The 57,671-nt window shown below is 46.3% G+C and carries 50 protein-coding genes, 2 pseudogenes and 1 riboswitch (1 of these 53 running past the window's edge); of the genes and pseudogenes, 9 read left to right on the top strand and 43 right to left on the bottom strand.

The window, feature by feature from the left end; genetic code table 11:
• Positions 1 to 235 carry the end of an NADP-dependent isocitrate dehydrogenase gene (icd, locus tag HMPREF2909_RS03315; RefSeq protein ID WP_084797233.1) on the top strand. 941 nt of this gene lie to the left of the window's left edge, so 235 of the gene's 1,176 nt are visible here — the last part of the coding sequence; its start codon lies beyond the left edge, outside the window; the stop codon is at positions 233 to 235.
• A 33-nt stretch (positions 236 to 268) separates the two neighbouring features.
• Here icd and HMPREF2909_RS03310 read toward each other — a convergent pair whose 3' ends face one another.
• From HMPREF2909_RS03310 to HMPREF2909_RS03285, 6 genes are all read right to left on the bottom strand, one after another.
• Positions 269 to 1,540: a deoxyguanosinetriphosphate triphosphohydrolase gene (locus HMPREF2909_RS03310; RefSeq protein WP_071415211.1), complete on the bottom strand. Its 1,272-nt coding sequence runs from the start codon at positions 1,538 to 1,540 to the stop codon at positions 269 to 271.
• A complete protein-coding gene (gene alr, locus HMPREF2909_RS03305) occupies positions 1,537 to 2,922 on the bottom strand; it encodes an alanine racemase (protein ID WP_071415210.1) in 1,386 nt (461 codons plus the stop codon). Before alr ends, HMPREF2909_RS03310 begins: the two co-directional genes overlap by 4 nt.
• Before the next feature lie 25 nt (positions 2,923 to 2,947).
• Positions 2,948 to 3,442: an S-ribosylhomocysteine lyase gene (locus tag HMPREF2909_RS03300; protein ID WP_071415209.1), complete on the bottom strand. Its 495-nt coding sequence runs from the start codon at positions 3,440 to 3,442 to the stop codon at positions 2,948 to 2,950.
• Positions 3,443 to 3,630: 188 nt separating this feature from the next.
• Complete coding sequence (locus HMPREF2909_RS03295; RefSeq protein WP_021617887.1) at positions 3,631 to 4,980, bottom strand: ABC transporter substrate-binding protein; 1,350 nt, start codon at positions 4,978 to 4,980, stop codon at positions 3,631 to 3,633.
• A gap of 303 nt (positions 4,981 to 5,283) precedes the next feature.
• The gene (locus tag HMPREF2909_RS03290) at positions 5,284 to 6,270 is read right to left on the bottom strand and encodes a carbohydrate ABC transporter permease (protein ID WP_071415208.1); all 987 of its coding nucleotides are present in this window, start codon (positions 6,268 to 6,270) and stop codon (positions 5,284 to 5,286) included.
• A gap of 12 nt (positions 6,271 to 6,282) precedes the next feature.
• Positions 6,283 to 7,173, bottom strand: coding sequence for a carbohydrate ABC transporter permease (locus tag HMPREF2909_RS03285; protein ID WP_071415965.1), 891 nt, complete (start codon positions 7,171 to 7,173; stop codon positions 6,283 to 6,285).
• 379 nt (positions 7,174 to 7,552) lie between these two features.
• Here HMPREF2909_RS03285 and HMPREF2909_RS03280 point away from each other — a divergent pair.
• The 3 genes and pseudogenes from HMPREF2909_RS03280 to HMPREF2909_RS03270 all read left to right on the top strand — a co-directional run.
• Positions 7,553 to 8,563 (top strand): annotated as a pseudogene (locus tag HMPREF2909_RS03280) (LacI family DNA-binding transcriptional regulator); the annotation flags it as partial.
• Between the two features lie 290 nt (positions 8,564 to 8,853).
• On the top strand, positions 8,854 to 11,997 hold the full coding sequence (locus tag HMPREF2909_RS03275; protein WP_071415207.1) for a beta-galactosidase, LacZ type: 3,144 nt from the start codon (positions 8,854 to 8,856) through the stop codon (positions 11,995 to 11,997).
• 105 nt (positions 11,998 to 12,102) lie between these two features.
• The gene (locus HMPREF2909_RS03270) at positions 12,103 to 12,708 is read left to right on the top strand and encodes a superoxide dismutase (protein WP_021617882.1); all 606 of its coding nucleotides are present in this window, start codon (positions 12,103 to 12,105) and stop codon (positions 12,706 to 12,708) included.
• A gap of 442 nt (positions 12,709 to 13,150) precedes the next feature.
• Here the strand turns inward: HMPREF2909_RS03270 and HMPREF2909_RS03265 are convergent, their stop codons facing one another.
• From HMPREF2909_RS03265 to HMPREF2909_RS03245, 5 genes are all read right to left on the bottom strand, one after another.
• On the bottom strand, positions 13,151 to 13,843 hold the full coding sequence (locus tag HMPREF2909_RS03265; protein ID WP_022856978.1) for an ABC transporter ATP-binding protein: 693 nt from the start codon (positions 13,841 to 13,843) through the stop codon (positions 13,151 to 13,153).
• Positions 13,844 to 13,845: 2 nt separating this feature from the next.
• On the bottom strand, positions 13,846 to 14,622 hold the full coding sequence (locus tag HMPREF2909_RS03260; protein ID WP_071415206.1) for an ATP-binding cassette domain-containing protein: 777 nt from the start codon (positions 14,620 to 14,622) through the stop codon (positions 13,846 to 13,848).
• Position 14,623: 1 nt separating this feature from the next.
• Complete coding sequence (locus tag HMPREF2909_RS03255) at positions 14,624 to 15,499, bottom strand: ABC transporter permease (protein ID WP_080970183.1); 876 nt, start codon at positions 15,497 to 15,499, stop codon at positions 14,624 to 14,626.
• 2 nt (positions 15,500 to 15,501) lie between these two features.
• A complete protein-coding gene (locus HMPREF2909_RS03250) occupies positions 15,502 to 16,569 on the bottom strand; it encodes an ABC transporter permease (protein ID WP_049206505.1) in 1,068 nt (355 codons plus the stop codon).
• Between the two features lie 65 nt (positions 16,570 to 16,634).
• Entirely contained in the window at positions 16,635 to 18,230 is a 1,596-nt protein-coding gene (locus tag HMPREF2909_RS03245) for an ABC transporter substrate-binding protein (protein ID WP_071415205.1), read from the bottom strand.
• Between the two features lie 182 nt (positions 18,231 to 18,412).
• Here HMPREF2909_RS03245 and HMPREF2909_RS03240 point away from each other — a divergent pair, with 182 nt between their 5' ends.
• Positions 18,413 to 19,177: a type III pantothenate kinase gene (locus HMPREF2909_RS03240; RefSeq protein WP_071415204.1), complete on the top strand. Its 765-nt coding sequence runs from the start codon at positions 18,413 to 18,415 to the stop codon at positions 19,175 to 19,177.
• Here the strand turns inward: HMPREF2909_RS03240 and HMPREF2909_RS03235 are convergent.
• The 11 genes from HMPREF2909_RS03235 to prfB form a co-directional block, all read right to left on the bottom strand.
• Positions 19,155 to 19,931 carry a pseudouridine synthase gene (locus HMPREF2909_RS03235; protein ID WP_049215138.1) on the bottom strand — a complete coding sequence of 259 codons (777 nt, stop codon included), beginning with the start codon at positions 19,929 to 19,931 and terminating at the stop codon, positions 19,155 to 19,157. The two genes, HMPREF2909_RS03240 and HMPREF2909_RS03235, sit on opposite strands and share 23 nt — an antisense overlap.
• A gap of 29 nt (positions 19,932 to 19,960) precedes the next feature.
• Entirely contained in the window at positions 19,961 to 20,815 is an 855-nt protein-coding gene (locus HMPREF2909_RS03230; protein ID WP_071415203.1) for an ADP-dependent NAD(P)H-hydrate dehydratase, read from the bottom strand.
• Between the two features lie 3 nt (positions 20,816 to 20,818).
• Complete coding sequence (glmS, locus tag HMPREF2909_RS03225) at positions 20,819 to 22,705, bottom strand: glutamine--fructose-6-phosphate transaminase (isomerizing) (protein WP_049186966.1); 1,887 nt, start codon at positions 22,703 to 22,705, stop codon at positions 20,819 to 20,821.
• A gap of 126 nt (positions 22,706 to 22,831) precedes the next feature.
• Positions 22,832 to 23,617 (bottom strand): amino acid ABC transporter ATP-binding protein, encoded by a 786-nt coding sequence (locus HMPREF2909_RS03220; protein ID WP_071415202.1) that lies wholly within the window; start codon positions 23,615 to 23,617, stop codon positions 22,832 to 22,834.
• Positions 23,610 to 24,545, bottom strand: a complete 936-nt coding sequence (locus HMPREF2909_RS03215; RefSeq protein WP_022856970.1) for an amino acid ABC transporter permease — start codon at positions 24,543 to 24,545, stop codon at positions 23,610 to 23,612. Before HMPREF2909_RS03215 ends, HMPREF2909_RS03220 begins: the two co-directional genes overlap by 8 nt.
• A gap of 36 nt (positions 24,546 to 24,581) precedes the next feature.
• Positions 24,582 to 25,505: an ABC transporter substrate-binding protein gene (locus HMPREF2909_RS03210; RefSeq protein ID WP_084797230.1), complete on the bottom strand. Its 924-nt coding sequence runs from the start codon at positions 25,503 to 25,505 to the stop codon at positions 24,582 to 24,584.
• 135 nt (positions 25,506 to 25,640) lie between these two features.
• Positions 25,641 to 26,126, bottom strand: a complete 486-nt coding sequence (smpB, locus tag HMPREF2909_RS03205) for an SsrA-binding protein SmpB (RefSeq protein WP_071415201.1) — start codon at positions 26,124 to 26,126, stop codon at positions 25,641 to 25,643.
• A 147-nt stretch (positions 26,127 to 26,273) separates the two neighbouring features.
• Positions 26,274 to 27,677, bottom strand: coding sequence for a CHAP domain-containing protein (locus HMPREF2909_RS03200; protein WP_084797229.1), 1,404 nt, complete (start codon positions 27,675 to 27,677; stop codon positions 26,274 to 26,276).
• 70 nt (positions 27,678 to 27,747) lie between these two features.
• Positions 27,748 to 28,671 carry a permease-like cell division protein FtsX gene (ftsX, locus tag HMPREF2909_RS03195; RefSeq protein WP_071415200.1) on the bottom strand — a complete coding sequence of 308 codons (924 nt, stop codon included), beginning with the start codon at positions 28,669 to 28,671 and terminating at the stop codon, positions 27,748 to 27,750.
• Positions 28,672 to 28,673: 2 nt separating this feature from the next.
• A complete protein-coding gene (gene ftsE / locus HMPREF2909_RS03190) occupies positions 28,674 to 29,807 on the bottom strand; it encodes a cell division ATP-binding protein FtsE (protein ID WP_021617866.1) in 1,134 nt (377 codons plus the stop codon).
• Between the two features lie 72 nt (positions 29,808 to 29,879).
• Positions 29,880 to 31,007, bottom strand: coding sequence for a peptide chain release factor 2 (gene prfB / locus HMPREF2909_RS03185; protein WP_071415199.1), 1,128 nt, complete (start codon positions 31,005 to 31,007; stop codon positions 29,880 to 29,882).
• Positions 31,008 to 31,266: 259 nt separating this feature from the next.
• Between prfB and dapD the strand changes: the two genes are divergently transcribed.
• Positions 31,267 to 32,307 (top strand): 2,3,4,5-tetrahydropyridine-2,6-dicarboxylate N-succinyltransferase, encoded by a 1,041-nt coding sequence (dapD, locus tag HMPREF2909_RS03180; protein ID WP_239657539.1) that lies wholly within the window; start codon positions 31,267 to 31,269, stop codon positions 32,305 to 32,307.
• Positions 32,308 to 32,352: 45 nt separating this feature from the next.
• Here dapD and map read toward each other — a convergent pair whose 3' ends face one another.
• Together map and HMPREF2909_RS03170 are read right to left on the bottom strand one after the other, a co-directional pair.
• A complete protein-coding gene (gene map, locus HMPREF2909_RS03175; RefSeq protein ID WP_071415198.1) occupies positions 32,353 to 33,129 on the bottom strand; it encodes a type I methionyl aminopeptidase in 777 nt (258 codons plus the stop codon).
• 40 nt (positions 33,130 to 33,169) lie between these two features.
• Complete coding sequence (locus HMPREF2909_RS03170) at positions 33,170 to 33,745, bottom strand: manganese efflux pump MntP (protein ID WP_071415197.1); 576 nt, start codon at positions 33,743 to 33,745, stop codon at positions 33,170 to 33,172.
• A gap of 202 nt (positions 33,746 to 33,947) precedes the next feature.
• On the opposite strand from HMPREF2909_RS03170, the gene HMPREF2909_RS03165 reads away from it, so the two are divergent.
• Positions 33,948 to 36,068, top strand: coding sequence for a M13 family metallopeptidase (locus HMPREF2909_RS03165; RefSeq protein WP_022856962.1), 2,121 nt, complete (start codon positions 33,948 to 33,950; stop codon positions 36,066 to 36,068).
• Positions 36,069 to 36,127: 59 nt separating this feature from the next.
• On the opposite strand, the gene HMPREF2909_RS03160 is transcribed toward HMPREF2909_RS03165, so the two are convergent.
• From HMPREF2909_RS03160 to orn, 4 genes are all read right to left on the bottom strand, one after another.
• Positions 36,128 to 36,622 (bottom strand): single-stranded DNA-binding protein, encoded by a 495-nt coding sequence (locus HMPREF2909_RS03160; RefSeq protein WP_084797228.1) that lies wholly within the window; start codon positions 36,620 to 36,622, stop codon positions 36,128 to 36,130.
• A gap of 221 nt (positions 36,623 to 36,843) precedes the next feature.
• Positions 36,844 to 38,637 (bottom strand): proline--tRNA ligase, encoded by a 1,794-nt coding sequence (locus HMPREF2909_RS03155; RefSeq protein ID WP_071415195.1) that lies wholly within the window; start codon positions 38,635 to 38,637, stop codon positions 36,844 to 36,846.
• Positions 38,638 to 38,734: 97 nt separating this feature from the next.
• A complete protein-coding gene (locus HMPREF2909_RS03150; RefSeq protein WP_071415194.1) occupies positions 38,735 to 40,153 on the bottom strand; it encodes an ATP-dependent DNA helicase in 1,419 nt (472 codons plus the stop codon).
• A 75-nt stretch (positions 40,154 to 40,228) separates the two neighbouring features.
• On the bottom strand, positions 40,229 to 40,927 hold the full coding sequence (gene orn, locus HMPREF2909_RS03145; RefSeq protein WP_071415193.1) for an oligoribonuclease: 699 nt from the start codon (positions 40,925 to 40,927) through the stop codon (positions 40,229 to 40,231).
• A gap of 435 nt (positions 40,928 to 41,362) precedes the next feature.
• Between orn and HMPREF2909_RS03140 the strand changes: the two genes are divergently transcribed.
• On the top strand, positions 41,363 to 43,084 hold the full coding sequence (locus HMPREF2909_RS03140; RefSeq protein WP_071415192.1) for a glycoside hydrolase family 13 protein: 1,722 nt from the start codon (positions 41,363 to 41,365) through the stop codon (positions 43,082 to 43,084).
• A gap of 37 nt (positions 43,085 to 43,121) precedes the next feature.
• A complete protein-coding gene (locus HMPREF2909_RS03135; protein WP_071415191.1) occupies positions 43,122 to 43,658 on the top strand; it encodes a peptidylprolyl isomerase in 537 nt (178 codons plus the stop codon).
• Between the two features lie 673 nt (positions 43,659 to 44,331).
• Here HMPREF2909_RS03135 and guaB read toward each other — a convergent pair.
• From guaB to thiM, 15 genes and pseudogenes are all read right to left on the bottom strand, one after another.
• Positions 44,332 to 45,858, bottom strand: a complete 1,527-nt coding sequence (guaB, locus tag HMPREF2909_RS03130; RefSeq protein ID WP_071415190.1) for an IMP dehydrogenase — start codon at positions 45,856 to 45,858, stop codon at positions 44,332 to 44,334.
• Between the two features lie 75 nt (positions 45,859 to 45,933).
• Positions 45,934 to 46,347: a hypothetical protein gene (locus HMPREF2909_RS03125; RefSeq protein WP_022856955.1), complete on the bottom strand. Its 414-nt coding sequence runs from the start codon at positions 46,345 to 46,347 to the stop codon at positions 45,934 to 45,936.
• Positions 46,344 to 47,507 (bottom strand): MraY family glycosyltransferase, encoded by a 1,164-nt coding sequence (locus HMPREF2909_RS03120; protein WP_071415189.1) that lies wholly within the window; start codon positions 47,505 to 47,507, stop codon positions 46,344 to 46,346. The genes HMPREF2909_RS03125 and HMPREF2909_RS03120 overlap by 4 nt, the downstream gene beginning before the upstream one ends.
• A 7-nt stretch (positions 47,508 to 47,514) precedes the next feature.
• Positions 47,515 to 48,165 carry an L-threonylcarbamoyladenylate synthase gene (locus HMPREF2909_RS03115; protein ID WP_071415188.1) on the bottom strand — a complete coding sequence of 217 codons (651 nt, stop codon included), beginning with the start codon at positions 48,163 to 48,165 and terminating at the stop codon, positions 47,515 to 47,517.
• A 13-nt stretch (positions 48,166 to 48,178) separates the two neighbouring features.
• The gene (locus tag HMPREF2909_RS03110; RefSeq protein WP_071415187.1) at positions 48,179 to 48,853 is read right to left on the bottom strand and encodes a hypothetical protein; all 675 of its coding nucleotides are present in this window, start codon (positions 48,851 to 48,853) and stop codon (positions 48,179 to 48,181) included.
• A gap of 123 nt (positions 48,854 to 48,976) precedes the next feature.
• Complete coding sequence (locus HMPREF2909_RS03105) at positions 48,977 to 49,795, bottom strand: HAD family hydrolase (RefSeq protein WP_071415186.1); 819 nt, start codon at positions 49,793 to 49,795, stop codon at positions 48,977 to 48,979.
• Between the two features lie 109 nt (positions 49,796 to 49,904).
• A pseudogene (locus tag HMPREF2909_RS03100) lies at positions 49,905 to 50,777 on the bottom strand (aldo/keto reductase); the annotation flags it as partial.
• 164 nt (positions 50,778 to 50,941) lie between these two features.
• Complete coding sequence (gene prmC, locus HMPREF2909_RS03095; protein ID WP_246815506.1) at positions 50,942 to 51,880, bottom strand: peptide chain release factor N(5)-glutamine methyltransferase; 939 nt, start codon at positions 51,878 to 51,880, stop codon at positions 50,942 to 50,944.
• Positions 51,881 to 52,007: 127 nt separating this feature from the next.
• Positions 52,008 to 53,108 (bottom strand): peptide chain release factor 1, encoded by a 1,101-nt coding sequence (prfA, locus tag HMPREF2909_RS03090; RefSeq protein WP_021617842.1) that lies wholly within the window; start codon positions 53,106 to 53,108, stop codon positions 52,008 to 52,010.
• 191 nt (positions 53,109 to 53,299) lie between these two features.
• Positions 53,300 to 53,509 (bottom strand): 50S ribosomal protein L31, encoded by a 210-nt coding sequence (rpmE, locus tag HMPREF2909_RS03085; protein ID WP_021617841.1) that lies wholly within the window; start codon positions 53,507 to 53,509, stop codon positions 53,300 to 53,302.
• A 165-nt stretch (positions 53,510 to 53,674) separates the two neighbouring features.
• Entirely contained in the window at positions 53,675 to 54,340 is a 666-nt protein-coding gene (gene tenA, locus HMPREF2909_RS03080) for a thiaminase II (RefSeq protein ID WP_071415185.1), read from the bottom strand.
• A gap of 2 nt (positions 54,341 to 54,342) precedes the next feature.
• Positions 54,343 to 55,155 (bottom strand): bifunctional hydroxymethylpyrimidine kinase/phosphomethylpyrimidine kinase, encoded by an 813-nt coding sequence (gene thiD / locus HMPREF2909_RS03075; protein WP_071415184.1) that lies wholly within the window; start codon positions 55,153 to 55,155, stop codon positions 54,343 to 54,345.
• A complete protein-coding gene (locus tag HMPREF2909_RS03070; protein WP_071415183.1) occupies positions 55,156 to 55,794 on the bottom strand; it encodes an HAD family hydrolase in 639 nt (212 codons plus the stop codon).
• Positions 55,787 to 56,452 carry a thiamine phosphate synthase gene (thiE, locus tag HMPREF2909_RS03065; RefSeq protein ID WP_071415182.1) on the bottom strand — a complete coding sequence of 222 codons (666 nt, stop codon included), beginning with the start codon at positions 56,450 to 56,452 and terminating at the stop codon, positions 55,787 to 55,789. The genes HMPREF2909_RS03070 and thiE overlap by 8 nt, the downstream gene beginning before the upstream one ends.
• On the bottom strand, positions 56,439 to 57,281 hold the full coding sequence (gene thiM / locus HMPREF2909_RS03060) for a hydroxyethylthiazole kinase (protein WP_071415181.1): 843 nt from the start codon (positions 57,279 to 57,281) through the stop codon (positions 56,439 to 56,441). The genes thiE and thiM overlap by 14 nt, the downstream gene beginning before the upstream one ends.
• A gap of 167 nt (positions 57,282 to 57,448) precedes the next feature.
• A riboswitch (TPP riboswitch) is annotated at positions 57,449 to 57,553 on the bottom strand.
• Between the last annotated feature and the right edge of the window lie 118 nt (positions 57,554 to 57,671).

Here is a 57,671-nt window from a genome sequence, read left to right as displayed (position 1 = left end):
AACACATGGCACTGCTCCTGACATTGCTGGTAAGAATATGGCTAATCCATCGTCTCTCCTACTTTCGGGCTGCATGATGTTTGATTACATCGGCTGGAATGAGGTAGCTGATGCGATTCGCCAAGCTATGGCTCAAGCTTTTGCTGCAGGCCAGTTTACGGTTGATTTAGCAGGTGCAGACCACACTCCTTTGAGCACAACTGATTTTGCTCGCGCAGTCATTTCTCACCTGTAAATAAACTGTGACTGGGGAAACCCCAGCCACAGTTTAAGCACACACAATACTGTGCAAACTCATAGCAGAGTTATCGGTTAAACTTGCTACCTGATCAATAGCAACACGCAAACGTTCATCATCATTCGTAGCTTCTTGCCAATCCATTACAAAAGCTGGTTCCAACATAGAATGAGGTGCTGAACCACCCGACATAAGCACGTCAACAAGATTTTCAATAATTGTCTGTTGCGTATGATGGAAACTTTCATGTTCTCTCGGCTCCATAACAGCAAAAACAGCAATGCCTTTTAAGAAAGCAATTTCATACGCTGTGTCTTCAGGAATAACAACCTGAGCATTATATCGAGTTAAATGCCCCTGACCATAAGTAGCGCGCGTTTCTGCTTCTACAGAACTGGCAAAACGTCCAATAATATTTGAGGTCATATTTTTAAGCATAGCTAAATCACGGCGTGTGGAATCAAAACTATATGGCAATAATTTAGCCATATTTAAGCGTTCATAAGCATTAATAAGTTTATCGCCATCCCATTTATCGCCATACCAACTATGCACACACTCAACCACAGCATCGATAACGTCGTGCGCATGTAGGTCTGCAGCTTCAATAGATTGCCCAACAATCGCATCTTCTACGTCATGCACAGAGTAAGCAATATCATCAGATAAATCCATAATGTAGGCTTCCATAGGCTTAGCAAAAGCAGGTGCTCCGTTGCCTTCTTTAAGCCATTGAAAAACAGGCAAATCGTCTTCATACACGCAAAACTTATTGCCTTTGGAACCATCAGGATGATGCAGACCCTGCTCATGCGTCCACGGATATTTCGTTGCAGCATCTAAAGCAGCTCGTGTAAGATTTACGCCGGCTGAACGACCATCCGTATGAAAAACTTTCGGTTCTAAACGTGTGAGTAAGCGGAAAGTTTGAGCATTGCCTTCAAAACCGCCAATAGAACGAGAAATATTCATAAGCACGGTTTCTCCGTTATGCCCAAAAGGGGGATGCCCTAAATCATGGGCTAAGCATGCGCAATCAACAACATCGGGATTGCATCCAAAAATCTCAGCGATTTGACGACCTATCTGAGCTACTTCCAAAGTATGTGTTAAACGTGTGCGAGCAAAATCATCAGTTCCTGCCACCAAAACCTGGGTTTTAGCTCCTAATCGGCGCAAAGCAGAGGAATGGACTAAGCGAGCGCGATCCCGCTCAAAAGCTGTGCGGTTGCGTGATTTGGAATTTTCCTGCGCCCACCGCTGCTCATCGTAATCCGTGTATCCCGCTTCGCGCACACTCATGAGAGAATTCTTTCTGGAAGTTCGTGGTCAATAAGAGCACAGTCAGACTCACTCAACACGTCATGCGCTCCAAGGTATAAACGTGGAATACGGTTGCGTAGGCAGGTGAAAATCTCATAACTAATAGTGTCTGCACTGCGCGCCCAATCGTCTGCTGTTGGTTCACCGAAAACAGCACCTCGACCAGGGCCAAAAAGTTTAACGGTATCACCTTCGCTTACGCCCATCTCCTGAGCATTACCCTGCAAATCTAAAACAGCTTGATCCATGCAGACGCGACCAGCAATATGCACGACTTTTGTTGTGCCATCAGCCATACGCACAGCAACCGGACCGCCTCGATGGGAGGTACGTTGAGATCCGAGTAGATTAAAACCAGAGGCACTGCGATGAATACCATCCGCATAACCCACAGGCATATCGGCTGTGCTGGTATCTTGTTCCGTAATATAGGTGCGACCGTATGAGATACCATGTCCTGCCGGGAGATCTTTAATCGTGCCAAGCTGGGCTTGAAGAGTCATGGCTGGAGTCAAGCCAAAATCAGATGGCATGCCCATAGCTCTATCTGGTTCATAACCGTATAAACCAATGCCGGGACGAACCAGCTCGAAATAAATATCTGGTCGGGTTAAGGTCGCTGCAGTATTAGCAAGATGACGAATGCGCGGATTAATACCTTCTGTCTTCATGGACGCAACCATGGCATTGAAATTATTAATCTGCATATCGGTAACGTCGCGGGATTGCCCGTCCTGAGGAGCATCTGTTACTGCCAGATGACTCATTACTCCAACAACATCTACCAGTTCTGCCTGTTGTGCATTGCGCAAAGCAACCATAGCTTCACTGAGTTGTTGTGAGGTAAAACCGTTGCGCCCAAAGCCTGTTTCAATCTGCACGTGCACGCGAGCCGTTTTATGCACATGCTTCGCAGCATCACACACAGCTTCAATATCGCTCACAGAACCAACAGCAATATCAATATTATTGTCAATCAGCCCATCAAAAGGGGAACTAAGAGCAGAGAACATCCAACACAAAATATGTGCTCTGCTCTTATCAATTCCCGCGCAACGTAAAGCTAAAGCTTCGCGAGCTTGAGCCACTCCCAACCATGTAGCTCCGCCAGAGAGCGCTGCTAATGCAGAAGGAATTAAACCGTGCCCGTAGGCATCTGCCTTAACCACACCCATAATTTGTGGGGCTTCTACCCCAGCAACGCGAGCATGTTCAGCTGTCATCTCCACTATATGAGCCATATTATGTGCCAGCACATCGAGGCGCACTAAAGCCTGAGCTGGATATTTACGCAATGTAGCATTATAAACGTGGCGACCAGCATCAGATAATTCGGGAAGATCAACAGCAGTTAAACTCATGTATTCAGCTTCTTATGAAATGGTTTTACTCAACTACGCGACGTTCGAAAGCATCGGAACTAATGCCCTGGCTCAAAATAAGCTTGCACCACTCTCGAGCTGTGAACAACGAATGATCTTTGTAATTACCGCAAGTTTCGATGGTGGTAGCAGGGACATCTTCCCACTGTGCCTCAAAAGCAATAAATTCCAAAGATTCTTTCACGGCGCGGACAACGTCTTGCGCAGAATGTTCACCCCATGCCAACAGATGGAAGCCTGTTCGGCAGCCAAAAGGAGAACAATCAATATAGCCAGGAATGCGCTCACGAAGCTTCACGGCAATAGTGTGTTCAATCGTATGCAAGCCACCGGTAGGAATAGCGTTTTCATTAGGCTGCACTAAGCGAACATCATAGTTAGAAATCACGTCACCATGTGGACCGCTTTGCGTGTCAATCAAACGCACATAGGGAGCCTTCACAGCAGTGTGATCAAGGCTGAAGCTTTCTGGCATATTTTCAGGAGTTGATTCAGTCATATCTACCTCTCTATGTCTTTATGAGCACAAGCAAAGTCGCCGTGCATGAACTGTTCCCATTATAGAGCGCCTACTCAACCTTCAACTCACCGCGCTGCAGCTCTGTATAAGCAACGCTTCCCACTGTATGAATGAAGTGGGAAGCGTTGGGTGGAGAGGAGAAAAGAAGATTACTTTATTCTTTTACTTTATTCTTTTACTGTGTACCCCTGCTGCTGTGCGTAGCTGACCAAATCAGCCTGCCAATCTTTAACACCATCAGAGAGCTTCTGGTCGCCAGTGAAGGACTTGCCAACAAAGTCGCCGAACTTACCGCGAGCATATACTTCGAATGGTAGGAACTTATAGCCTGCACGCACATTCTTTGCTGCCTTAGCAAGTTCTTCATTAAACTTCTGACCGCCGAAGTATTCATGAGCCTTACCATCAGCATCGGTAATAGCGGTTTGGTTCAGGAAGTCTTCAGACGACAAGCTGTTGTTATCTGCTGGGAAAGCACCACCTTCAACACGTACTGCTACACCATCCTTGTTGTGGGTAACGTATTCAAGATACTTGTATGCTGCTTCTACCTTCGCCTTATCATCAGACTTGATAACTGTTAAGGACGATCCACCAGATTCAGAACCTGCTGGCTGACCATCAGAAGTCGGCATCTGGGTAATGCGCCACTTACCATCACCGTTTGGAGCACCAGTCAAGAGATTGTATGGCATCCATGCACCAATAAGCAAAGAAGCAATAGAACCGTTATCTAAGCCCTTATTCCAATCATCAGTCCATCCTGCAGTCTTGGTGTCAATGAGGTCTTCATCAATAAGCTTTTGCCACCAATCTTCGAATTCCTTTACCTTTGGATTGCTGGTCAGCTTAATAGATACAGTCTTTCCATCCTTTGAAGTTTCAAATGGAACTGCACCGTTTTGCCAAGTCATGGAATCAAAGAAACCTGCATCGCCGGAATCAGATGTAATATAAGAGCCGGTTGCGCGCACTTTCTTAGCCGCTTCGTAGAACTGATCCCAGGAAGTAATCTGCGTAGGGTCTACACCTGCTTTATCGAAAACTTCCTTATTGTAGAACCAAGCCATAGGACCAGAATCCATTGGCAGACCGTATACGCCGTCGTTAATATTGACAGAAGCCCAGGTACCTGGAGTATAGAAGTCACTGAAATCTTTTGCACCTAAATCTGCTACGTTTTCTACATATCCGCGAATAACGTACTCAGGAAGAGCATAGTATTCAATCTGAGCCAAGTCTGGAGCACCAGAACCAGCTTGCATAGCATTGTTTAATGCAGTGTACTGATCTTTTGAGGTACCAGCATTAACCAGCTTGATTTTAATATTTGGATTAGCTTTTTCAAAGCCTTTAATAGTGCGACCCATGGTGGAGTCCCATGCCCACACAGTTAACGTCGTTTTACCAGAAGAATCCGAGCTGTTAGCGCTACCAGATTGTGAGCCGCATGCTGCAACAGATCCCAACATCGCTGTTGCACCCAGCACAGCAACAAGCTTCTTACCTAACTTCATCTTGAGTCCTTTCTCAATGATTAGAACGACAACACTATTTTTCTTCCTCTACATATTCATGAGTGCAAGCCTCCATTGCTTGCGGCAACACCTCCCCGTGAACAGCGAGAACATTGTGTTATTTTCGTCGTAGTATACACGATACCACTATTAAAATGTTTACGCAAACATTTTTGATTTCGTGTCGTTTTTTGATTTTATGTATTGTCGTCATGCTTTCTCTAGCATCACAACTACCTCCGCATAGCAGTGTGGCTGAGACTTACATGAAGCTCAGCCACATCACACACAGGATTTAGTTTCTTACTCCTTCACAGCACCTGCAGCCAAACCGGACTGCCAGTACTTTTGCAAGCAGAGGAACGCGATAACGAGAGGAATAATCGTGAGCAAAGATCCCGTAATAACCAGATGCTGAATAGGCACACCACCCGATGTTGCAGCCTGATTCTTCCACTGGTTCAAACCAATGGTTAATGGATACCAGTTCGGGTCTTTAATCATAATCATTGGCAGGAAGTAGTTATTCCATGTGGCAACAATAGTAAATAATGCCGTAGTAACAATACCTGGAGATAGCAGAGGTAAGGAAATCTTCCAGAAAGTATGCCACTCACTGGCACCATCAACACGCGCTGCCTCTAAGAGTTCAGTTGGCACAGACTGCTCAGAGAAAATCCACATCAAATACAGTCCAAACGGCGAAATAAGTGATGGAATCAACATAGCCCATGGCGTATTTGTTAATTCTAACTTGGCAAAGAGCAGGAACTGCGGAACAGCTAAAGCAATACCTGGAACAGAAATCGAGCCGATAATAATAGCAAAAACAGCTTTACGTCCAGGAAAACGGAACTTAGCCAATGCATAACCGCCCATAATCGCGAGCAAGGTTGCTCCACCAGCACCCACAAGCACATACAGTAAGGTATTGAGTAGCCAGCGAGTAAAAATGCCGTCGCCATAAGTAAAGACACCCACAATATTATCAATCAGAGCAAAGCTATGCCCTGGCCCTAAACCGAAAGTGGAGTTAAAATCTGGCTGCGTTTTCGTTGCATTAATCAATAAATATGCAAACGGAAAAAGGCAGTAGATAGCGAAAATTGCACTGACGATCGTTAAGGTAATGCTGCGTCGAGGATTGTTAACATTAGCAAAACCTGCTTTAGCACTGCGTTTACGTTCAGCTTTCTCGTCTGCCAAAACACGCTTTTGACGCAGTTTTTCAGCTTTCTTAGCAGCACGTTCTCGCTGACGAAGACTCATTGTTGAATTTGTTGTTGTCATTGCTCCACCGTCCTACTTCATCTGATCTTTCATACTGCGCAGCTGTACTGCGTAAGCAATCGCCATGGTAATAATGGCCATCACAATAGCCATTGCAGCCGCATAATTACTTTGGTTACCAGAGAAGCTCAAATTATACGCATACATATTTGGCGTAAAGTTCGTGGTAATCGCATTACCTGGAACCATGTTCTGCAAAATGCTTGGTTCATTAAACAGCTGGAAAGAACCAATAATGGAGAAAATAACAGTAATAGCTAAGGAGCCGCGCAGTTCAGGAAGTTTAATAGACTTCACAATTGCCCACTCACTTGCTCCATCAATAGAGGCTGCCTCATAAAGCGAATGCGGAATAGTTGACAGGGAGCTGTAGAAAATCAGCATGTTATAGCCCGTGTATTCCCATGCGACGATATTACCGATGGATGCCAGCAACATATTAGGAGCAAAAGCATCAAAATGCGTACCAAAGAAGGAATTAAAACTTCCCACAAGACCATATTTTGCACCGTAGGCAAAACCCCAAATCAAGGTAGACACCACAGCAGGAACTGCGTAAGGCAAGAAAGTTCCAATGCGGAAAAACTTTGTGCCATGTAACTTCATAGAGTCAATCGCCAATGCCAAAGCAGCTGCCAAGAACAACATAATAGGAACCTGCACAAGAGTAAATAGACCTACGCGCATAACTGCTGCCCAGAACTGCTGGTCTTTAAACAGACGCGCATAATTATCTATTCCCACAAAAACATTACCACCAATCAGGCGCTGCTGATAAAAGCTAATATAAATGGCGTAAGCAATAGGAATAATAAAAACAAAAGCAAAAACAGCCGCAAAAGGCCACATAAACTTCCAGCCACGCCAGTCTGCCTTATGACGATTAACAGGCACATGACTCATGCGTGTTTGTGCAGCTGTAGCACGCGATCGTTGTGCACTCACCTGACACTCCTCCTCATTAAGAAATATGGAACATTTAAGAACTGCTGAAACGTGAAATCTCGTGTTGAAATCTCTGGCGGAATTCCCCGCGAAATTTCTGACGAAATCTCTCATGAAAACATCGACGTTCCCATTTTTTAAGCTAGTTTCTCAAGAAATCTTTTGAAACTTAATGCATTTCTCAAATGTTTGCGTTATCATAATAACATTACAACGGAACGAACGCAACACACATGCACACAGACATAATGTGAAGATTTTCGCTAAAATGGCATATATGCCATGAAATACCAGTGCAACAATGCCGTTGTACTCGATGAAGTAAGGAAGTGGGACTATGGCACGCAAATCACCTGTGTCTTTACAGGATGTCGCCAAAGAGGCAGGAGTTTCACCACAAACTGTTTCGCGCGTTGCTAATGGTAGCGATGCCGTAAAACCTGATACTAAACAACGTGTGGAACGGGCTATGGATAAGCTGGGATACCGTCCAAATTATGCTGCCCGCGCGCTCAAGTATCAGCAATTTAACAATGTTGGCGTTATTTTGTTTGACACCTCCACTTTTGGTAATTCACGTATTCTTAGCGGTATTTCTGCCGCAGCAAGTCAATACGATTTTGCTATTACCATGTGCACGCTTCTCAACCAACAAGAACGAACTTTTCAGGCAGCAATGGAGCGCATGAAGCAACTTCCGGTAGACGGCGTAATTATGGTTCTTGAACGTCGCATTCCTGATTTCGAAACTTTTGCACCGCCGTCAAAACTTCCAGTGGTGCTTATTACTGACCAACCTTCGGCTCATTGCCCAACAGTAGATGGCGACCAATACGGCTGCTCAACTGAGATTGTGGATTATTTGATGCGCAAAGGACATAAAACCGTGTATCACATGGCTGGACCTCTTGATTCTCGCGCAGCCCAGAGCCGTGAACGCGGATGGCGAGACGCTTTGCACGCGCATGGCATAACTCAGCTTCCTCCTTTATATCGCGGAGATTGGTTGGCAGATAGTGGATATCAGGCGGGATTAGCATTAGCTCATGAGCCAGATTGCACTGCTGTGTACGCTGCGAACGATCAGATGGCTTACGGCATTATGCTTGGTTTACGCACAGCAGGTAAGCGTGTGCCCGAAGATGTGAGTATTGTTGGCGTGGATGATTCCTTAGTGGGCAATGTTCCTCGCTTAAATTTAACCACGATGCGCATGCGTTTTGATTTGATTGGCCGTGAAGCCTTCTTAAGCGTTAAGGCTTTAATTGATGGGCAGAAAGTAGAAACAGGGCGCGAAAAACTGATTGCCTCCACTTTTGTAGAGCGCAGTTCTGTACGTGATTTAAATGCTCCACACAATACAGCGAGCGCGAAGGGTGCCGATACTTCAGCTGGCATTATTGCCTCGTCTGCGACTTTACCCTCAGGATCTGCACCTGACCTAGCGTTGAGCGTTCTTCAAGAAGTTCAAGCCCCACCCGATGTGTCAGACAATGCGGGTAGCGCAGACAGTACGGACAGCACAAACAGCGCAGGTAACGCGAAAAAGCAAGTAACGCAAAACGCGCGAAAAGTACGAAAAGTACGAAATAACAATAATTCTTAGTAGAACTCTCACTCAAAGAGGAGTAAATCATTATGACAATCGAATTTCCACATAGTATTCATGCAACTCAGCCAAACGAGCAATGGCTGACTGACCCATCTATCTGTGCAGTTAATCGTTTAGATGCCCATAGCGACCATGTAATCCGTGGATCGCAGGGCGAAAGTTTGCGCCATAGTTTAGATGACTCTAATGGGACATGGCATGCCAGTGTTGTGTATCACGACAGCAGCTTGCTTGAACGTATCAGTCAGGCAAGTATTCAAGCCAGTGCCCGCGAGTTTTTGACTGAACTCAAGGAGCCTATTTCGAAGGTGCGTGTTCCTGGACATCTGCAAACTGATGGACTGTTCCCTCATCAATATGTTAATCAGCAGTATCCATGGGATGGTCATGCACAGCTTGATGCTCCCGACATTCCTGAGCACAACCGTGTGGGCGTCTACGCCCGTGATTTTATGCTTTCACCTCGTGAGATTGCTGCTCTGCTCAATTCGCGTGACGGCTTAGGCGAGCGTGTGCATCTAACTTTTGACGGCGCGGCTATTGCTCTGTATGTGTGGGTTAATGGTGTGTTTATTGGCTATGCCGAGGATTCTTTTACTCCAAGCGAGTTTGACGTCACCGATGTGCTTCGCGAAGGTGTTAATACAGTAGTTGCTGCGTGTTATGAATATTCCACCGCGCATTGGTTAGAAGATCAGGATTATTGGCGTTTGCATGGTTTATTCCGCAGTGTTCATCTAGACGTTATACCTGCTGTGCATGTGCAGCATGTGCACGCTGCATCTGATTATGATTGGCACACTTCGCGCGGCTTGTTATCTGGAACTGTTTACGTAAACAGTTCGCAGACAGCGCATGTTCACATTGAACTGCTTGACGCTCACGAAGAAGTAGTTTATGACGAACAATACATGCTCGAACAAGGAAGTAGCACTTTTGAGCTGAACGCAACCGTGCAGAATGCTCAACCATGGAGCGCAGAAGATCCATATCTGTATGCTTTGCGTTTCACTGTGTTAGACGACACTAATACGATTATTGAGAAATCCCACACTCGTCTTGGATTCCGTCATTTTGAGCTTGACCCTCAGGACCACATAATGAAGCTCAACGGCAAGCGCATTGTATTTAAGGGAGTTAATCGCCATGAGTTTGGTTCTGACTGTGGTCGTGCGCTGAGTGAAGAGCAGATGCTCTGGGATATTAAGTTCCTCAAACAGCACAATATTAATGCTGTGCGCACAAGCCATTACCCTAATCAAACGCGATGGTATGAGCTGTGCGATAAGTACGGCATTTATCTGATTGATGAAACTAACTTGGAAACCCACGGTTCTTGGTGCGATGCTTTTGGTACCGTTACCGAACACCGCGCGGTTCCATCATCACGTATGGAATGGCTCAACCCGTGCATGGATCGCGCGAACTCTATGTTTATGCGCGATATTAATCATGCTAGCGTTCTCATATGGTCATTGGGTAATGAATCATACGGTGGCGAAGTGTTCGTGCACATGAGCAACTACTTCCATGAACACGACACACGTCCAGTTCATTACGAAGGCACCACATGGAATCGCGAGTTTGAGCACGTTACCGATATTGAGTCACGCATGTATGCGCGACCGCAAGACGTTGAAGCCTATTTAACTGGCTCTTCTGAGCTTGGTCAGCCTCGTAAACCATATATTTCTTGTGAGTATATGCATGCGATGGGTAATTCTTTGGGCGGTATGAAGCTGTATACCGATTTAGAAAAATATGACCTGTATCAGGGTGGATTTATTTGGGATTACGGCGATCAGGCTTTAGAACAGCAGCTAGCAGACGGCTCTACCCGTTTAACCTACGGTGGTGATTGGTATGACCGTCCAGCTGATTATGAGTTTAGCGGCAACGGCATTGTTTTTGCTGATCGTAAGCCAACTGCTAAGGCTGCCGAAGTTAAATTCCTCTATGCTAACGTGAAGATCAACATCGCTGAAGATTTATCTGTGCACATTGTTAACGATAATTTATTTACGTCTACTCAAGATCATGTTTTTGTGGCGCGCGTTCTTATTGATGGCATAGAACAGTGGACGCACAATTATCGTTTTAATATTCCTGCTTTAAGTGAGCAAACAGTAAGAGTTGATTGGCCTGATGCTCAGCTTTTCAACGGTAGAGAGATGGTTCTTGAGCTTGCTTATACACTCGGCGAGCATACAGCTTGGGCTCATGCTGGTTACGAGATAACTTTCGGTCAGCGTGCAATTGCTTTACCAGAGCGACCTGTGAACGAAATTCATCCATCTGCTCATATTGTTGAGGATTATTGGAATATCGGTTTGCACACAGCTCAGGCTGAGATTTTGCTGTCCCGTCAGCATGGTGGACCAGTAAGTTTTAGGCGACTGAATCAAACTGACGATATGGTTGTGCGCACTCCTAAGCTCACAACATGGCGTGCGTTAACTGATAATGACCGCGGTTACCAAGCAGGTTTTACGCGCGCTCAATGGCTTACTGCCGGACGTTTTGCGCAGATGTCAGGAAAAGATTTTGCGATTGACCGCAAGAACGGAACAATAACTGGTACATATACCTATACTTTAGCTACAGCTGCTCATACTCCTGTAACCGTCGTGTGGGAAGTCGATAGTTCTGCTCGTGTTCATCTGACTGCTACTTTCTCTGGAAATCATAACGAGCCTTCAAATCCTTTAGCTTTCGGACTTGAATGGATGCTTCCTGCTTCCTATACGCACACACGTTTTTATGGTTTAGGTCCTGAGGAAAGCTATGCTGACCGTCACAATGGAGTAAAACTGGGCGTATGGTCTACTACTATTTTCGATGATGTTCAGCCATATCTTCTTCCTCAGGAAACAGGAAACCATGAAGATACGCGCTTTGTAGAGCTTACTAATCAGTTTGGTCATGGTTTACGTGTAAGCGCTCATGCAGGCAGTACTTTTGCTTTTAGTGCCTTGCCTTATAGCTCCGCCATGCTTGATGAAGCCACCCATCAGGAAGAATTGCCAGCACATACGCATACCTTCTTGCGACTTCTTGCAGCCCAGCAAGGAGTAGGTGGCGATGATTCTTGGGGATCTCCAGTTCATGATGAATTCCAGATTGACGTAACAAAGCCTGTAATTCTCGATGTGGATATTGAATTAATTTAATTGGTAGTTCAAGCGTTCGTGATATTCCACACATTGTGGCCCCTTGCGAACGCTTGTGTGCGAAAATAGTAGGGACGTTATTTCTGTCACTAAAGAAGGAGAATCATGGCAATTTACACTCTCCCTGAACTGCCATATGACTACGCAGCACTCGAGCCACATATTTCTGGCAAGATTATGGAGCTTCATCACGATAAGCATCATGCAAACTACGTAGCAGGCGCTAATGCAGCTCTTGAGCGTCTCGAAGAAGCACGCGATAAGAACGATTTTGCTGCTATCAACTTGTGGGAAAAGAATCTCGCTTTCAACTTGGGTGGTCATATTAATCACACCTTCTTCTGGAACAATTTGACTCCAGAAGGTAAGGGGCGTCCTGATGGTGAATTCGGCGAAGAAATCACCAAGCAGTTCGGTTCCTTTGAAAAGTTCCAGGCTCAGTTCACTGCTGCTGCTTTGGGATTGCAGGGTTCTGGTTGGGCTGTTCTCGCATGGGATGCTTTGGGTGACCGCTTGGTAACCTTCCAGCTCTACGATCAGCAGTCTAATGTTCCAGTCAACATTGTTCCACTGGTTATGCTCGACATGTGGGAGCACGCATTCTACTTGGATTATGTGAATGTAAAGGCTGACTACGTGAAGGCTTGGTGGAATATCGTCAACTGGGATCACGCAGCAGAAACATGGGCAAAGGCTAAGGGCTTAAAGTAACAATAAAAGCCACGTGGGGGGGTACAGAGTTGAATAACCTGTACCCCCACTTTTGTTTTCTCCTAGCTTGCGTTTTGATAGTGATGGCGTGCTCTCATACGTTCCTGAAGGTTGCTAGCGTCGCACGCACACAACGCCCACGTCCACTTTAAGGATTGCAGTCTTCGTGCCATGCATGAATCATGGAGTGCTATACCAAATCCCCCCGCGAAACCCCAAGAGCAAGTTTGTCTGCATACGTGAAGTCGATATGCCACTTGTGAAGCCATTTTTTCGCATCAAAACTGGCATATCGGGTGTATTAATCGGTTAAGCAGAATGTGTAAGAGTAATAGATCTTCGGATGTAACGCAGTTTGAAGGTTAATTGCACAGAACAACTGCTAGTCACTCACCTGCAACCTCGAAAAAACCCTGCTACCCCCAAGGACCAGAATACGTCCTCACCATCGCGCAGCATCAATCAGTTGTTTTGTATATTCATGTTGAGGATGCGCAAGAATCTCGCGTGTAGAACCCTGCTCAACAATACGCCCGCGATGCATCACTACCAGAGTATCGGAAACTTGTTGCGCAACACCTAAATCATGCAGAACGATTAAGGTAGCCAGATTACGTTCGCGCTGAATCCTTGCTAAAGCCTCAATAATATGCTGTTTTCCCAGCACATCAACAGCGCTCACTGGCTCATCAGCTACCAGTAGGCTCGGATTACTCAGCAAAGCACGTGCAATTGCTACGCGCTGAGCTTGCCCACCTGAAATATCGCTCACATACCGTCCGAGTAATTCCTCTCCCAAGTCAATGCTGTGCAAAGCAGAAATCACATCAGAGCGATCCACCTGAGTCGTTGAGCCTTCACGCACAATACGTTCCACAGTCCACCGTGGGTCAAGAGAAGTCAGCGGATTTTGAAAAACTAAGCCTGTGCTCGCTGGATCCGCAATCTCCACTTCCCCAGCTTGAGGAGTAATAAAACCGAGCGCAATATTCAAGACGGTGGTTTTGCCTGAACCAGACTGGCCGACAATTGCTACACGCTCCCCCTCGCTCACACTCAGGCTGACTGCATGAACAGCAGGCTCATGCGCACCTGCAAAACTATGAGAGACCTCACGTAAAGATAATAAACTCATGATCACTCCCCCTCACCGCGCACAGCTATACTGCGTGCAGCTTCAACCAATTGACGGGTGTAGTCCACGCTCGACTCGTATAGTTCCTCTAAACGTCCACTATCTACAACCCCACCGTTATTAATCACATAACAGCGATGAGCTACCCGAGAAATAACAGCAAAATCATGACTAGCAAATATTACGCTTAAATTCTGCTTATCAGAACGTTCTACAAGCACATCCATAATCTGCTTTTGCACAATAGAATCAACAGCAGTAGTTGGCTCGTCAGCAATAAGCAGTTGAGGATGTGCCACAACAGCCTGCGCAATCGCTGCTCTCTGCGCTTGCCCTCCCGATAGTTCTGAAAGGTAACGCGAGACTAAATCACTGTCTAAGCCAACGCTTTCTAAAGCTTGCTGCACGCGGTGCAAACGTTCCGCAGCACTCAAATTGTAATGCAATGTAAGAGGTAGCTCCACGTTAGCACGCACAGAAACTACCGGGTTAAGAGCTGCCACAGGATTTTGGAAAACAGCAGTCATATACGTACCGCGCATAGCTGCACGTTCATGCTCACTGAGTTCTAAAACATTAACTCCATCAATAAGAATTTGCCCTTCAACCCTCATAGAACGTGGAAGAGTTCCTAAAATTGCTTTTGTTATTAATGATTTTCCTGAACCCGAGGCACCGATTAAACCGATACGTTCATGATCTGCTACGTCAAGATTCACGTTATGCAATAACTGGTTATTGCATAAACTCACAGAAAGATTTTTAATCTGTACACTCATATTATTGCCTCAATGCTTCGTTCGATACAGGATCACTTGCTTCTCGCAGAGCGTCGCCCAGTAAGTTCACGCTGAGAACTGCAAGAGTAATAAGTAAACCTGGCCAGATTGCTACGCTCGGATGGACGGTAACATAGCTGACCGCACTCGCTAAAGATCGTCCCCATGATGCAATATGACTTGGCACACCGACTCCGAGATATGTTAAACCTGATTCCGCAAGCATTGAGGTTGCTGCAGCCAGAGAAACATTAATAATAACGGATGGCATGATTTGTGGCAGAATATGTTCAATAAAAATTCTGCCGTGTGATTTTCCTTTATACCGCGCGAAAGTAACGTAAGGCGAGCGCGCGGCAGCCACTGCTACAGGACGCACAACGCGCATAAGATTAAGACTGTATGCGAAAGAACATGCGATAATAATGCCTGCAATACTTGCTCCGAGAGGAGCTGCGCATAACAACGCTACAACAATGGTTGGTATGGAAATTAAAGCATCAATAATAATGACGCTGAGTGTGCGCACACCAGTATGACGGCTAATAGTCACAGATACTCCTGCAATACCTACAACACATGTAATCACAGACACAGCTATAACAATAAGTAGCTCTGTAGCAGATCCTGCCAGAAGCCATGATGCAATATCTGCACCTGCTCCATCTGTTCCCAGCCAATGCGCAGCAGATGGCGAGCTCCACACATTGTAACCATCGCTAAAGTTCAAATCGTATGGAGTCCATACCAGCGAAACGAGGGCAGTAATAATCCATAACGCACAGAAGAGGCAGGCGAATAAACCGTCTGTGCGCGTAAGAATGGAGCGGATAATAATACGTAAAGTTCTTAAAGGTGTTTTTTCTGTGTTTTTCATTATTAATCCCGCCTCTTCGTATCCGCTTCTATCGCTTGTGTTGCGCGAGTATTAGTGCTGTGAGCAGAGGTTTTTAGACGAGGATCGAGCATACGCACAATCGTGTCAATAACAAATCCCACAATGAGGAAGAAAGCTGATAAAAGCAATAGCTCAGTTTGCACAGAAGCGAGGTCTCGCTCAGATAAATCTGTCATGAGCATAGTAGCGAGTCCAGGCAGATTAAAGAGGGTTTCTACGGTCAGAACGCCGGTAATCATGGAGGCAAAAGTAACGCCTGCAACCGATGCAATCTGCGGGGCTGCTAAACGCAAACCTGTGGTGCGCACAGCCTGAGCATAGGTCATTCCTGAAGCCATGCTCCACGCAATATAATCAGATTTTTCTACGTCAACAATTGCAGAGCGGGTGTAACGCATAAGATGTGCTCCCGTAATAATACTCACTGACAAAGCAGGAATAATTAACGATGCAGCTGCACTCACCACATTCGCAGGTGAGCTCAAAGGATTGGACGGGAAGCCCTGCGTTGGTAACACGTTAAGCATTCCATTGCCTTTTCCGAAAACAATAATAAGAGCTAAAGCTGCCCACAATGCAGGAACGGCGCCCAAAATCTGAGAAATCACACGCAGTCCACCGCGTACCCAAGCGTGCCGTGAAGTGAGCGAGTACACGGCCGTAGGCAAAGCAATCACTAGGGTTAAAACCATGCTCACTACAATGAGCGGGAAAGTCACCGCCGCACGTGTGAGCAATCGCGTGCTCATAGCTTGCCCAGTGAGCAAAGATGTGCCTAAATGTCCGGTAAAAATAGAGCCTAACCATTGCCCATACTGCACAATAAGAGGCTGATTGAGACCTAACTCAGCGCGCAGCTGCTCATATTTTTCTGGAGTTGAATTCGTTCCAGCCATAATAGCCGCAATATCGCCAGGCAAAACACGCAGGGCGAAGAAAATAACGATGGATACAATCCACAGCATAAGCAGGAGCACAGCGAAACGTTTGAGGGCAATTGCGACTTTTGACTGGTTCTTTGCCTTTTTTGCCTTTTTTACCTTTTTCATCTTTTTCAGCTCCGTCGTCGTGCTCGCCTTCGTCATCTCCGGCTTCATCTCTGTCTTCATCTCCGTCATCGCACACTCACCTCCCACAACGGCAAAACGGTTTGATTCAACTTCACAGGGAATCCTTCTACATTTGTGCGCCATGCAGAGACCACACGGAAATTCATAATCCAATCAGCTGGGGCATCTTCGCTTACAATGCGAGCAGCCTTCGCCAGCAAGGTATCGCGCTGTTCATCACTCAGCGCTGCCATAGCTTCGGCATAGAGCTTCTGAACTTGGGCATTATTGTATCCGTAATAGTAATCTGGCGTAGTCCACTGCTTAAAGTCATGACTATCGTTATGATCAACCATTGATATGTCGAAATTGTGCTGCTTGTAGACTTGAGCAAGCCATGTGGCAAATTCTGTGCGGTTAACTGTTAAATCTATACCAATTTTTGTCAGCTGACTGCGTAATTGTTGACCAATTTCTGCTGGGTAAATATTGGCGTAGGTCAAGGTGAGTTTCAGTGGTTTGCTTGGACTGTATCCCGCTTCTTGCATTAACGATTGTGCTTTTTTCACATCTGTGGCGTATAGTCCTGTTAAATCTTCATAGCCAGGATCGAGACTAGGAATAGGCCCACCGAGAAGAGCATCCGTTCCTCCTCGCGAGGCGATAATGGATTTTTCGTCAATGGCATAGCGAATTGCTTGGCGCACACGCTTGTCTGTAAAAGGCTCTTTGCAATTGTTAAATGCCAACACGTATTTGTCTGTGCCGTCGCCTGCTTGAACCTGAAAACGCTCGTCTTTTTCGATGGTAGAGGCAAGTTGTGAGCTGATAGGTGCGAGGACTTGCACGTCATTCGATTCCAGAGCGTGAAGAGCGGCCTGAGGGTCTACGTAATAGTTGAGCACAATAGTGCGTATTTGCGTTTTGTGTGCGCTCCCCCAGTAGTTCGAGCGAGCTTGGAGAGTAACGGATACTCCGGGATTGTATGCGGCAATGGTATATGGGCCGGAGCCTACGGCTTGGGTTTTTGCGTCGTATGTTGCATCTTTATCGTAGACCACACCTGCACGGCTCGACAGATTCCACAAAAGTTCGGAATATGGGGCGCTGAGGCGTAACACAACTGTATGAGCATCGAGCGCTTTTACCGATTCAAAGTTCGCCAGAGAAACCGCGCCTTGCAGTTGCTTATCCATCATAGTTTGGATTGACCAGACCACGTCCTGAGCATCTAAAACATGTCCATTACTAAAACTCATATTCTTATGAAGGTGGAAAGTATATTGCTTACGGTCAGCACTGACCTCCCATGACTGCGCTACACCAGGAGATACGCTGTTATCAGAATTGCGCGTGAGCAAAGCCTCATACACATTACCTATAAGTAGTTGCTCCAGAGCTGTTCCTGAGGTTGTGCGTAAATCTAAATTAGTTGGCGCTAAAGTAAGACCTATAGCTAGACGATTACTCGTAGTGCGCTCAGCTAGGTTTATATAGCCAATCGTTACTCCCGTCAGTGTTACAACAACAGCCAGAGCAGCTACAATCATGCTCCACCACGGTTTTATTTTTGCTTGTAATAACGGTTTTCGACGAGCATTAAGCTCATCGTCTAAACTTTGGACAGGTACGCTTAACTGCCCACGTGAATTGTTTTTCATTTTCTCCCTTAAGTCCCCGCGTCCAAGACGTCGTTGCTTGTAGAGTTTCGTGGTACGTGCACAACTATACTCAGTTGTTCCTACATGAATCACAGATGAATTTCTCACGTCTAAAAACACACGCTCCGTCACGCAAAGCACGTACAATCAAATACAGTTGAATATTCGCGAAGGAGGTTTCTATGCTCATCGCTGTTGATATTGGCAATACCAATATTGTTTTAGGCTTTATGCAGGGTCCAGATATTACGCATAGTTACCGTCTCACCACATCAGACGTGCGTACGAGCGATGAATACGGCATTCATCTTCTACAGTTTCTCTCTCTAAGCGGTTATACAACCGATGACGTAGAAGATGTGATTGTGTGCTCTGTTGTTCCGAGCGTTATGCATTCTTTCCGCGGTTCGATTGAAAAATTCTTAGGCAAAACTCCTATAGTTGTAGGCCCAGGCATCAAAACAGGTATGGCTGTGCGCATTGACGATCCTAAATCTTTGGGAGCAGACTGTTTAGTAGATTGTGTAGCTGCTTCTGCTTTGTATGGCACGCCTTGCTTGGTTATTGATATGGGCACTGCCACTACTTTCAACTATGTAGATACGAGAGGAGAGATTACGATGGGCGTTATTCAGACGGGTTTGCTCACCTCTGCACGCGCTTTAGCAGGTAATACTGCTCAACTTCCTGAAGTAGAGATTGCCTCGCCGTCAACTGTTATGGCGAAAAATACGTTTAGTGCTATTCAAACAGGATTATATTACGGTTTTATTGGCGGTATTGAACGCATGATTAAACAGTGCCGTGAAGAAACTGGCACTGATTTTACGGTAGTAGCTACTGGAGGTTTTGGGCGCGTTATTGAACACGATAGCGATTTTATTGATATATATGACCCTGATTTGATTTTTAAGGGTATGCGCATTATTTACGAGAAGAATCACTAAAACTCTGTCCGCTCACATCCAGCGGATAGCGTGATTCAAATCGCATAGTGCGATGCGAATACGGATCAATAAACTCTAAACTGCGAGCCACAAGCTGAAGAGGATGAGTAAAATCCGTATCGTCACGTTTACGCATAACTGGGTAAAAATCATCGCCTAAAATCGGTAATCCTAAAGCGTTCATATGCACCCGCAGCTGATGCGTTTTCCCTGTACTCGGATACAGAGTGTAAGCGCGATACCCTGCTCGCACAACATCTGCAGGCTGATTACCAGAAACTTCTATGCGCGTATGAGCATTAACTTCGCCAGGCTCTTCAAATGCTTGCAAAATATGATGCACTTTCACTATATGCGAGCGTCTTTCGAGAGGAAAAGGTGCTGACGGATTATCGCGGCGGACGGTTCCATAACGCGGCGTGCAGATAGGAGACATCGGCGCTAAGCATTCATACACTTTTCTTGCTTTTTTATTTTGGAAGAGTAACTGATATTTACCGCGTGCTTTAACATCGCGCACAAAAACAACGATGCCTGCGGTTAAGCGGTCTAAACGATGTGCCGGCACAATATCGTCTTCGCCAAAAATGTCACGCAAACGCATAAGAGCAGTAGATTTATACCACATACCGCGCGGCATGGTGGGTAAGAAATGAGGTTTATCTACGACGATAATATGTTCGTCTTCGTAAAGAACAGGTAAATCAAAGGGAATATCTGGTTCATCGGTAACGAAGGCATGGGCACGCTGCACTCGATGATTGCGATGACGGCGGCGAGACACTAAGCAGCACTCCCCTTCAGTTGCGCTATAGACTGCGGAATGAGTTTTGTCATATCAAGCAGATTAAGAGCATGTTCTCCCTGACCAGAAGCAACGTGTGCTGCTACCGAGTGCACGCGCACTGCTGCAGCAGCTATGCGCACAAGATTATATTGTTGTGCTCTCAGTTCTTGAGCATGTTGAGCAATTACACCGCCCATAAGTCCTGCTAATACATCTCCTGTGCCAGCAGTAGCCAACCAATGCGTAGCAGGAGGACATACGAATGTTTCACAGCCATCGGATACCACAGTCTGAGCGCCTTTTAAAACCATTGTGCAGCCCAGTAATCGCGCTAAGCTCTGTGCTGTATCTTCAGGATCATCAGCACATTCCTGCGCAGAACGTGCGTGCCCCAAGGCAGAAAAAACTCGGGCAGCTTCACCAGTGTGAGGGGTAAGAACGCAGTGAGCACGTTGCTCATCGCTCAGATCCATCGTGGTAAAACCTTCTAAAGCTCCTGCATCAATAACAGCATATTGAGCATCGAGATTGCGGATTATCTCGTCAATAAGCGGGTTACTTCGCGCATCCGCATAACCGCTTCCCAGCACCCAGCAATCTACATGGTTGTGAGAAGAAGCAGAAAACACTACTTCGGGATGCAAACCAAGTAATGCCTGCACAACTGTGCTTGGACCACTATAGCGCACGTATCCAGCGCCGCACGAGGCAGCCGCGCTTACAGACAAAACACCTGCTCCAGGATACTCTTCACTGCCCGTAACTAAGCCCACTACTCCCCGTGTATATTTGGAGTCTTGAGCGGACGGAGGGGTAAAAAGTCCGTGCAGGTGTTCGTCTGTGTACAGCATTATCTACTCGACGGTTACAGACTTGGCGAGATTACGTGGCTTATCAACATCAAAACCTTTCAGCTGAGCCATATCCATAGCAAATAATTGCAGCGGAATAACATCAACTAGAGGGCTCATGAGTGTTGGACACTGCGGACGCCAGAAGACCACATCAGCATAATCGCGTACGTTGTCGTCGCCTTCTTCTGCAACGGCGATAGTATAAGCTCCACGAGCACGCACTTCTTCAATGGCAGAAATAACCTTGGAATGCAAAATATTACGACCACGTGCTGGTGGCACAATAACCACAACAGGTTCGCCAGAATCTACTAAAGCAATAGGACCGTGCTTGAGTTCCCCAGCTGCAAAACCTTCAGTAAATGTGTATGCGATTTCTTTGAGCTTTAATGCTCCTTCCAAAGCCACTGGGTATCCCACATGGCGTCCTAAGAAGAGGAAGGAATGCGCATCCAACATTTTTTCTGCAGCTTGCTTAATAGTGTCTGACTGCGTATCGATAACTCGTTGAATCTTATCTGGCATAGCGCGCAGTTCTTCAATAACATCGCGGATTTCGTCACGATACATAGTGCCCTTAGCTTGAGCTAAATACAGGCCAATCAAATAAGCGGCAGTAATCTGCGCAACGAAAGCTTTGGTCGATGCCACAGCAATTTCTGGCCCTGCATGCGTGTAGAGCACAGCATCGGATTCACGAGGAATAGTCGAGCCTTGTGTATTGCAAATAGCCAGTACTCGTGAGCCTTGTTCACGAGCGTGGCGCACAGCCATCAAAGTATCCATCGTTTCGCCCGACTGAGATACAGCCACAACCAACGTACGTGGAGTAAGAATAGGATCACGATACCTAAATTCGTGTGCTAATTCCACTTCAACTGGAATTCGCACCCAATGTTCAATAGCGTATTTTGCCACTAATCCCGCGTAAGAAGCGGTACCGCATGCCACCACAATAATCTTGTCAATAGAGCGGAACACATCTTCATCAATATGCACCTCGTCGAGATTTAAATCTCCGTTGAGGTTAAAGCGTCCGAGCAGAGTATCTGCTACAGCATGAGGTTCTTCATGGATTTCCTTATTCATAAAGGAATCCCAACCGCCTTTATCTGCGGCAGACGCATCCCAATCAACAGTAAATGGACGAAGTTCAACATCGTTGCCATAAAAATCGGTTACTGTAACGCTATCAGGAGTAATCTGTACGGCTTCATCTTGACCAAGTTCTAAAGCGTTCTTCGTATATGCAACGAAAGCAGCTACATCAGAACCGAGGAAGTTTTCTCCCTCACCCAAGCCCACAACTAATGGCGAATCATGACGAGCACCCACAACCGTATGTGCTTGGCGATTATCTACTGCCAAAATAGTAAAAGTTCCTTCAAGCTGACGTGCTACGCGACGCACAGCTTCGAAAATATCTGGTGTACCTGTTTCGGCAATAATATCGTTTGCAGTTTTCCCAATCAGTTTCGCAGCTACTTCTGTATCTGTATCAGATTCAAAAGTATAGCCTTCATCGAGCAGTTGCTGCTTAAAAGCTGGAGCATTCTCAATAATACCGTTGTGAATAATAGCCACTTCCCCATCCTGACTCAGATGAGGATGTGCATTCGTATCGCTTGGAGCACCGTTGGTTGCCCATCGCGTATGACCAATACCAGCCGTTGCATCAGGCAGAGGATTATTGTGAACGCTAGTTACTAAATTATCGAGGCGTCCTTCCCTCTTTCTAAAAGCAATAGTATCTAAGTCAGGAGAGCTTAAAGCCACGCCCGCGGAGTCGTATCCTCGATACTCCAAACGTGCCAAGCCTTGCAAACATACTTCTAATGGCTTACCGCAAGCGGTACCACCGCCTGCATATCCAACAATTCCACACATAACACTTCATTATATAGGATGGGTGCACGTTATGCCCAGAGCCCTTGTACGAAGAGCGCCACTATGAATATGTGCATGAGCTCACGAGCCCATGCACACACAAGAAGGTTTACATCCCCAGTTGTTTTACAGTACTGCCTGTAGGAATTCTTGGAAACGATCAGTTTGTGGATGATCGATAATATCGGAACTACCTGATTCTACAACCACGCCACCGTCCATAAACACAATTTGATCGGCAACTTCTTTAGCAAAACCGATTTCGTGAGTTACCACCACCATAGTCATCCCCTCATCGGCAAGGGTGCGCATGACGTTAAGAACTTCACCCACCAGTTCAGGGTCGAGAGCAGAGGTTGGCTCATCGAAAAGCATAATATCGGGATGCATAGCAATTGCACGAGCAATAGCCACGCGCTGCTGCTGACCACCAGAAAGCTGAGATGGGTAATGGTTCACACGATCAGACATGCCCACTAGATTCAAGAATTCACGTGCTTCCTTCTCTGCTTGGGCACGCTTCATACCTGCAACATGGATAGGAGCTTCCATCACATTTTCTAGAACCGTCATGTGCGGGAAAAGATTGAAACGCTGGAATACCATGCCAATGCGTGAGCGTTGGCGAGCAATTTCTTTATCCGACAAGGTCTGTAAAACAGTGCTACCGCCTGCTGTTACTTCCTTATATCCAATCATTTCGCCGTCTACATCTATGCGACCGCCGGTAATAGTTTCCAGCTGATTAATCATGCGCAAAAGAGTTGATTTACCAGAACCAGATGGACCTAAAATAACGGTTACTGTGCTCGGCGCAACCTCGAGGTTCACTCCTTTGAGCACATGGAGGTCGCTATATTCTTTGTGCACATCGCGAATAACGATTTGTGCTTGAGTATTCGTTTTAGGCATTGAGACCTCCCCAGAAAGCTTCGTTCTGCTTCTTCACATCGTATTGCGTTTCACCGCTTGTTTTACCTGGTTTTTGTGCACTCTTCGCGCGACCTACAGGCTGCTCGTCGAAACCCTTACCAAAGTACTTTTCTAAATAAGATTGACCCACCATAAGTACGGATGTAATAACCAAATACCACAGAGAAGCTACTAAAAGCAGAGGAATTGGTTCATAAATGCGGTTAGCAATATTATTCGACATATATTGCAAATCCATGGTGAATGGAACTGCCAGAACAAGAGATGTGGTTTTAAGCAAACCAATTGCCTCATTACCAGTTGGAGGAACAATAATACGCATTGCTTGAGGCAAAATAATACGACGCATAATCAAAGAGTGGCTCATACCCAATGCTTGAGCAGCTTCAGCCTGTCCGCGGTCAACTGCTTCTAAACCAGCGCGCACAATCTCTGCCAAATATGCGGCTTCATTAAGCGCCAAACCTAAAATAGCTGCTTTACCTGCAGTAATAATATCCTGAGTATCCCACGTGTATACTCCCACAGAAATCTTAGGAATAAGAACAGAAATCAAACCCCAAAATGTCAGCTGCGTATACACTGGCGTTCCACGGAAGAACCAAATAAAGAACCAGCTGACCCAACGCAACACAACATTGGTGCTCTGTCGCATAATTGCAAGAGTAACAGCAAGCACAATCGCTATTGCCATAGATACAACCGTGAGAATAAGAGTCCAACTTACACCCGTAAGAATATGTTCATTAAACAGATATTTCCACACAGTTGGCCAAGCAAAATTCTCATTAGTAATAACGCCATGTGCCAGAAAAATAGCCAGCAGCGCTACAATAATGCCCGCCACAATAGGACCGGGTTTGCGCACTGGACGTGCATGAATACGATTTGGAATATTATTTGCCATTATCTTGTCTCTCTCGTCCCTTACAACCGATAAATTTTAATCAACCTTCGGGTTAATCACAGCTTTATCAATAGCTCCATCTTCTACACCCCATGCTTTCAAAATACGCATGTAAACGCCTGAATCAATCAGTTCTTGTAAAGCACCTTGAATAGCATGAGCTGTTTTATCATCACTCTTCTTAACCACAATGCCCTGAGGCGCAATATCGTACGGCTTGCCCAACAGTTCGAGCTTACCCTTAGTTTGCTTCACAGCATATGCAGATACAGGAGTATCGGAATACATCACATCACTGCGTCCTGTAATCAGTGCAGTTGTAGCCTGAGTCTGCTGTTCATACACTTGCAAAGCTATGGCTGGCTTTCCTGCTTTCACACAGGCAACCGAAGAATCCTCTAAAGCTGTTTCTTCAGCAGTACCCACCTGCACAGAAGCGCGCACACCGCATAAATTATCTGAATCAATATTCTTCGGATTACCTGCACGCACAGCGTAACTCATACCAGCTAAATAATGTTGCACAAAAGTCACAGCTTTTTCGCGCTCAGCAGTAATAGTAAAGCCGGAAATACCCACATCAAATTTCGAACCAACAGAAGGAATAATCGTAGCAAAAGCTGAGTCCACAACTTTTACTTTCAGCCCCAAAACCTTCGCTACGGCTTTAATAATATCAATATCAAAACCAATAACTGTTTCGTTATCTTCTCCCGTAAACTCTGCAGGAGCCCACGTAGCGTTACTACCCACAGTAAGCACGCCATCATGAGAGACTTCAGGAGAGACCATCGCGGCTAATTGTTTATTTTCGTGCACATCGCTCAAATCAATATTGGCTTGCTGAGCGTCCAAGCCATCGCTTGTACCGCACGCCATCAGCGAGGTGCAGGCTGCCAGCGCTACCACTGTAGCCATAACAGCGCGACCTGCACGCTTCAATCCGCTAGAAAGCACCATAAATCTCCCTATTCTCATTCTCTTCTCACAGCGTGTGAAGGTTATACCAGCTGACCGTTTACCAGCTAATCGTTTGCCAACCGAAGGTTTACGCATGCGTGTGAGCATCTTCAAGCGTATGAACGCACTACCGTTCTACCGCAAATTATGTTCACGCATGGCACGCAATGCTTCACGCTTATCTTGCGCCTCTTTGAGAGCTTGACGCTTATCGTATTCGCGTTTACCCTTCGCCAAGGCAATTTCTACTTTGGCTCGCCCATTCTTAAAATATAAGCTTAATGGAACTATCGTATAGCCTTTGGCTTGCAAAGCACGAGCGAATTTCTCTATTTGAACCGCATGTAAAAGCAGTTTACGCTTACGCTTAGGCATGTGATTATTCCACGTTCCGTTTAAATACTCAGGAATATTTGCGCCCTCAAGCCACATTTCATTATACTTATCGATGCTCACGAAAGACTCAGTTAAGCTTGCTCGTCCTTCACGCAAACTTTTTACCTCTGTACCGGTAAGAACAATACCTGCTTCTTCTGTATCTTCAATTGTGTAATCATGGCGAGCGTGACGGTTTTGCGCCACTACACCGTTGCGCGGATCTTTCGCTTTTTTCGCTGCCATATAGTGTCCTTTTTCTAAGTTTTATTTCTGATTTTATTGTATTACTGTCCGTTTTTGCTGCTGTTTAGTCTACACGTAAAACGCGCCACCTGAATAGGTGACGCGTTTTTGCAGTGCGTTCAAGGCTGATAACAGCAGCTTTACCTTTTAATAATGCACGTACTGGTAAGCATTCACATTACCCAAGGTACGTGTTACAGAACGACCCTGATATACAGCACCTGATTCAGAGATAAGGATTGTTCCGTTAGCATTAACACGTTCTACAACAGCAACGTGACCATATGTGCGGTCTGCACCTGCTTGACCTGGCTGGAAGACAACTGCTGCACCAACATGTGGAGTGTTATTCACCACATATCCAAGACGGCGACCAGTATTAGCCCAATCTCGACCGTTACCCATATATGATCCAACAGGCAGACCTAAAGCAGTACGACGATTATAGGCATACCACGTACACTGGCTCCATGGATATGCACCACCCAAAACAGCGGTACGCCCTGTTGGATGACCGTAGCAGCTTGTTGCTGTTGGACCACAGTTACCAGGAACTGAGTAATCTCCAGCAGAAGTTGCAGCATAGGTTGGTGCTGGAGCTTGTGCAGCAGAGTTGTTACGTGATGCTGTGTATTGCGAAGTTGCAGCATTTCGTCGTGCTGCCGCTGCTTGAGCCGCAGCCTGAGCAGCAAGTTGACGATTATATTCGGCTACTTGAGCTTGGGCTTGAACAATAGCAGCCGCTTCTTGAGCAGCTTGAGTCTGCAGACTGGACTGCTGAGAAGATAGCTGCTTTGATTTTTCCTCTACCTGAGATTGCAAGTCATTTAATGAGTTGACCTTGGCTTGGGCAGCTGTTGATGCTTGAGCAGCGGCCGCAGATTCGCTGTCTGCTTGATTCTTCAAATCACTAATGCGTTGCTCAATAGCCACAAGACGGTCAGCACGATTCTTACCCGTATTTAATTCAGTTGCAGAATCAGATGCTGTTTTTGCTTCTACACGACCGACAGCAGCATCCGACTGCATGGATTGAATAAAGTCAGATGTAGATTTTGAGCCAGTAACAACGCTCATCGTTTTCGATGCGTTAGAACTATGGAAACTTTGACGTGCTAGAGCAGCCACGTTTTCCTTAGCTGTTTCATTACTTGCCTGCGTATTTTGCAACTGATTTTCGAGCATAGTTTTATCGTTCTGTGCTGCGCTTAGACGCTCGCTGGCTTCCTGTGCGCGCTGAGCTGCTGCCTGCGCTGCATCTTGAGCCTGCGATGCTGCATCCTGAGCTGCAGGTATTTGATTATTCACTAAATCATCTAAATCAGTGATGAGACGGGCTAGTTGATTATTAACACCAGCTAACTGAGCCTTCAGCTGTGCTTGTGCCTGCTGATGTTGAGCTAAAGTCTGATACGGTGTAACCGCATACGCATCAGTAAGAGGAGATACGTACCACGATACGATACTTCCTGAGACCAGTGAAAGAGCGACGGTTCCTGCTGCCACAGCTGCTTTAAGCTTGGCACGCATATTTTTCGTTGGTGCTTTCATATTGTCCTTCAATCTTCTCGGTTTAACCACTTATATACACGCTAATACACGAATACTGGACGGTCAAGAATTATGCGTGTAGATACTTTCGTAACGAAATTGAGGAAGCGATAACAGACAGCACAACAGATCCCAGAAGAATCCACGGCGCAATCCATAAGACGCTCGTCATATTAATAAAAGTCATCCATGTAATCTGTTGTGCAAGCCAATCAGTAACGAAAATCTTTACAACAGCCATCAATGATCCGATAGCGAGAAGAGAGCCGAGAACCGAGGCTAAAACGCCTTCCAAAATAAATGGCATACGGATTGCCCAATTGGAAGCACCTACATAACGCATAATCTCTGTCTCTTTACGCCTGCTGGCTGCGCTCATACGAATAGTTGTGCCCGTGAGCAAAACTGCCACAATAATCATAACGCCTGCCAAAACACTTGCTACTACTGTTCCGCGATTCAGCACAGCAAAAACAGGTTCGAAGATTTCTCGCTGATCTTCAACCTGTTCCACTCCCCTAGTTCCGCTCAGCATTTCAGAAACAAGCTGATATTTATTAGCATCTTTGAGCTTCAAACGTAAAGAAGCTTGCATATCTGCAGCAGTAAGTGTTCGCCCCTCATATACCCCGCCAGGATACTGCTTCACAAAAGTATTCTTAAAGAAGTCTTCTTTAGACACATAACGGATAGAAGAAACAACTCCCGACAGTTCTGTTTGAATTTTGGCTTCAATATCAGAAACTTCACCGTCAGTTAGTGCTGTTCCTGAAGCACAGTTAGCGGATGTGCTCTTACCATCTGGGCATAGCCACACCACAACTTCTACCTGATCGTACCAATCGCCTTTAGCCTTTTGAACCTGCGTCTGCATGAGAGCGGCAGAACCAATAAAAAGGAAAGAAATAAAGGTTACCAGCATAACGGAGATAATCATGGCTCCGTTACGCTTAAAATTCGTCCATGTTTGAGACAAAATAAAACGCGAACGCATGATTATTCACCATCCTTTGACTGTTCAGTATTGTTGTTGAGTGTATTTTTGGCGTCTTCCATCAGGAATGCTGGAGGCGCTGGAGGAACTGCAGATTCTTGCGTAGGCTCTTGCGTGACCTCGTTACGTTGCTCGTTCTGAGGAGGTGCCGGAACGGAGTTCTCTTGTTTGAGTCCTCCGCCCCAGGTGAGTGTTTCTTCTGCTGAGGCAAAAGCCTCTCCGAAACGACCGCGGCGACCAGCATGAACACTGCGCGCTAAGCGTGCAATACCATCAGATTCTTCAGAATTATTAGATGTGCCATGAAGAGCATCCATATCGACGACTTCTTCTTCATAATTATCGCTTATCGTTGTTTCTGGAAGAGCAGCAGTCAGCGAATCAATAGCCTCTTCAGTTTGCTTTAAATGAGTTTTCTGCGCTACTTCTTCATCAGGGAAATACAAAGCAGAATCATACATACCGTTTTCTTCGTCACGAACAATGCGACCGTTATGCAACTCAATAACACGCTTACGCATGGAGTTTACAATTTCTTCGTTATGCGTAGCCATAACAATCGTTGTGCCGGTGCGGTTAATGGCTTCAAGCACTTCCATAATGCCCACAGATGTTGTAGGATCAAGATTTCCTGTTGGCTCATCTGCCAGAATAATAGCTGGATGATTAGCGTAGGCTCGTGCAATAGCCACACGTTGAGCTTCACCACCAGACAGTTCGTGAGGCATACGGTTTTCTTTACCTGTTAAACCAACAGCTTCCAAAACCTGGGGAACAATAGATTTAATAGTAGAGCGCTTCGTGCCAATCACTTCTAAAGCAAAAGCAACGTTCTCCCACACTGTTTTATTTTCCAATAGCTTATAATCCTGAAAAACAAAACCTATGCCACGACGATAATGCGGCACGCGACGATGAGAAATACGACGCAAATCATTACCCGCCACACGAATTTCGCCCTCGCTAATTTCTTCTTCGCGTAGCAAGAGGCTCAATAAAGTTGATTTACCAGCACCACTAGCGCCTACAAGGAAGACAAAATCTCCTCGATCAATATGCACATTCACATCTTCCAAGGCTGGACGTGATGCATGCTCATAGACTTTGCTCACATTCACTAAATCAATCAGTGCCATGGTCTTCCCTTCTTGTACTTGCTCAGTTTAGTTTTGCTCTACTTAGTTTTGCTCGCTGTAACCTTGCTTGGCTCATTCTTGCTCAGCAAGCGCTTCACGACGCTGCTGATGGCGCCAACGAATTCCTGCATCAACAAAAGCGTTCAAATCGCCATCAAATACACCTTGAGTATCTGAGGTTTCATAGCCAGTGCGCAAATCTTTTACCATCTGATAAGGGTGGAGCACATAGGAACGCATCTGGTCTCCCCAACTAGCTTTAATATCGCCAGCTAGTTCCTTACGTGTTTTTGCTTCTTCCTCATGCTTCATAACTAGCAGACGCGACTGCAAAATGCTCATAGCAGCAGCACGATTTTGAATCTGACTGCGCTCGTCTTGCATGGTAATAACAATACCGGTGGGAATGTGGGTTAATCGCACAGCAGAGTACGTGGTATTTACACCTTGACCGCCAGGACCAGACGACATATACGTATCGATGCGAATATCTGCATCTGGCACATCGATATGGTCTGTTTCTTCTACCAAAGGAATAACTTCTACAGCAGCAAAGCTCGTTTGACGACGCGACTGGTTATCAAAAGGAGAAATACGTACAAGACGATGCGTTCCACCTTCAACGGAAAGCTTTCCATAAGCATAATCGCCTTCAATCTGCATTGTTGCTGACTTAATACCAGCCTCTTCTGCATATGAAGTATCTAAAATCTTGACTTTATAGCCATTACGTTCAGCGTAACGCGCATACATGCGCAACAACATGTGTGCCCAATCGGCAGCATCAACGCCGCCAGCACCAGAACGAATAGTTACCACAGCTGTGCGGTCATCGTAATCGCCATCTAGCAAGGTTTGAATTTCGATTTCTTCGAGTTCTTTTGTAGTGGCAACGAGTTCGGCGCTTGCTTCGCTCATGCTGTCTTCATCGTCTTCTTCAGACCCCAACTCGTAGAGGGTTGCAATATCATCCAAACGTTGAGCCACCGCGTTTAATTTGCGTAATTGCGCCTGGCTTGCCGATAACTTTGCCGTCACTTTCTGCGCGTGTTCAGGATTATCCCATAAGTTTGGCTCACTGGCTTCGCGCTCTAAATCCTTAATCTGTGTACGCAAAGCATCGAGATTTACTGCCCCAGCAATAGTCTCGTATTTCGCGCGTGCTACTTCTAGATCTTGAGAAAAGTCATAATCTACCACGTTTATTTAGCCTACGCTTTTGGGAGGTCTAGTTCAGCTGTTTTGCTCATGCCTTAACAACCTAGGCACATTTACGGGGGTGTTGAGTGGATGACATGGTGGCTTCTGAGATGTTTTCTGGGATGTTTTTTCTGAGATAGATAACGCGCACTGTATACAGTTTTTAGCCTATTTACTCTATTCATAGCGCGCTGCGATTATAGTAAGCGATAGTAAGCAGAAGTAAACAAAAGAGTTCGTCGCCAGAAAGTGAGACAACATGACAGAAGAAATGACTCAAACACAGATTTCAACACAGTCTTCATCCCAGCGTGTGGCATACGGTTGGGGTTTAGCTTCGATTGATGAAGCAGGCGATACCTTGGATGTGTGGTATCCGTCTTTGACACTTGGTACGGCAGATTCTGTTCCTTCTGAAGGCTCACGCGGTGCGCACGGTTTTGGCAATGCCGCTTACGATTCTGCTGATGCACGCGGGGTGCGTCGTGTGCCTGTGTTTACTGTGTCGTATCTTGATGAGCCGATTGTGGATGCAGCTGACGCCTATGCCCGACTGCACTTGTTGTCAATGCGTTTGGCGATTCCAAACTCCGTGAATCTTGATGGGATTTTTGGCGCACTCAACAATGTTGTGTGGACGAATTATGGCCCGTTTGCGGTGGAGAATTTTGCTGTGCGCAAGTTGGATGTGCTTGCTGATGCGCGTGCGCATGGTCATATTGCTGCTGATGTGAACGTGTTATCCATCGATAAATTCCCGCGCATGGTGGATTATGTGGTGCCAACAGGAGTGCGTATTGGTAATGCTGACCGTATCCGTTTAGGCGCTCATTTGGCTGAGGGCACAACAGTTATGCATGAAGGCTTCGTGAATTTTAACGCTGGTACGCTCGGCACATCCATGGTTGAAGGACGCATTTCTCAAGGTGTTGTTGTGGGCGATGGCTCCGATATTGGTGGCGGCGCTTCCATTATGGGGACGCTCAGCGGTGGCGGTAAGCATCGTGTATCTATCGGTCGCCACTCTTTGCTCGGCGCAAATGCTGGTATTGGTATTTCTTTGGGCGATAACTGTGTTGTTGAGGCTGGATTATATGTAACAGCTGGCACTAAGATTAGCGTATACGATAAAGAACGTTTGGCTGCAGGAATGAGCTTAGAAGTAGTTAAAGGCGCTGATTTAAGCGGTAAAGATAATATTTTGTTTATCCGCAACTCGGTAACTGGTGCGATTGAAGCTCGTTCACGCGCTCAAGGCAAGCTGGGTATTGAGCTCAACTCCGCTTTACATAAAAATTAATGATTGATGAATAGAGGCTGTGCATGAATGCACAGCCTCTATTTTTTACTCGTCGCGAGCTGTTAAGATAATCGGGTCTCCATCAGTAATTGCAATAGTATGCTCGGTATGAGCGCCACGTGAACCGTCAACAGAACGCAGCGTCCACCCGTCATTCTCATCCTGATAAATCTCATCTGTGGTAGCTAAGAACCATGGCTCAATAGCAATAACCAAACCTGGACGTAAACGGTAACCGTGGTGTGCGCGACCGTTATTTGGCACGTGTGGATCTCCATGCATAATATGTCCCACGCCATGGCCGCCGAATTCTAAGTTCACGTCATAACCGTAGCTAGCAGCAACGTCACCAATAGCAGCAGAAATATCCCCCAAACGGTTGCCCGAGCGAGCCTGTTCAATACCTGCAGCCAAAGCTTCTTCAGTGCTTCTAATCAAGCGCAAATCTTCTGGATTAGCATCTCCTACTACAAAACTAATAGCGGAATCTCCTACCCAACCATCAACGTTAATTGCTAAATCAAGGCTGAGCAAATCGCCGTTCTTCAAGTTATAATCATAAGGAATACCATGAAGCACAGCATCATTAACTGACGTGCAAATATAGTGCGCAAATGGTCCAGTTCCAAAATCTGGAGCATAATCAACGTAGCAGGATGTTGCTCCCGCGCGGTTTTCAATAGCATTCTTAACGAAGTTGTCAATCTCCAGCAGATTTGTGCCTACTGTCGTCATTTTCTTCAAATCAGACAGAATCTGTCCCACAAACTTTCCTGCCGAGCGCATCTGCTGAATTTCTTGAGGAGTTTTCAGTTCAATCATGCTTTTAGAATACGCCCACACCCAAACAGTAGAAAAGTTATTACAGAAGTGCCTTCACTCCTAGTAAGATAAGCACCAATCCTCCGCCTACTTCAGCGCGACGCTGCCATTTTTGTCCAGCAACATCGCCCAAGCGAAGTCCTAGGCTTACAGCAAGAGCTGTTACTATGCCGAGCATAAGCACGCTTACACCGTACGGCAAACTTCCCGATAACCCTACACTCGAACCAACTGCACTAGCATCGATACTGCACGCAAAAGCGAGCGGCGCTAAGGTTTTCCATTGCAGTGTAGGAATCGATTCCATACACTCATCTTCTTGAGACGTTGCAAAAGCCGAACGGATCATAATAGCGCCAACAATAACAAGCAAAGTAAAAGATACCCATGCTCCCACGCCATTCATGACACGAGCTAAGGAATCTCCCAAAAGAAAGCCTAAAGAATACACAACGGCATGTAATCCAGCAAACCAAGCAATCGCAGTGCGGTAATGCTGAGGCATCAAAGCACCATGCATGCGTGCACCAATTGACATGCTTACCGAGAGCGCGTCAACGCTCAACGTACCAGCCAGAAGCACAGCTCCTATAAGAGTAGTTGCCGTACTGAGCATGTGCGCCTTCTTTCTGCACGGTTGGTTTTGTGCTGATGTTAAGAATCTACAAGCTCTTTTTGCGAATAACAGCTTTTTAGGCGTATTCGTTATAGTTTCGAGGGGTCGAACTTATGTGGTTCTTTTGTTTTCTCTCAGGTGAGTTTTCGAACATTTTCAGTTTCCTCAGCTGTTGTGCGTTACCCTTATAGGTATGACTTTTATGAACCGTTCTACTATTTTCGCGCTTTCACGCGCGCGCTCCGTCCGCTCTGCTGATTCAGTCAGCTCAGGTATTGATGTAGAGTCTTTATCGTCTACCGTTCCTGCTCAGGCTGATTTTTTCCGTCACGTTAATGGCACATGGATTGACTCGTACGAACTGCCTGCAGATAAGGCTCGCTACGGCTCTTTCGATAAGCTTGCTGATGATGCTGAAGAGCAGATTCATGAGATTTTGGAAGAAGCTCACCCAAGCAGCCCTAAGTCTGTGGCTCTGTACCGTTCCTTTATGGATACGGAGACTATTGAGCGTGCGGGTATTAATCCTATTCGCGAGGATTTGAATCGTATTGATGAAGTTACCACAAAAATTGGTTTAACTCAGGTCTTGGGTGCTATGGATGCAGCTGGCGGACCTTCTTTATTCTCCCAAGCTGTGTTTGCAGACCCTGGAAATCCTACGCATCATACCGTTCATATTTTCCAGTCTGGTTTAGGTTTGCCTGATGAGGCATATTATCGTGAAGATAACCACAAGCCAGTGGTAGAAAAATATACTGCTATGGTTGCACAGCTTCTTCTCTTAGCAGGCTATGTGAAGGATGAGAAGCAAGGTTTGCGTTCTGCACGTAAGTTTGTGGATATTGAGCGCTCTATTGCCTCTCATCATTGGGATGTTGTTGCTTCTCGCGATAGCGATAAAACGTATAATCCGCGTACTTTTGATGAGTTTGCTGCTGCATTAAATAGTTTCAACTTGGAAGCATGGGTGGATGCATGGCAGGAATCATATAACAATTCTGAGGCTTCCCATGCACAGCCTTTGTCATTACGTTCTGCACTATCTCATGTTATTGTGTATCAGCCAAGCTTTATTGATGGTATTGATCAGTTCTGGTCGGATGCCGATGTTGATGACGTGAAGCTCTGGGCACGAGTTCATGTGCTTATTCATTGGGCAAGCTATTTACCATCTGATTTTGAAAATGCAAAGTTTGATTTCTATGGCAAGGTTTTGCGTGGAACAACAGTACAGCGTGACCGTTGGCGTCGAGCTGTAGCTCTGGTAGATGGCGTGTCTGGAGAAGAAATTGCTCAGGAATATGTGAAGCGTCACTTCCCTGCTTCTTCGAAGGCACGCATGAGCGAGCTAGTAGATAATCTTATTCATGCATATGAGGTCTCTATTAAGTCGAGCGCATGGTTGGGTAAAGATACGCAGGAGAAGGCCTTAGATAAACTATCTAAGTTCACACCAATGATTGGATACCCAGATAAATGGCGTGACTATTCCGCTTTGGATATTCGTGAAGAATACAGCCTTATTCACAATTTACGCAATGCAAGCTTGTACGAAACAGCTTATCAGTTAGCTAAAGCAGGTCAGCTGGTCGATAAGCGCGAATGGCTTATGACTCCACAAACTGTGAATGCGTATTATGAGCCAACAACGAATGTGATTGTATTCCCTGCTGCTATTTTGCAGCCTCCTTTCTTCCACGCTGATGCCGATGATGCTGCTAACTACGGTGGCATTGGAGCAGTTATTGGCCACGAGATTGGTCATGGTTTCGACGACCAAGGCAGTAAGTATGACGGCGATGGAAATCTGAAAGACTGGTGGACACAAACAGACCGCGAAAAGTTCGACAAGCTGACGCATTCTTTAATTGACCAGTACGATCAGTTCACCCCTCAAGATGTGGCAGACAAGTATACTGCTCAAGGTAAGGCTGACCAGATGCCACACGTCAAAGGTGCCTTTACTATTGGGGAAAATATTGGTGATTTAGGTGGTGTAAATATTTCCTTAAAGGCTTATGCCTTGTCTCTTGGCGCTCAGAATGATTCCGATGAAGAGTTAACGCGCGCACTAGATTCAGCTCCTGTTATTGATGGCTTCACTGGTGTGCAGCGCTTCTTCCTCTCGTATGCATCGATTTGGCGTAGCGTTATTCGTGTGGAGATGGCAGAGCAATACCTGCAGATTGATCCACATTCTCCTGCTGAATTCCGTGTGAACGGTATTGTGCGCAACGTTGATCGTTTCTACGATGCTTTCGATGTGCATGAAGGAGATGCCATGTATTTGGCTCCTGACCAGCGCGTACATATCTGGTAAGCGATATACATGCATTATGCCCCCTGTTTCTTGCCTCGAAGGAGGCAAGAAACAGGGTTTTATATATTCACGGGAGCATCGACGATATCGTGTGCACTCGATTCATTCTCAGAAACTGCTGCCTGAGATGACGAGTTTTGAGAAGGACCAGAAGGCGCAGACTGCGTTTGTTGTGGAGTATTTTTTAAGCTTTCATCTTTTTTAAACATGCCATCGCCAAAACTGAGATTATGCCCAATACTGGTGGCTTCTATAGTGGGAATAGTATGACGTACTCCATCTTTCTCCCATGAATCTATACTCAAAGCACCCACAATAATAACGGGATCTCCTACACTTAATGATTTCATAGCATGGGTGGCGAGATTTCTGAAAGACTTGACCTGTACCCATGTGGTTTCTGCAGATTTCCATTGATTTTCTTTCGTGCTGAAATAGCGACGTGTAGAGCCAACGCGGAAGTTACACACTGGTGTATTAGAATTCGTTGTCCATGTTTTTGGCTCGGTTCCCACATAACCAGTAAGCACTATCTGAGCTGAGTTAGTCATCATATCTCCTTCGATACCTTTTCTCTCAAGCTTTCTACTTGAGACTGTAGCTCTACTATGCCAAGATTAGAACCAAAAATCATCTTGTCACGTATATGTGAACCAATGTGAATAACTCGCCTCAGCTTGACAAATCATATAAGCCACACATAAGTAATCACAAAAGCAAAAGAGACCGCACTTTCAATGCGATCTCTTTAACTATCTAAAAGTGTAGCCACATATTATAGAGCGTTCACAGCCTCAATAATTGCCTGCGCAGCCTCTTCAATCGACACAACCTTGGTATCTGAACCATCACGGAAACGAATTTCAATAGTTCCGTTATTTACGGTATCGCGACCGCTTACTGCAATCAGCGGCATACCCAAAAGTTCGGAATCCTTAAACTTAATACCTGGAGATACCTTAGCGCGGTCATCAAAAATAACTTCAATACCTGCAGAAGCTAACTGCTCAACGAGCTGTTCTGCCGTATCAAAAGCCATCTGATCGCGACCTGTAGCAATAACATGCACCTGAGCAGGAGCTACTTCTACTGGCCACTTCAAACCGTTCTCATCGTTGAAGAATTCAGCAATGCAGCTCATCGCACGAGACACACCAATGCCATAGCAGCCCATCCATACAGGCACAGCTTTACCGTTCTCGTTCAAAACAGTCAGATCCAGAGCCTTCGAGTATTTCAAACCGAGCTGGAACACCTGACCAATTTCTACGCCGCGCTCCAAGCTGAGCGGACCTGAACCATCAGGGCTCATATCTCCAGTGCGTACTTCTACAGCCTCAACGAAACCGTCAGCCTCGAAATCGCGTCCATACACAGCGTGGAAAACGTGTGTATCAGCTGCATCTGCACCAGTAATCCATTCGGAACCTCGAGCAATATGAGCATCGAGCAGATACTTAATGCGTGAATGACTTTCTTCATCGGTATTCTGTGGTCCGAGCACGCCTGGCCCAATATATCCCTTAACGAGCTCTGGGAAAGCAGCCAAATCTTCTGGTGTTGCTTCTTCAATCTCAGCTGGGGTGAAGCTAGCTTCCAAACGCTTCATATCTACCTGACGATCCCCTGGCACGCCAATAGCTACGACCTCACGCTCACCTGTTGGATGCTTCACAGCAATCATCAGGTTCTTTAACGTGTCTTCCGCTTGCCACGAACGACCATCGCTACGAGGATGCAAAGCATTAGATTGATCCACCAAAGTTTCAATAGTTGGTGAATCTGGTGTTTCCAAAGCCACCATAGCTTCAGTAGATCTAAAATCAACATCCTGTGGCTTCACTGTAGTAAGCGCTTCCACATTCCATGCTGCGCCAGAAGGAGCCAAAGCGAATGTATCTTCGCCAATAGGCATAGGCGACAAGAATTCCTCAGAAGCAGAGCCACCCATCGGGCCGGAGGTTGCATGAACCATCACATAAGGCACGTGTAGTCGCTGGAAAATACGCTCATAAGCATCGCGCTGAATCAGGTAGTTCTTCTTCAAATCCTCTTCGGTCATGTCGAAGGAATATGCATCTTGCATCACAAATTCGCGTCCACGAATCATGCCTGCACGAGGACGGAATTCATCGCGATACTTGGACTTAATCTGATACAAAGTAACAGGCAAATCCTTGTAGGAGGAATACATATCCTTGACCATCAAGGTGAACATTTCCTCAGCAGTAGGCACGAGCAAATAGTCTGCATCATGACGATCTTTTACACGGAAGAGGTTATCTCCATACTCTTCCCAACGGTTCGTCGCAGTGTATGGATCTTTTGGCAAAAGCACAGGAAATTCAACTTCCTGAGCGCCAGTTTTCGCTAATTCCTCGCGAATAACGTTTTCAATTTTACGCAGAACTTTTAAGCCAAGAGGAAGCCACGAGTATAAGCCTGGTCCTACTTTGCGAATATATCCTGCCCGGATAAGCAACTTTGCTGAATTAACATCTGCGTCCGCTGGATCGTCGCGCAATGTGCGCAAAAACATCTGGGACATACGTAATACTTCTGAGCTCATAAAACCCAAGATTATAGGCGCTACCCGACTTTACAAGTTACGTTTAGAACCACGTGAAGAGACCGACTATAGGAAGGACTAATATAGGAGCAGCTGCTTAGAACAGTGCTCCTTGATTGAACTCATCTTCAGCCTCGTTCAACGCAACTGGACGTTGAGATTGGAGAACTGCCTGTTGCCCTTCTTTCTCCAGTAAAGCGCTTGCTGTTTCAGACTCAAAGCGCAACTGTGCATCTAAAAATACTGCTTGTTGAGACACGAGGAAGGCGCGTTCAGTCAAACCTTGCACGAACAAGCCTTCTAATCCTTGTACTCGCGACATAGCTACATATCCCATCCCGGGAGCAAATGTGCGATGCAAATCCATAACAGAGCGATCTAAAGTCATTCCTTGTGATTTATGAATAGTAATAGCCCACGCGCAGCGCAAAGGAACTTGAGAAACTACGGCAAGAACAGTGTCCGCATCAGTAATTTCCCAATCTGCTGGCTTCATTGTAACCACATGACCGTTTTCAAATTCCACGATGGGCCATCCGCCTTTAGATTCAGAAGCAAAAGATTTTACGATGCCCAGAGAGCCATTCACATATTGTTTATCGCTGTCATTGCGCAGAGCCATAACTGTAGCTCCCTCTTTAAGAACAAGAGTTTCTGGAGCAAGCATATTTTTCTTTAGACGGTCAACCAGTTGCTTAGGTCCCGATGATGTTGCTACGAACGCATGTGCATCGCCACGCAATAAAGCCAAACGAGTGTCATTGAGCGAATCTGCTTGTTTATTTGAGGGGAACAGATGCGTAATAAGATCGTTCTCATCAAAAGAAGCAGACATGCGCGAAGCGATTGTATTGTAATCGTTTTGATCAACCGAACCGTCACGTATAGAGCTGAGAACGCTGAGAAGTTGACCGTCATCTTGACGATGCTGTTCTGTGAGATAACAGATAACAGGATGAAGCGCATCCCATGCAAAAGATTCGGTAATAAAACCGTTCATATCTTTGCCATGCGATGCGTATTTGTCTTGCATGATCACAGCTTCTGGCGACAGTCCCAGAAGATCGGCATTTCGCGATGCCACAGACACAGGAGGTAATTGGAAGAAGTCGCCAGAGACCACAACTTGCATGCCACCGAAAGGTAAATCATTTTTGCGAGCGCGCCTGCAGATTTCATCTACGAGGTCGAAAAGCCATGCATGAATCATAGATACTTCATCAATAATGAGAATATCGGTGTTCGCAATAGTTTTCTTGCGTCTGGTGAGAATACGTTTCGTTACACTTTCTGTGAGATACGTATTTACGCCTAAGCCGCTGTATGAATGGATAGTTTGCCCGTTAATATGCGTGGACGCGATACCTGTAGAGGCTGTAACTGCTACTGTTTTACCTTCTGTACGCGCTCGCTTAATAAATTGATTAAGAATATAGGTTTTACCTGCTCCCGGTGCACCTGTTAGATATGCAGATGCACCAGAGTTGAGAATCTGTAGAGCTTGACTTTGTAGCATAGTAAGGTCCTCTTCTCAGGCAGATTATGGGCGTAACTATCCGTGAGTTTTACACAGCTGCATACGCTCAGCGTTTTAATAATCAGCTTTTTCTGGCGTATCTTCGCTTGTTAAAGCGTTTCCGTTCTTTTCGTACTCACGCAGCAAACTAGTTTCTTCTACATGCTCAGCACCTGCTTGAGCTTCTTGAGCGCTTGGCTGAGCTTGGACGAACATCATATCTCGGTAATAACGCAGTTCATCAATAGATTCAATAATATCTGCCAAAGCGCGGTGTCCGCCATGCTTAGCAGGCTTATTTTCGTACACAGCTGGATACCAGCGGCGGCTCAGCTCTTTAAGAGTGCTCACGTCAATAATGCGGTAGTGCAGATTGCTCATGAGTTCAGGCATGTATTTGTCGAGGAATTTTTTATCGGAATGAATGGAATTTCCTGCTAAATGAGCTTTTCCATTACCATCGGTTGGCAAAAAACGCTGTACGTATTCAATAATCTGCTGCTGCGCATCAGCTAGGCTTAAACCGTTATTCCACTCGTTGATTAAGCCGGAGGATGTGTGCATATTGCGCACAAAATCATTCATATGATCCACCGCTGCTTGACTTGGCTTAATTACTAAATCAATGCCTTCGTCGAGAACACGTAAATTAAAGTCAGTAGGGACCACGGATACTTCGCATAGCTCATCGTTATTAATATCTAAACCGGTCATCTCGCAATCAATCCAAATGAGTCGAGATTCTTCCGCACTCGAAGCCGTTTCCTGCGCCATATTTATCTCCCCTCAACGCACATGCGCTTGTCTTCTGTTGCACTTTAGTACGCTGTACGCATTGATTCTATCGTGATTCTATATCGCTTCTATTGTTGCACGCACGGCAAACCTTGGCGCTATCTTTATGCAGTATCTTTATAGCGCTTTATTCTGCGCACAGATTCTCGATGAATTTCTCGCTAAATTTTTGCTCTGTTTTTCCAGTTACTGCAAAATATCCACAGCAACACAGTTTACCTAATTTTTGCAAACGATATCATCAAGTATTTCCATGCCATACAGCACTTTTACATGCGACTCGCCGAAGATGGCAAACGCTTTCATATTATATGCAAAATCATATATACTTTCTCTCGGAAACAAAATGGAAAACGGTTACATTAGTAAGGGTTATATGCAAACCTTACCAACCAAAACTTAAAGGAGAGTTTTATGGCAGAAATTCAGCGCTCCACTGACGCTTTATGGTGGCAGAACGCAGTGGTGTATCAGATTTATCCTCGCTCCTTCGCCGATAGCACAGGCTCAGGTTTAGGCGATATTCCAGGCATTACCGCGCATATGGATTATCTCGACAAGTTGGGCGTAGATGCTATTTGGCTCTCGCCTTTCTACCCATCCGCTTTGGCCGACGGCGGTTACGATGTGGACGATTACCGCAATGTAGATCCTCGTTTGGGAACGATGGATGATTTTGACGCCATGGTTGAAGCAGCTCATGCTGTGGGTATTAAAGTTGTGGTCGATATTGTTCCTAACCACAGTTCCAACCGTCACGAGTATTTCAAAGCTGCTTTGGCAGCCGGTAAGGGCTCTCCAGAGCGCGACCGCTACATTTTCCGCGATGGTCGTGGAGAAAACGGCGAACTACCTCCATACGATTGGGAATCCATTTTTGGCGGCTCTGCATGGACGCGCGTTGAAGACGGTCAGTGGTATCTGCACATGTTCGCTCCTGAGCAGCCAGACTGGAACTGGGATAATCCTGATGTTCATGAAGAGTTCATTAAAACCTTGCGTTTCTGGTCCGATCATGGCACGGACGGCTTCCGCGTAGACGTGGCTCACGCTTTGAAGAAGGATATGAATTCCCCAGAGATTGTCGAGGTCTCCCCTCGCGATGGAGCTAACCGCATTGACGGCTCTCACCCCCTCTTCGACCGCAATGAGGTGCACGAAGTTTACGCTGAATGGCGTAAAGTGTTCAACGAATACGATCCTCCTCGTTTTGCTGTTGCTGAAGGTTGGGTGCGTCCTGAACGTCAGTATTTGTATGCCAGCAAAGATGATTTGGGACAGATTTTCAACTTCTCTTTCGCAACCAAGCTTTGGGCGCGCAATAACTTCCATGAAGCCATTGAAGCAGGCATTGAAACTGCTGAACGTTCTGGTTCGAGCGCAACGTGGGTTTTGAGCAATCACGATATTATTCGTCACGCAACACGTTTCGCTTTGCCTCAAATTCCTGCTACTGACCAGCATCAGATTGCTGTTGATTGGGTTTTGCGTGACGGTAAGAGCTATACCGAGAACCGCGAGCTAGGTACGAAACGCGCTCGAGCTGCTCTGCTTTTGGAAATGGCTTTGCCAGGTTCCGCTTATATTTATCAGGGTGAAGAGCTCGGACTGTTTGAAGTTGCCGATATTCCTTGGGATCAGTTGGAAGATCCGAGTGCTTTCACAAGCCAAAATAATGGCGTATTAAAGGGTCGTGACGGTTGCCGCGTTCCACTTCCATGGGTGTCTGCTGATGCGGATGGTTCCTTCGGCTTCTCTCCTGCTGATGCTTCTGAAAAGCCACATCTTCCTCAGCCAGCATGGTTCGCTGATTTCTCTGCCGATGTTGAAGCAGATGATGCTGATTCTATGCTCAGTTTCTACCGTGCTGCTTTGAAGTTGCGTCACGAATTCCAAACTAATGATTTGAGTTTGGAATGGCTTGAACAGGATAAGGAAAGCGGTTTGACAGATGGTGCTGACGGCAATCCTGGCGGCATTATTGCCTATAAGCGCGCCAATGGCTGGGCTAATCTGACGAACTTCTCCGCTACCCCTGCCGAACTTCCTGCCGGTGAAGTTGTGCTCGCTTCTGGCGAACTCACCGCTGACGGCAAGTTACCACAAGACACCTCGGTGTGGATTAAGCTAGACTAGTTGAGAATAAGTATTCTTCACTATTCAAGGAGATAGTATGCAAGCAATTATGCACACTACACACGGTGATATTACACTCGAGCTGTTCCTTAACGACGCTCCTGTAACCGTAGAGAACTTCGTAGGCTTAGCAACTGGTGAAAAGGAATGGACTGATCCTTTAACCGGTGAAAAGTCGCACGAGCCTTTCTACAATGGTCTCACCTTCCATCGCGTTATTAAGGACTTTATGATTCAGGGTGGCTGTCCTTTGGGTACCGGCACTGGTGGTCCTGGCTATAACTTCGATGATGAGATTAATCAGCATCGTTTTGACGAGCCTTATAAGCTCGCTATGGCAAATGCTGGTCGCCGTCCAAATCCATTCACGGGTAAACTCTCTGGCACTAACGGTTCCCAGTTCTTCATTACTACAGTTCCAACCACATGGTTAGACGGTAAGCACACAATTTTTGGCGAGGTTACAGATGAGGCTTCGAAGAAAGTTGTGGATGCTATTAATGAAGTAGCTACCGATGCTCGCGATAATCCTGTTGAGCCAGTGATGATTGAAAGCATTGAGATTATTAAGTAGTTTACTGCATAGCTCTCTATAATGAAGGGGTCGCAGCTCAGTTCACTGAAGCTGTGACCCCTTACTATTGCTAGGGTTTAGTGTGTGGCGTGGTGCGCCGCAAGTTTGACGGTTGCGCTTTGTAAAACTTAGCACAGGATTAACCAGTATTGTGTCCTATCACCGAGCTTTAACCTAATGCGTTAAGACCAAAAAACTATTCTTTAGCTTTTAGTAACTCTTGGGATTTTAGCGGGGTTTTGGTTGGGGCTGGCTTATTTCATCTGGTTATTATTGCGGCGTGTAGGAACTTGAGTGATGCGTGAAACATGACTTGCTCTAGCGTTCCATGATTCATGCACGGGTGAGGATTTCAATCACTCTTAGCGATGGACGTGAGCATTGTGAGCGTTCGGCGCTAACAACGTCTACGTATCTCATGAGTGAGAATTGAGAGGGTTTTTCAAGCGCACACATTGTCAGCGTTGTGCGCTGACAACTTTCACGCACTCGTGAGCGCTGATTTCATCTGAATTATGGACGTGGGCGTTGTGCGCGTGCGACGCTAGCAACTTTCAGGAATATATGAGAGCTGATATGACATGAAAAAATGACCGCACAGCGTTTACACAAGAGAAAACATTAGAAGGCCCGCACCAACGCAGTGCAGACCTTCTAATGTTTTTACAACTTTTTACTCGTGGAAACCAGAGTAATTTGGAGCTTCCTTGGTCATCACAATATCGTGTGGATGTGATTCACGAAGAGCAGCATCCGTAATACGAATGAACTTGCCCTTAGCCTGAAGCTCAGGAATAGTGCGAGCACCTGTGTAGAACATAGACTGGTGCAAGCCACCAACCAATTCATAGAGAACGTAGTTGAGTGGTCCGCGGTATGGCACTTCGCCTTCTACGCCTTCTGGAACAACCTTATCACTGCTAGTCACGTCTGCTTGGAAGTAACGATCCTTAGAGTAGCTCTTCTTACCACGAGGAGCCATAGCACCCATGGAACCCATACCACGGTAGACCTTGTACTGCTTACCGTGCAACAGAACCTTCTCACCTGGAGCCTCTTCAGTTCCAGCCAAAAGTCCGCCAAGCATAACGGTAGAAGCACCAGCAACCAAAGCCTTAGCAATATCACCAGAGTAGTGAATACCACCATCAGCAACCACTGGAATGCCAGCTTCACGTGCAGCCAAAGATGCCTCGTAAACAGCAGTCAACTGTGGAACGCCCACACCAGCCACAACGCGAGTGGTGCAAATAGAACCTGGGCCAACACCCACCTTCACAGCGTCAACACCAGCGTCAATCAAAGCCTGAGCACCTTCGCGGGTAGCAATATTGCCACCAATAATCTCGATGTTCTTAAATGCAGGATCAGACTTCAAACGCTTAATCATGTCAAGCATTAACTTCGCATGACCATGTGCGGTATCTACAACGAGCACATCAACTCCTGCATCTGCCAAAGCAGTGCAACGCTGCCATGCATCACCAAAGAAGCCAACAGCAGCAGCAACGCGCAAACGACCTTCGTCATCCTTCGTAGCATCTGGATACTGTTCAGTCTTCACAAAGTCCTTCACAGTAATCAAGCCAGTCAGCTTACCTTCAGCATCAACCAAAGGCAACTTTTCTACCTTATACTGAGCCAAAAGCTTGTGTGCATCGTCCTTAGAAATATTAGAAGGACCTGTAATCAGCCCTTCGCTGGTCATCACGTCCTTCACTCGTAAAGAATCAAATTCTGCTGGATCTACAAAACGCATATCACGGTTTGTAACAATACCAAGCAAACGATCATCATGATCTACTACTGGCAAACCGGATACGCGGAACTGTGCGCACAAACGATCTAAATCGGTTAAGGTTGCCTCAGGATTTACGGTAACAGGATTAGAAATCATGCCGGATTCAGAGCGCTTCACAGTATCGACCTGTGTTGCCTGATCTTCAATACTCAGATTACGGTGAATAACACCAATACCACCGTTGCGAGCCATAGCAATAGCCATTTCTGCTTCGGTTACGGTATCCATTGCTGCAGACAGCACTGGAGACTTCATGGAGATATTTCTGGTGAGATGAGTAGTGGTATCTACTTCTGATGGAATAACATCAGTTTCGTTAGGAAGAAGCAAAACATCGTCATAGGCGAGACCAAGCTTCTCAAAAGGGTTTGGAACTGGTTTGTATGTTTCTTGAGCCATAGCACCACTGTATTCAGTCTGCGCGACTTTTCAGGGTGTTTATACGCTCTGCGAGTATCTTTATCTCACTGCTGTTTATAAGATCTGCGCGGTAGCAGTAATAATAAGGTTTTTAATAGTGCATACAAAAACAGTAAAAACGAGAAGGAAAAAGAAAACAGCTGTTTTCAGCGATACGAAGCTTAAGAAAATAGCTCCTAAAGCGCACACAGCAATAAGTTTTAGCCCCCATAACTGAATAAGAAAAATAATATACTGTTTACTTTTGATTTTGAGCGCATCAAGTATAACAGTTATAACCGCGTTTGTTTCCGAAAAAACAATAGCGAGAATCCATCCGCACAGAGCTGAGAAAAAGCCTGACCAGTTCGCGTTCATAAAGCCAGCGAAAAGACCAAGAACCAGCATAACCGCGTCAATAATAATGCTGATAGTAGAGGTGCGCGCAAAAGCAGATCCGAGCGTAAAACCTAAACGTGATTTTTTCATGCGTCACTTCCTTCACCACTACTGCGTTCTGAACCGTTCACATCATGCCGTTGCGCGTGTTCAGCGCGAATTTCTGCAATGCGTACACGATAATACGGCAACATAGTAATAACTGCCAAAATCAGTGCAGCTATGCAAAATCCTGCGAAAACATAACGCATACGGAAGAACAGTAAAAGAACCGAAGAACATGAAATAAGAGCAGCCCAGCTCCACAAAATACCTACAGCTCCCCGCACGGAATGTCCAATCCTCAACATGCGATGATGTAAATGCATACGGTCAGGATGCATAGGAGATAAACCTTTACTTACGCGGCGCACAATAGCAAGAATCATGTCGAGCACAGGCAAGAACAACACTAAAATCGGCAGCAAAATAGGAATAAAAACAGGCAAATACACGTTCACATGATGTGCATTAGGGTCTAAACGGCCGGTCATAACAATCGATGCGCACGTTACCATATAACCGAGCAACATCGAGCCAGAATCGCCCATAAAAATACTTGCAGGATGCCAATTATGCAGAAGGAAGCCCACGCATACGCCCACAATCACCACATCAATAATAATTGCTACAGAAGCAAAGTTCGCTGTGGAACGTGCCAGCATATAGGAGTACACGGCAAAAGCCACGCCTCCAATACCCACAATACCGGCTGCTAAACCGTCTAAGCCGTCCACAAAATTTACCGCATTAATGGAGGCAACGAGCAAAAACGCGGAAATAGCAATAGACCAGCTGGTAGATATGGAATACAGATTTCCCAGTGGTAAAGAAACGATTTGCACTCCTCCCCACGAAACGAGAAGAGAGATAAGCAACTGACCAGACATTTTAAGCATCCAGTCCAAATCAAATAAATCGTCAAGCACTCCTACGGCGTTAATCAGCACAGCACCCAGCAACACCACCCAGAGCTGATGAGATTCATCAAAAAGATTATCAACCCACGGCAAACGGCTGGCGAAAATAAATGCAACAATAACGCCGGTCAGCATGGCAACACCACCAATACGTGGTGTGGGCACTGTGTGCACATCGCGAGCGCGCACTTCCCCCACAGCTCCAATACGGAAAGCGAGTTGACGGATTACAGGCGTCATAAACCAGACAACCGCTCCTGCTATGGCGGCGATAAAAGTATAGATTCGCATAGTGCCTCTATGCTAACACAGCGCGAATCTGTTGGGCAGTTATTGCTCCCTCGCGCAAGAATATTGGCTGTTTATTCAGCTCATCCCACGCAACAACTGTGCTAGCCACTGGGCCAGGCGTAGAACCGCCATCAAGATAGAGACTGACCGTATCTCCCAGTTGCGCGTATGCTTCCTGGGCGGTTGACGGCGAAGGATTACCGCTCAAATTAGCGCTTGAAGCCGCTAATGGTCCTGTAGCACGCAAAATACTGAGGCTAACAGGATTATTCGGCAAACGTACCGCTTGCGTATATGAACCGCCTGCTTCTTCGCGTACAGTTGCTAAAGTTTCCAAGCTTTCCGAACGGTTAACGGTAGCGATAATACTGACTGCTCCGGGCATAAAAGTGCTGACAACAGGGTTCAGCGCTTGCGGCACACGCACACCATAACGCTGTGTATCAGTAAGAGAGGCCACAAGAATTTGTACACTTTTTTCATGCGGACGGTGTTTAACAGTAAATATTTTTTCTACCGCTTGAGCGTGTACTGGATGAGCAACGACACCGTAAACTGTATCGGTGGGAATAACCACAACCTCACCTTGCTCAATAAGAGATACTGCTAAAGCGATTGATTCCTCATTTACCGGCTGAATACCGTATGTATGCGTCATATATATGCCTCGTTTAGATCATATTAACTGTTAGACGTATTACTGCTGCGCTCACAAGAACAAGAGGATACGCCCACCATAAGAGCCATTGATTGCCTTGATTTTTACTGTGAGAAACGTGTCCAATTAACCATACGCTCACAAGAGGTGTTATGCCTGTGCCCACAGTCGTCATAATAAGAGCAGTTTGCCTACTGATGCTTATAGATTTCCATGTGAACTTCTCGTCAACTGGCCACACTAAAAGAAGCAGAGTAAAAAGAACAATACTCAAAAGAACTTGGAAAGCGAAGGACCATACAACTGCCACAATAACCAAAACTAAACGCACTATCACAGTGGAGGGCATAGAATCGGATTCAATATTCCACACGCTACATGTGACAAGAGCAATAGTCACCGCCCATAAGGGATTTTGTGATGAATAATCCCACCACTGACCTGAACGCGCATAGTCGTACGGCGCTTCGCACAACAGAGCCAGAAAAGTCAGAACCGCAATATAGCACCATAACACGACTTGAAAAGGAACAGTCATAGTACGCAAGGCACGCACCCGTCGAGCTACAAACCATGCAGGAATCGCAGCCATACTCCATGAGAGCACTTCTAGGGCGACGGATCCATACAGCCATATATCAAAAGACTGCACAGCCCCATTAGGATCTGGCTCTATAACACGTGCCACTATAGACAGCACAACTCCTAGTAACGCACAGCATGCTAAGGTAGTGCGCGTTATTCCTTTTCTCTTCATATATGTCAGCTTAGTGCGCACCCTAACTTTATGAATAAAATGCTTGTGTGCAAACTACGCAGACTGCGCGGACTGTGCAGGAATAATTCTCGCAGAAGTACCGTCACCCTCAATACGCACAGGAGTCTTACACAGCCATGAAAACACAGCCTCATAATCAGCACCCTCTACGTTCAACGTAGCATGCTCGCTACGCGCCGGATCTCCAGGAACAGACAAAGGCGTATGCAGATAAATCGCATCCATCTGAACGCCCCGAGCGCCAAGCACATCACAACCAATTTCATTGCCCATATACACAACCTCATGAGGACTCAGCCCACACTCATCTAAGGCATGCTGGAAGAAACGCGCATCAGGCTTTTTAATGCCGAAATCGGACGAAAGGAAAATCCTATCGAAGTATTCAGTAAAATGATGAGACTTCAAATCTGGGCGAGTATAGGAAGCTTGAGCATTCGATACGAGAATCGGGCGCAATCCCAAGCGCCGTACGATTGCTAAAAATTCACGTACTTTCGAATATGGCTCAAGAAGACTCATACTTGTCTGATGGAAATACGTTGACGTGCTGTAGGCTTCCTCGACACTCACCTCTGCTCCAGAACGCTCATACAGCGTTTTCCATACAGGAACGAAGTCAATTTCCACATGAACACCTTTATCGCGCTCGCCCCGAGCCTGCGCTTGGTTCATCTCATGCAGATAATTCTCATACAGCTCAGCTCCATTGACATAGTGTGTTCCCCTGTCGTTCATATATGCACGCATCTCCTCCCATACGGAGGCATCATCTTCATGCGTAGAAATATCGAAAATCGTTCCATATAAATCGCAAAAGATTGCTTTGTATGGGCATGAAATGGGAAGCATGAGGTCTCCTTCTTCCTTGAAAGATTTCCGTAATAGGCTAATTACTGTGTTTATTCTAAGAAATAATTAAACACTTTATTCAGTACGTCCACTGAATGAACACGTAAACTTACTTATGTTCTATTAAGCCTACAAGTTCATGTGCCACATATGGTTCACTGAGGTAATCAACATCAGTCTGAGTTAATTCAACGTCACCATAGCGCACAGCATCTGCAAAATGACGTGGCGAAGTAGCGCCCACAATAGGTGCTGTCACTCCTTGCGATGCCAAACATGCCAGAGAAATTTGTGCCATAGATACGCCATAACGGAGAGATAACTCATGTACTCGCTTAATAATCTGTTCATCATGAGCGCGAGATGCATCATATTTTGAACGCGTTACTTTATCGCTCATACTGCGCTCAGATGCGCTATTATCCCATGTGGAACGTGTTAAATGCCCTGCTGCAAGAGGGCTATATGGCACAAGAGAAACTCCATACTGTTTGCACACTGGAATAAGCTCACGTTCGTCTTCACGGTAAAGCAAATTATAGTGATTTTGCATAGTAGAAAACTGAGTCCATCCATTCTTTTCAGCAATAATCTGCATATTATGGAATTGGTACCCATACATTGCAGAAGCTCCCAAAGCACGGACTTTACCAGCTTTTACAAGCTCGTCTAAGGTTTCCATAGTTTCTTCAATAGGCGTATCGTAATCAAAACGGTGAATCTGATAGAGATCTACATAGTCAACGCCTAAACGTTGAAGGCTTCCATCAATTTCTCTTTTAATCGCATTGCGAGAAAGTTTTTCCTCATTAAAATACACTTTTGTTGCCAGTACCACATCTTCACGCTTCACACCTAAAGTTTTCAGTGCTCCACCAATAAATTCTTCACTTGTGCCATGCGCATACGTATTAGCGGTATCTATAAAATTAACGCCTAAATCAAGAGCCTGTTTAATCATTTCTGTAGTGCTATCTTGGTCGAGCGTCCATTGATGAAAATCCTCGAAACGTTAACCGAAAGACATTCCACCAACGCATAAACGTGATACTTCAATACCTGTTTTCCCTAGTTGTGCATACTTCATATGTCCTCCTTAACAGTATTAGGTATACGCAAGGTGTGTGCGGCTACGTTGCACTGTCTTTATTTTATGGCACGCAGATAACGTTCTTTTCCAGCGAAATCTCGGTGCGTTTGTGCACTACTAAACCCACAGTTTCGTGCCTGTTCACAGGTACTCTTTCCCTGACTCCAGTCATGCTCCATTAACAGCAATCCCCCAGTTTTCAGCAATTGCGATGCTCGTTGAATAATCAGAGACGGAATTTTCATACCGTCATCGCTTGCTCCATACAGCGCCATATCAGGGTCGGATTCGCGCGCCTCAACTTGCTCAGGAATATCGGTAAGAGGAATATACGGTGGATTACTCAGAACTATATCTACTGTTCCGTTTAAATCTTGCAAAGTCTGTTCAAGCGTGGCATCGGCTTGTATAACTTCATAATTACGCGCTTGGACTCGCCGGCTATTTTTCTGCGCATACACAAAGGCTTGTTCAGACAGTTCAACAGCCCACACATAACTCGAATCAATCTCGGTTGCAGCAGCTAATCCCAGAGCACCGGAACCCGCACATAAATCCACAATACGCACAGCTGCGCTGGAAGATTGAGAAGACCGCAGCGAACGTACATATTCTAAAGCCTCATCAATCAGCAGTTCTGTTTCCGGTCGAGGAATAAAAACGCCTGGGTCTACAAGTAAATCTAAGTAACGAAATGGAGCGCGCCCCACAATATGCTGCAATGGTTCGCGCTTCTCACGACGCTCTACCCACTTATTAAAACGCTTCAACTGAATAGCAGTTCCCAGCTCTCCCAACGTTTTACCCATTAAAGAGGCGGCTTGAATATCGCGCGCATTCAGTCCGCAAGCTTCAGCCAGCAAAACCGTCACCTCGTGACGGGCTACTTCGGGCTGTGTATCAGAGAAATCTTGCCCTACTCCAGCTGCACATAAGCGATGTGCGCACTGCAATATAACAGTGCGCACATCAGCATTTTCAGCATAATCAATCACGAGAAAACTCTTATCAGTATTGTGCTCGTTAGTGTGCAAATTGGTGTGCTGGTGATGCGCTGGTTGTCGTTGAACTGACCGTTATATCAGCGAGCCACTACCAACCAGCACTGCCCTAGCAATCGTTTTAGTTTTCGCCGTTCTGGCTGGCAAGACGTGCAGCCTCATCAGCCTGGATATCAGAATCAATTACTGCTTGCAAATCACCATCAAGCACAGCATCCAAGTTATATGCCTTGTAATTTGTGCGATGATCCACAATACGGTTTTCTGGGAAGTTATAGGTGCGAATACGCTCAGAACGATCCAAAGTGCGCACCTGAGAATGACGCATATCTGCAGCTGCCGCAGCTTCCTCTTCATGCTTCATAGCCAATAAACGAGACTTGAGCACGCGCAAAGCAGCAGCGCGGTTTTGAATCTGAGACTTCTCATCCTGCATAGACACCACAATTCCAGTTGGAATATGAGTCATACGCACAGCAGAATACGTTGTGTTCACAGACTGACCGCCGGGACCTGAAGACATGAAAATATCAATCTTCAAATCTTTCTGATCAATCTCAATCTCATCATTGTCGTCTTCTGCTTCAGGGAAAACGATAACGCCTGCTGCAGAGGTCTGAATACGACCCTGCGATTCGGTTACTGGAATACGCTGCACACGGTGCACTCCACCTTCATATTTGAGGCTTGCCCACACACCATCAGCAGGAGCAACAGTACCCTTGGCGCGGAAAGCAATCTGCACATCCTTCACGCCACCCAATTCAGTGGCATTTTGCGACTGAATTTCGTACGCCCAGCCGCGCTTTTCTGCATAGCGCATATACATACGTAGCAAATCACCCGCGAACAAAGCAGCTTCTTCACCGCCTGCGCCTGCCTTAATCTCCATAATCGTATCGGAGGCATCATCTGGATCGCGAGGAATCAAAGCCTTACGCAAGTTTTCTTCAACTTCAGGAAGCTCAGCCTGCAAACGCGCTGCTTCTTCGGCGAAGTCAGGGTCTTCACTGGCAAGCTCTTGGGCGGCTTCCAGGTTCTCGGTTACGTCCAGGTACTTCTGGTAAGCCGACACGATCTGACCGAGCTCTGCATGGCGACGGCCCAGCTTGCGAATCTTATCTGGATTGGACGCCACGTCAGGCTGGCTCATCTCAGCTTCGATATTATGGTATTCCTCAAGAGCAGTTTGAGCTGCTGGGAACTGATTAGCAGATGCCACTGGCTGTGCCTTTCCTCAAAGTTCGTTGCGCGCCCGCTCCAGCCAAATCAAACTGCCTGCGAAACGAGCCGCTGTCTAAAACAAAATAACAATCAAAAATCTGTATTAAAAAACGCCAACCAGCCGCCTCGCCGCGCGTGCAACCGAAAGTCGCACAGCCCGCGAAAGCGCTGGATGACGTTTTAAAAGAGCTAGTTCTTCTTACCGTAGCGTGCTTCGAAGCGAGCCACACGACCACCAGTATCGAGAATCTTCTGCTTACCAGTGTAGAAAGGATGGCAGTTAGAGCACACGTCTGCAGTAATATGACCGCTCTTTACGGTAGAACGGGTAACGAAAGTGTTGCCGCAAGAGCATACAACTTCAGTTGCCACATATTCAGGATGAATGTCCTGCTTCATAATATCTCCTAGGGAATCTAAGGAACCCGGGTCGCATAACCTTGTGTTAAGCGTGAACCGGAGAACCGAACATATTATACTCACCTCGCCAGACGAGGGCAAGCCAGAGCGCGAGCAAGCCAGAGCGCAGGCAAGCTTCGCGCGCGGCGAAGCGCGGACGCTAGCTTACGCCATCGCCTTGTTCCAGCCCATCTCCCAGAAATCAAGCTCATACTGCGAGCAGCGGCGGAAGATTTCGCTGAGCTCAGCCATCTGCTTGTCGGAATAATCGGCAGCCAAGCGGTTAAAAGTCTCGGTGAGCGAGCGATTGTTCGCAGCATATTCCTCGCCCGAATAGCAGCTAACCCACTCGCCGTACAGCTCATGCTCGGTAGCCTTCGGATTGTTCTTTACAATATTATTCGCAATATATTCGTAGCTAATAGCGCACGACAAAATCGCCGCGAGAATCTCCACCTCGCCCGCCTCATACGCCACGCGCAGCATGTAGGACGTGTAAGAGAGATTATCGAGACTGCGCGCACTATTGCCCAGTTCGTCCGGCTTCACATTGAACTTGCCCATATAGCCGTTGTGCAAATTCATTTCCACATGCGTAATTGCTGTAAGAATTCCGGAGAAAGTCTGCATAAGCTCATGCGATTTTGCCTTGGCCACGCCCACTGCGAAAACCTTGGCATACTCCTCGAGATATAGATAGTCCTGCAGAATGTAGAAACGGAATTTGTCTGGATCGAGGTCGCCGTTTTGCAGTCCTAGAATAAACGGATGCATGTAGTACAGATCCCAAATATCTTTACTGTCTGCCAGCAAGCGTTCTGTTGCGTTCATTATTATTCCTTTACTTCCTTATATGTACCGTTCAGATTGAAATTGTGCTGCATCGGACCGCTCCCCTTGCCCAGGTCGAGCATGGCGGCGAGCGCGTCGCTCACATAGTTTTTCGCGCGCTCAATAGATTCGTCGAGGTCGTATCCCTTCGCCAGGTTCGAGGCAATTGCGCTCGAAAGTGTGCAACCAGTTCCGTGCATATTCGTGTTATTTATGCGTTGACCAACGAACCACGTTCCCTTATCCGCGTCCACGTCGAACAGGTAGTCGTTCGCATCGTTTACGCGATGACCGCCCTTGACCAGTACCGAGCATCCGTATCGTTTCGCGATATCTGCTGCCGCTTCTTCCATCTGATTGGCGGTGTCGATGTTCTTACCCCACAGCACTTGCGCTTCGGGAATATTAGGTGTTATAACGGTTGCGAGCGCGAAAAGCTGATTTTTCATTTCCTCGATAGCGCTGCTCGTCGACAGCGCGCTACCGCTGGTAGCCACCATCACAGGATCCAGTACAATATTGTGCGCCTCGTATTCGCGTAGTTTTTTCGCGATAACATCGACGAGCTCAGGTGAGGAGATCATTCCGATTTTTACCGCGTCGGGCGCGATATCGGTAAAAATACTGTCGATCTGCTGCTCAAGGAAGGTAGGCGTCACCTCCATTACCGCTTGCACTCCGGTCGTGTTTTGCGCGGTCAGCGCGGTGATCGCTGTCATCGCGTACACACCGTTCATGGTCATGGTCTTCAGGTCCGCTTGGATACCGGCGCCGCCGCTGCAGTCGCTTCCGGCAATGGATAATACTGTTTTCATTTATTCTTCTTTGTTTATGATTGATTCGTCCGCGATTTTTAGGCAGTCTGCCCACTGATTCGCGTTTGATTGATCGAAAACCGCGACCGTATAGAAACCCGCTTTATGCGCGGTTTCGAGCGCATGATACGCGTCCTCGCACACGGATATATCGCTCGGTTTGACTGCCCAGCGCTTGGCTGCTTCCAAGTAAATCCTCGGCTCGCGCTTGCTCGTCTGCAATGTTTCGCACGAGAGTAGAAAATCAAAATGATGCAGCACACCTAAGCGCGCTAAACACGCTTGAATAAGCGGTTCTGCTGTGGCGGATGCCACGCACATGTGCACGTCTTTTCTGCTCAGACAGCGCAAAGCTTGCTCGACGCCTGGTTTAAGTTCGAGGTCTTCGCGGTAATGACGCGCCAGCAGTGCATCAATCTGCTCCTCTATAGTGCGCGGACTGCCTAAGCGAGGAAAATGTTGGGATAACAGAGCCGTTCCCTCGCTTACGGTCAGCATATCTAACTGCTTCACGAGCTGCGCGTGATCTACGGGCGAAATGTCTTGCGATTCCAAGTACTCGCCAACCAAATTGGTCCACATCTCCATAGAATCAATCAAAGTTCCGTCCATATCCCACACAACGTAGCGTTTAAGCATGCTCGGGCACTACTTTCTCAGCGAGCGCGCGCAACTGAGCGGTGTCTGCAGCCGAATCGTCCGCACCAAAAATGGCGGAGACGACCGCTACACCATCGATACCTGTGCCTTGCAGGAGCTGAATATTTCCTGCGTGAATGCCGCCAATAGCAACGGTAGGAATATTCACAGTCTCGCAAATTGCACGTAGCTCATCCATACTGAGGTAGTCGGCATCTGCTTTGGTGGATGTGCTGAAAACAGCACCCACTCCCACATAATCTGCACCATCTTTTTCAGCTTTAATAGCTTCCTCAAGGCTTGATGCAGACACACCCACAATCATGGAACTGCCTACGCGAGCGCGCACCTGTGTGGCAGCTTCGTCACTTTGACCAACATGAATACCGTCCGCACCACAAGCAATAGCTACATCAACGTTGTCGTTAATAATAAACGGAACGTTATAGCGTTTGCATAAAGCGCCCACTTCGCGAGCTTCAGAGAGAAAATCCTCGTCACTCATATGTTTTTCGCGCAGCTGAACGCACGTCATGCCGTTATCTAAAGCTTCTGTAATGCGCTGTATAAGCGGATAATTACTTGACCACGTGCGGTCAGTAACACCATACAATAGCATCATATCTTTAACGGCTTGCTTGCGGTTACCGAACTTCATAACGTGCCTCGTTTTCAAGCTGATCAGCAGTTAAACGCTGAACGGCGTCGATAATATAGTTGCGGTAGCTGGAGTTACCGTCTAACTCGGTCATGCGCTCGTGACCAATCTCGCCGCACACGCCCATAACGATGACTGCTGCAGCAGCTGCATCGAGCGGAGTATTAGGGTTAGCACCCAGATAAGAGCCGAGCAGAGCCGAAAGCTGACAGCCCGTTCCCGTAATCGTCGACATTTCTGCGTGGCCGTTAAAGATGCAGTAGGCTTTTTCGGCATCGGCAACAACGTCGATAGCGCCGGTCATAGCAATAACCGAGCCAGTTGCGCGAGCCATAGCCTTTGCAAAAGCTGCAGCTTCTTCAAGATTATCTTTCGTAACTTTATCTTCATCGCTGGCATCTACTCCACGACTTTGAGACGCTGTATTTACATCGAGGCCAAGCAAATCAGCAATGAACTTAATTTCGGAAATATTGCCGCGGATAACGCTGAACTGAACTTCCTTAAGAAGCTGAACAATTGTTTCGTTGCGCAAAGTGGATGCGCCCACGCCCACTGGATCAAGAACCACTGGATGATTGACTTTATTCGCCTGCTTACCCGCACGAACCATTGCTTCGCGCGTTGCATCGTTAAGCGTACCAATATTAATGTTAAGCGATGCGCAAATTGTTGTGATTTCTTCTACTTCATCAATTCCGTCTGCCATGATTGGCGAGCCGCCACTAGCCAAAACGATGTTGGCGCAATCGTTCACAGTCACATAATTCGTGATGTTGTGAACGAGCGGATTGTGTGCTCGAACATTCGTGAGCATTTCTGTGAGCATTACTTACCCCTTTAATGTAACTTCTTTGTGGTGGAAGGAATGCGGCGATATATATGGCTGCTGTTCTCACGGAGGCGATTGTATGAGTATGCGCATGCGCACACATCGCCACATTTCTTCGTTTCTGTTATTTACGAGAGGCCTGAAACGGAAGTTTCCGAGACGAAATGATATGCACTGCATTTCCCTACGTTGGCATTATCCACATCAGGTTCAAGGGTCGATGGTTTTACCATCCTCTCAGCCTGTTACACAAGCTCCCCGTGATTTACATGGTACAGCAAGGGGGATAAAAGCATATTTCGTAAGAGTTACGTATAACTGTATTTCGTCTATTATTCATGAGCTCTATGCAGATGAATATGCAGAAAACGCCGTCCCCCCCCCCCC

Origin of the sequence: Alloscardovia sp. HMSC034E08 (genome assembly GCF_001813415.1) — a bacterium.
Taxonomy (GTDB): Bacteria; Actinomycetota; Actinomycetes; order Actinomycetales; family Bifidobacteriaceae; genus Alloscardovia; species Alloscardovia omnicolens.
The sequence above is the reverse complement of the archived record's forward strand: the minus strand, read 5'-3'. Positions and strand labels throughout refer to the sequence as shown.

What these genes read in the sequence shown, in the direction of transcription:
- HMPREF2909_RS03265 (WP_022856978.1), bottom strand. Translation starts at nt 13,843, where the DNA reads ATGAGTTTATTATCTTTACGTGAGGTCTCTCATAGTTTTGCAGGTGCG.
- HMPREF2909_RS03250 (WP_049206505.1), bottom strand. Translation starts at nt 16,569, where the DNA reads ATGAAAAAGGTAAAAAAGGCAAAAAAGGCAAAGAACCAGTCAAAAGTC.
- HMPREF2909_RS03275 (WP_071415207.1), top strand. Translation starts at nt 8,854, where the DNA reads ATGACAATCGAATTTCCACATAGTATTCATGCAACTCAGCCAAACGAG.
- HMPREF2909_RS03210 (WP_084797230.1), bottom strand. Translation starts at nt 25,505, where the DNA reads ATGGTGCTTTCTAGCGGATTGAAGCGTGCAGGTCGCGCTGTTATGGCT.
- HMPREF2909_RS03120 (WP_071415189.1), bottom strand. Translation starts at nt 47,507, where the DNA reads ATGCGAATCTATACTTTTATCGCCGCCATAGCAGGAGCGGTTGTCTGG.
- HMPREF2909_RS03285 (WP_071415965.1), bottom strand. Translation starts at nt 7,173, where the DNA reads ATGAGTCATGTGCCTGTTAATCGTCATAAGGCAGACTGGCGTGGCTGG.
- HMPREF2909_RS03150 (WP_071415194.1), bottom strand. Translation starts at nt 40,153, where the DNA reads ATGCTACAAAGTCAAGCTCTACAGATTCTCAACTCTGGTGCATCTGCA.
- HMPREF2909_RS03270 (WP_021617882.1), top strand. Translation starts at nt 12,103, where the DNA reads ATGGCAATTTACACTCTCCCTGAACTGCCATATGACTACGCAGCACTC.
- HMPREF2909_RS03240 (WP_071415204.1), top strand. Translation starts at nt 18,413, where the DNA reads ATGCTCATCGCTGTTGATATTGGCAATACCAATATTGTTTTAGGCTTT.
- HMPREF2909_RS03160 (WP_084797228.1), bottom strand. Translation starts at nt 36,622, where the DNA reads ATGATGACTAACTCAGCTCAGATAGTGCTTACTGGTTATGTGGGAACC.
- HMPREF2909_RS03170 (WP_071415197.1), bottom strand. Translation starts at nt 33,745, where the DNA reads ATGCTCAGTACGGCAACTACTCTTATAGGAGCTGTGCTTCTGGCTGGT.
- ftsE (WP_021617866.1), bottom strand. Translation starts at nt 29,807, where the DNA reads ATGGCACTGATTGATTTAGTGAATGTGAGCAAAGTCTATGAGCATGCA.
- HMPREF2909_RS03200 (WP_084797229.1), bottom strand. Translation starts at nt 27,677, where the DNA reads ATGAAAGCACCAACGAAAAATATGCGTGCCAAGCTTAAAGCAGCTGTG.
- HMPREF2909_RS03295 (WP_021617887.1), bottom strand. Translation starts at nt 4,980, where the DNA reads ATGAAGTTAGGTAAGAAGCTTGTTGCTGTGCTGGGTGCAACAGCGATG.
- map (WP_071415198.1), bottom strand. Translation starts at nt 33,129, where the DNA reads ATGATTGAACTGAAAACTCCTCAAGAAATTCAGCAGATGCGCTCGGCA.
- thiE (WP_071415182.1), bottom strand. Translation starts at nt 56,452, where the DNA reads ATGAAGTTCGGTAACCGCAAGCAAGCCGTTAAAGATATGATGCTATTG.
- HMPREF2909_RS03255 (WP_080970183.1), bottom strand. Translation starts at nt 15,499, where the DNA reads ATGAAAAACACAGAAAAAACACCTTTAAGAACTTTACGTATTATTATC.
- HMPREF2909_RS03105 (WP_071415186.1), bottom strand. Translation starts at nt 49,795, where the DNA reads ATGCTTCCCATTTCATGCCCATACAAAGCAATCTTTTGCGATTTATAT.
- HMPREF2909_RS03155 (WP_071415195.1), bottom strand. Translation starts at nt 38,637, where the DNA reads ATGAGCTCAGAAGTATTACGTATGTCCCAGATGTTTTTGCGCACATTG.
- glmS (WP_049186966.1), bottom strand. Translation starts at nt 22,705, where the DNA reads ATGTGTGGAATTGTTGGATATGCAGGCGGTGGTACCGCTTGCGGTAAG.
- HMPREF2909_RS03245 (WP_071415205.1), bottom strand. Translation starts at nt 18,230, where the DNA reads ATGAAAAACAATTCACGTGGGCAGTTAAGCGTACCTGTCCAAAGTTTA.
- HMPREF2909_RS03230 (WP_071415203.1), bottom strand. Translation starts at nt 20,815, where the DNA reads ATGCTGTACACAGACGAACACCTGCACGGACTTTTTACCCCTCCGTCC.
- HMPREF2909_RS03260 (WP_071415206.1), bottom strand. Translation starts at nt 14,622, where the DNA reads ATGAGTGTACAGATTAAAAATCTTTCTGTGAGTTTATGCAATAACCAG.
- HMPREF2909_RS03290 (WP_071415208.1), bottom strand. Translation starts at nt 6,270, where the DNA reads ATGACAACAACAAATTCAACAATGAGTCTTCGTCAGCGAGAACGTGCT.
- guaB (WP_071415190.1), bottom strand. Translation starts at nt 45,858, where the DNA reads ATGGCTCAAGAAACATACAAACCAGTTCCAAACCCTTTTGAGAAGCTT.
- ftsX (WP_071415200.1), bottom strand. Translation starts at nt 28,671, where the DNA reads ATGCGTTCGCGTTTTATTTTGTCTCAAACATGGACGAATTTTAAGCGT.
- smpB (WP_071415201.1), bottom strand. Translation starts at nt 26,126, where the DNA reads ATGGCAGCGAAAAAAGCGAAAGATCCGCGCAACGGTGTAGTGGCGCAA.
- thiD (WP_071415184.1), bottom strand. Translation starts at nt 55,155, where the DNA reads ATGAAAACAGTATTATCCATTGCCGGAAGCGACTGCAGCGGCGGCGCC.
- orn (WP_071415193.1), bottom strand. Translation starts at nt 40,927, where the DNA reads ATGGCGCAGGAAACGGCTTCGAGTGCGGAAGAATCTCGACTCATTTGG.
- alr (WP_071415210.1), bottom strand. Translation starts at nt 2,922, where the DNA reads ATGAGTTTAACTGCTGTTGATCTTCCCGAATTATCTGATGCTGGTCGC.
- HMPREF2909_RS03300 (WP_071415209.1), bottom strand. Translation starts at nt 3,442, where the DNA reads ATGACTGAATCAACTCCTGAAAATATGCCAGAAAGCTTCAGCCTTGAT.
- HMPREF2909_RS03165 (WP_022856962.1), top strand. Translation starts at nt 33,948, where the DNA reads ATGAACCGTTCTACTATTTTCGCGCTTTCACGCGCGCGCTCCGTCCGC.
- rpmE (WP_021617841.1), bottom strand. Translation starts at nt 53,509, where the DNA reads ATGAAGCAGGACATTCATCCTGAATATGTGGCAACTGAAGTTGTATGC.
- dapD (WP_239657539.1), top strand. Translation starts at nt 31,267, where the DNA reads ATGACAGAAGAAATGACTCAAACACAGATTTCAACACAGTCTTCATCC.
- HMPREF2909_RS03070 (WP_071415183.1), bottom strand. Translation starts at nt 55,794, where the DNA reads ATGCTTAAACGCTACGTTGTGTGGGATATGGACGGAACTTTGATTGAT.
- thiM (WP_071415181.1), bottom strand. Translation starts at nt 57,281, where the DNA reads ATGCTCACAGAAATGCTCACGAATGTTCGAGCACACAATCCGCTCGTT.
- tenA (WP_071415185.1), bottom strand. Translation starts at nt 54,340, where the DNA reads ATGAACGCAACAGAACGCTTGCTGGCAGACAGTAAAGATATTTGGGAT.
- HMPREF2909_RS03135 (WP_071415191.1), top strand. Translation starts at nt 43,122, where the DNA reads ATGCAAGCAATTATGCACACTACACACGGTGATATTACACTCGAGCTG.
- HMPREF2909_RS03310 (WP_071415211.1), bottom strand. Translation starts at nt 1,540, where the DNA reads ATGAGTGTGCGCGAAGCGGGATACACGGATTACGATGAGCAGCGGTGG.
- HMPREF2909_RS03115 (WP_071415188.1), bottom strand. Translation starts at nt 48,165, where the DNA reads ATGACGCATACATACGGTATTCAGCCGGTAAATGAGGAATCAATCGCT.
- HMPREF2909_RS03125 (WP_022856955.1), bottom strand. Translation starts at nt 46,347, where the DNA reads ATGAAAAAATCACGTTTAGGTTTTACGCTCGGATCTGCTTTTGCGCGC.
- HMPREF2909_RS03140 (WP_071415192.1), top strand. Translation starts at nt 41,363, where the DNA reads ATGGCAGAAATTCAGCGCTCCACTGACGCTTTATGGTGGCAGAACGCA.
- HMPREF2909_RS03220 (WP_071415202.1), bottom strand. Translation starts at nt 23,617, where the DNA reads ATGCCTAAAACGAATACTCAAGCACAAATCGTTATTCGCGATGTGCAC.
- HMPREF2909_RS03215 (WP_022856970.1), bottom strand. Translation starts at nt 24,545, where the DNA reads ATGGCAAATAATATTCCAAATCGTATTCATGCACGTCCAGTGCGCAAA.